We start from the raw sequence: 56,067 nt of genomic DNA on the forward strand, positions 1-56,067 counted from the left end.
ACCGTGACGAGCCGGCCTACCGGGCCACCGGGCAACTGGCCGCCGCAAGCGCCGAGTTCGCGCATCTGCGCGGTGTCCCGCTGGCGTCCTGGTCGTACCACCTGACCGGCCTGCACCGCTCCGGCGACCGGGCCACGGCCGACGCCGAACTGCGCTACCGCATAAAGGGCTACGACACCGTGCCCGTCACCGTCGCCCGCACCCTCGGGCTGACCCGCACCGGGGGGAGCTGGTACGTCACCTCGGACGAGCCCGCCGAGAAGGCCGGCGAGCAGCTGTGGGAGCAGGGGGCCGTGACGGTCGTACGGGGTGAGCACAGCCTCGTCCTGGGGGTCGGACAGTCCGGCGAGCGGCTGCGCGGGTACGCGGATCTCGCGGACCATGCCGTGCCCGTCGTGTCGGAGGCGTGGGGCACCGACTGGTCGGGGCACGTCGTCGTGCTCGTACCGAAGTCGCTGCAGGGGATGGCGGGGCTGCTCGGCGCTCCGGCGTCCGGGTACCGGGGGATCGCGGCGGTCACCACGGGCGAGGCGGGCGGCTCGGCCCGGGCGCCCGCGGACCGGATCATCGTCAACCCCGAGGCGTACGGCATCCTCGGCGACTTCGGCAAACAGGTCGTGCTCACCCACGAGACGACGCACGTCGCCACCCGCACGCACACCACGGTCGCAACTCCCCTGTGGCTCTCCGAGGGGTACGCGGACTGGGTCGGCTACCGCGGCAGCGGGCGGACGGGCGCGCAGGTCGCGCCGGAGTTGGAGCGTGCCGTGGCGGAGGGGAGGGTTCCGGCCGCGCTGCCGGACGACGAGGACTTCGGGTTCAGCGGGGACGCGGGGCGGCTGGCGCAGGCGTACGAGGGCGGCTGGATGGCCTGCCGGCTGATCGCCGACCGCTGGGGCGAGGTCCGTCTCAACGACTTCTACCGAGCGGTGGGCGACCACAAGAAGCGGGCCGGGGCGGTCGAGGGCGCGCTGCGGGACGTGCTGCACACGACGCCGGAGAAGTTCACCGCACAGTGGCGGGACTACCTCAGGGCGCAACTCGGCTGATTCTCCGGCGTCTTCCGCGTCGCGTCTTCCGCGTGTCCCGCTGGTTCCGCGTTTCGCGGGCCTGCTGCTGCCGTTCAGCCTTCCAGCTGCGCGATGGCTTCCGCCAGCCACTTCCGCTCCGCCTCGCCCGTCGCGCGCGCCACCCGCAGCATGCCCTGCTGGAACAGGTCGTCGGTCTCCTCCGCCCGTACGGGTTTGCCGTCCCGGTAGAAGAAGCTCGCCGGCGTCTCCAGGAACTCCTGACGGCGGCGCAGGACCGCGGCCTGCTCCCGGGGATCGGGGAGGTGGCGCAGGAACGCGAGCAGCGTGTTGAAGCGCACGTGGTCGGTGATCTCGGCCTGCTTGGGGTGGCGCAGCCGTTCCAGGAGGTCCTCGCGGCCCTTGTCGGTGAGCGACAGGATGCGGCGCGGGGCGGCGCTGCTGCCCGGCTCCGTGCGCTGGTCCAGCTTGCCCGCGGCGACGAGGCGGGTGATCGCGGGGTAGAGCGCGCCGTCGCTGACCGGGCGGACATGGCCGCTGAGCGCTTTGATGCGCTCCTTCAGCTCATAGCCGTGCAGGGGCTCTTCGGACAGAAAGCCGAGGATCGACAGCTCCAGCATGGGGCGGCTCCGTGGTTTCGGGTCTCGTGGGTTGCGGGTTCTCGTGTGAGCATGCTACCTCTTATCGAGCTACCTCTAAACGAGATAGCTCGAATCGAGGGAATCGGGAGTGTTCCTGTGAACGCCCACCGCAAGCAGCTCATCTCTCTCGCCCACCCCGTCTACTTCTCCCTGCTCGCCTCCGTCGCCGCCGGGATCATCAACACCGTCTGGGTCTCCCGGCTCGGCGGCGCCGCCGTGGCCGCCGTCGCCGTCGCGACCAACACCGAGAACGTGCTGCTCGGCGTCGCCCTCGTCTTCGCCTCCGGCACCACCGTCCTGGTCTCGCATGCCAGGGGCGCCCGCGATCCGAGCGCGGTCCGGGCGGCCGTACGCGGGGGATGGGCGCTGTGCGCGGTGGTCACACCCGTGGTCGCCGTGGGCGGATATCTGCTGCGGGAGCCGCTGGCCCGGCTCGTGCTGGGCGGCGACGGGCACGCCCTGTCACTCGCCGTCGGCTACTTCGTGATCTCTTTGCCAGGCATCGCCGTCTTCTTCGCGCAGAACCTCGTCGACGGAATCCTGAAGGGCACCGGCGACACCCGCACCCCGATGCGCCTCGCCCTGCTCGCCAACGGCCTGATCCTCGGCCTCGACCCGCTGCTCATCCACGCGTACGGCGTCCAGGGCGCCGCCGCCTCCACCGTGCTGTGCCGCTGCGTGGCCCTGGCCGTGGGACTGCGCGCCCTGCGCCGGAACGCGCTGCTGCGGGAGGCGGCCGTCGCCGCGCCCGCGGAGGCGACGGGTGCCGCGCTGCGCCGGACCCTCACGACCGGGCTGCCGATGTCCGCCGACTTCACCGTGCGGCAGGGCGGGGCGCTGGTCCTGGTCGCGATCGTGGCCCGGCTCGGGGTGACGGCCGTGGCGGCGTACTCGATCGCGTACAAGGTCCTGTACGTCGCGACCATGGCGTTCTACTCGGTCCGGCAGGCCGCCTCGATCCACACCGCGCACACCCGGGGCGCGGGCCGGGACGAGCGGGGTGCCATCGGGCGGCAGGCCGTGCTCGTCTCGGGAACGGTCGGCGCGCTCGCCGCGGCCCTGCTCGGGCTTCTCGCCCCCTGGATCATGCGGGCCTTCGGCGCCGGACCCGACGTCGCGCACGAGGGGGTGCTGTTCCTGCGCTGCGTCGGGCCCTACCTGCTGCTGATGGCCTGCTTCATCGCGCTCGGCGGGGTCTTCGAGGGGAGCGGGGGAGCACCGCTGCTGCTCCGGGTGACGCTGGTCGGCACGGCGGTCCAACTCCCGCTCGCCTACGCCCTGTCGGGGCTCGGGCTGCCCGGCATCTGCCTGGCGCTGGCGCTGTCCATGACGGTGCAGTGCGCCGTTCTCCTCGGCTGGGTCAGGCGTCGGCGTCAGGAGGACGCCAGGCTCTCCCTGGTGCGGGCGGCCTGAGAGGGGAGCGTCGCGGCCGGTTCGGACACCGTGTCCCGCCACAGTTTCAGGGCGGCGAGCAGGGTGGCGATCACCAGCAGCCCGTTGCGGACGAAGAGCAAGGTGATGCCGAGCCGGTCGCTGGAGACGACGTGCGAGAACCAGAGCGGGAACTCCAGGACGGTCACGAAGCACGCGGCCAGCACGACACCGACGGGCAGGGTCATCCGGCTGCGGCGGAAGCACAGACAGACCGCCGCCAGCCCGACCAGCCAGACCATGTACTGCGGGCTGATGACCCGGCTGGTGGTCGTGAACATCAGCACGGCCACGAACGCGGCGTCGGCGAGCGTGTGCGGCAGGAACCGCTTGGCGCACAGCCGCCACAGCAGCAGCCAGCCGAAGGCGATCGCGGTGAGCCCCAGGGCCGCCGTGCTCACCAGATCGACGTACGGACCGAGGAACTCCACGGAGCCGTAGTTGAGCAGCACCTGGCCGTCCCAGCCGTACTGCCGGGCCACATGGAAGACGAGGGAGCCGAGCGACTCCACCTCGGTGCCGCGGTCGCGCTGGAAGGTCAGGAAGGAGAAGGCGCCGGGCATCGCCACGGAGAACACCGCCACGATCCCTCCGGCGGTCACCACCGCCGCGGCCCACGCCCGGCGCCGCACGGCCCCGACGAGCAGCAGCACCGGCCACACCTTCAGCACCGCGCCGAAGCCCGCGAGCGCCCCCATCAGCCGCGGATGGCGCGCCCCGGCGAGCAGCGCGGCGACCGCGACGGCCGTCACCATCACGTCGTAGCGGGCGTACACGGTCGGCCCGAGCAGAGAGACGCCGATCACCCACACCCAGGCGCCGCGCAGCGTTTTGCCGGCGCGCAGGCCCGCGTACTGGAGCAGCCCGAACACCACGAAGTCGGCGAGGAAGGCCAGCACGAAGAAGGCCTGTGCGTAGTCGAGGAAGGGCAGCAGGGCGGGGGAGAGGATCGGCAGCGCGGCGGCCGGCGGGTACTGCCAGGTGACGTCGTCGAGCGGGAAGGTGCCGTGCCGCAGCACCTCGTACCAGCCCTGGTAGATCACGGACACGTCGCTCGTGACGTCCGGGCCGGGGAAGACGTACACCTTGAACACGAAGAGGAGCAGCAGCAGCCTGGTCAGGCCCCAGGTTCCCAGCAGAGCGACCAGCCCGAACGGGAACCTCCCCCTTGCGCCCGTCATGCCCACCTGGCCCTTGATCGTCCGGAACTCATGTGCTGTGCTGCCCGTGTTGTCGCTGTTCGCGGAGCCCGCGGCGGGTGCGCGGAGCCGCCGCGTTTTCGCGGAGCCATGATGTCGTGCCACCCTGTGCGCGAGCCGTCAAGCGCGGCCGTGCGGAGCTGTGAGTATAGGTTCGATACTGTCGAACACGATGCATAAGACCCTGATCGTGACGAACGACTTCCCGCCCCGCCCCGGCGGCATCCAGGCGTTCCTGCACAACATGGCGCTGCGCCTGGATCCCGAGCGGCTCGTCGTCTACGCCTCCACCTGGAAGCGGAGCCGCGAGGGCGTCGAGGCGACCGCCGACTTCGACGCCGAGCAGCCCTTCACCGTCGTACGGGACCGCACGACGATGCTGCTGCCGACCCCGGGCGCCACCCGGCGTGCCGTCGGACTGCTGCGCGAACACGGCTGTACGTCGGTGTGGTTCGGGGCGGCGGCCCCGCTCGGCCTGATGGCGCCGGCGCTGCGCAGGGCGGGCGCCGAGCGGCTGGTGGCCACCACGCACGGGCACGAGGCCGGGTGGGCTCAACTGCCCGCGGCGCGTGGGCTGTTGCGCCGGATCGGTGAGTCGACGGACACGATCACCTATCTCGGGGAGTACACGCGCTCGCGGATCGCCTCCGCGCTGACCCCCGAGGCCACGTCCCGGATGGTCCAACTGCCGCCCGGCGTCGACGAGAAGACCTTCCACCCCGGCTCCGGCGGCGACGTGATCCGGGCCCGGCTCGGCCTCACGGACCGGCCGGTGGTGGTCTGCGTCTCCCGACTGGTCCCGCGAAAGGGCCAGGACACGCTGATCCTCGCCATGCCGCGCATCCTGGCCAAGGAGCCGGACGCCGTGCTGCTGATCGTCGGCGGCGGGCCGTACGAGCGGGACCTGCGCAAGCTCGCGTACGACACCGGGGTCGGCCAGTCCGTCCGCTTCACCGGGGCGGTGCCCTGGGCGGAGCTGCCCGCGCACTACGGCGCCGGAGACGTCTTCGCGATGCCCTGCCGGACGCGCCGGGGCGGGCTCGACGTCGAGGGGCTCGGCATCGTCTACCTGGAGGCCTCCGCGACCGGGCTGCCCGTCGTGGCGGGCGACTCCGGCGGGGCGCCCGACGCCGTCCTCGACGGTGAAACGGGCTGGGTCGTGCGCGGTGGCTCCTCGGAGGAGGCCGCCGACCGCATCATCACCCTCCTCGGCGACTCCGAGCTGCGGCGCCGGATGGGGGAGCGGGGCCGCGAGTGGGTCGAGGAGAAGTGGCGCTGGGACCTGCTGGCGGAGCGGTTGAAGGAGCTGCTGTAGCGCCTCATGGGGTGCCGCTTGCGGGCTTGCGGCGACTGCGGGTTGTCGTGGGCTGGTAGCGCGGTTCCCCGCGCCCCTTCAGGGGCGCGGGGAACCGCGCGAGCAACCAGCCACGGCCGTGAGCCGCAAGAAAACCTCCGCCGCTACGGCGGGAGCGCGGCCGCTGGGGCGTCAGCCCCGATAGATCGCCTCGATCTCGTCGGCGTAATCCTTGGCCACCACGTTCCGCTTGAGCTTCAGGGACGGCGTGAGGTGCCCCGACTCCTCGGTGAACTGCGAGGCGAGGATACGGAACTTGCGCACCGACTCGGCCTTGGACACCGCCGCGTTGCCGTCATCGACGGCATCCTGAATCGCGGCGACCAGGTCCGCGTCCTCGCGCAGCGACGCCGCGGTGGAGCCGGCCGGCTTCCCGTGCTCCTCGGCCCAGCGGCCCAGGAACTCCTCGTCGACGGTGACCAGCGCGCCGACGAACGGCCGCCCGTCGCCGACCACCATGCACTCCGCGACCAGCGCGTGCGCGCGGATGCGGTCCTCGATCACGGCCGGGGCGACGTTCTTGCCGCCCGCGGTGACGATGATCTCCTTCTTGCGGCCCGTGATGCTGAGGTAGCCGTCCTCGTCGAGGGTGCCGATGTCACCGGTGTGGAACCAGCCGTCGGCAAGGGCCTCGGCGGTCGCGCCCTCGTTGTTCCAGTACTCCTTGAACAGGTGCTCGCCGTGCAGCAGCACCTCCCCGTCGTCCGCGATGCGGATCACGGAACCCGGCAGCGGCTGCCCGACCGTACCGATCTTCGTCCGGTCCCAGGGGTTGAACGCGGTGGCCGCGCAGGACTCGGTGAGGCCGTAGCCCTCCAGGACCGTGAAGCCGATGCCGCGGAAGAAGTGTCCGAGCCGCTCGCCGAGCGGGGCGCCGCCGGAGATGGCGTACTCGCCGCGACCGCCGAGCACCGCGCGCAGCTTGCTGTAGACGAGCTTGTCGAACGTCTTGTACTTGATCTTGAGACCGAGCGACGGGCCGGACGGGGTGTCCAGCGCGCGGCTGTACGCGATCGCCGTGTCCGCCGCCTTGTCGAAGATCTTGCCCTTGCCGTCCGCCTGCGCCTTGGCGCGCGCCGAGTTGTAGACCTTCTCGAAGACGCGCGGCACACCGAGGATCAACGTCGGCCGGAACGCGGCCAGTTCATCGGTGAGGTTCTTGATGTCCGGGACGCAGCCCAGCTTGATCGGCGCCATCATCGGCGCGACCTGCACCAGCCGCCCGAAGACATGCGCGAGCGGCAGGAACAGCAGGACGGAGCACTCGCCCGTACGGAACAGCGGGCGCAGCCGCTCCACGATGTTGCCGCACTCGGCGAAGAACGCGCGGTGGGTGAGGACGCAGCCCTTGGGCCGGCCGGTCGTGCCGCTCGTGTAGACGATGGTCGCCGGGTCGTCGGCCTTGGCGAGCGAGCTGCGCTCCTCGACGGTGGCGTCGCTGACGTCCTTGCCGAGACGCCCCAGCTCCTCCACACCGCCGGCCTCGATCTGCCAGACGTGCTTGAGGGCGGGCAGCCGGTCGCGCACCGACTCCACGGAAGCCGCGTGCGTGTCCAGCTCCACGATGCAGGCGGTCGCGCCCGAGTCGCCGAGGATCCACTGCACCTGCTCCGCCGAGCTGGTCTCGTACACCGGCACGGTGACCGCGCCCGCGCTCCAGATGGCGAAGTCGAGCAGCGTCCACTCGTAGCGGGTACGGGACATCAGGCCGACCCGGTCGCCGGGCTGGACGCCGGAGGCGATCAGGCCCTTGGCGGCGGCCCGCACCTCGGCGAGGAAGGCGGTCGCGCTGACGTCCGTCCAAGTGCCGCCCACCTTGCGGGCGATGACGGCTACGTCGGGATGCTGCGCGGCGTTTCTGCGGACGATGTCGGTCAGGTTGCCGTCGGCAGGGACCTCGTACAAAGCCGGAAGGCTGAACTCGCGCAAGACTGCTGCTCCTCATAGGGCGCCGACGCCACGACTCTGTGTGATGCGACGGTGCGGTCCAAGGCTCGGGCAAGTACTCAAGAGATCACTTGTTGAAATCCTGAGTACGACTGGACGGCCCGGACGTTACCCGCCGGTATGGCTTCTTCGACAGGGGGTCCCGGCGAGATGTTCTGTGCGTCACACGTGTGGGCGTTCCTTCGCGCACAGTAGTCCACCCTTTTCCTGACTAGCCAGTAACCGCAGGTCCAGCCGCCTCTATTCACGTTTGCCCCACAGGCCTACGCTTGATCGTCATGGCACCCACACCGGTCGGTAACCCGAGGACGCGCATTCATGTGGTCAGTGACGTGCACGGCAACGCCCGGGACCTGGCCAGAGCCGGTGACGGTGCGGACGCCCTGATCTGCCTGGGTGACCTGGTCCTCTTCCTCGACTACGCCGACCACTCGCGCGGCATCTTCCCGGACCTGTTCGGCAAGGAGAACGCGGACCGCATCGTCGAGCTGCGCACCGCCCGCCGCTACGAGGAGGCGCGCGAGTTCGGTGCCCGGCTGTGGTCCGGCATCGGCACGGACCGGGCCGCCGCCATCGAGAAGGCGGTGCGCAAGCAGTACGCCGAGATGTTCGCCGCGTTCCCGACACCGACGTACGCGACCTACGGCAATGTCGACATGCCGACCCTGTGGCCGGAGTACGCCGGCCCCGGCACGACCGTGCTCGACGGCGAGCGCGTGGAGATCGGCGGCTGGACGTTCGGCTTCGTCGGCGGAGGCCTCAGGACCCCGATGCGCACGCCGTACGAGATCAGCGACGACGACTACGCCGCGAAGGTCGAGGCGCTCGGCGAGGTCGACGTGCTGTGCACGCACATCCCGCCGGACGTACCGGAGCTGGTGTACGACACGGTGGCGCGGCGTTTCGAGCGCGGGTCCCGCGCTCTGCTGGACGCGATCCGGCGTACGCGCCCCCGCTACTCGCTCTTCGGCCATGTCCACCAGCCGCTCGCCCGCCGGATGCGGATCGGAGCGACGGAATGCGTGAATGTGGGCCACTTCGCGGGGTCGGGCCGGCCGTTCGCGCTGGAGTGGTGAGCCGCCCACGGTGGTGAACCCCAGGTGGGGTGATAGCGCCCGCGGCTGTGCGCGGTAGCCTTCACGCTGCACACACGTGCGCACCACCCTCCCTCACCGGACCGCATCTGGAGGAGCCACCGCGATGGCGGAACACACCAGTTCGAGCATCACGATCGAGGCGGCACCGGCTGACGTCATGGCGGTGATCGCCGACTTCGCCCGCTACCCGGACTGGACGGGTGAGGTGAAGGAGGCCGAGGTGCTCGCCACGGACGAACAGGGCCGCGCCGAGCAGGTGCGCCTGGTCATGGACGCCGGCGCCATCAAGGACGACCAGACCCTCGGCTACACCTGGACCGGCGACCACGAGGTCTCCTGGACCCTGGTCAAGTCCCAGATGCTCCGCTCCCTGGACGGCTCGTACATCCTCAAGCCCGCCGGCACCGGCGCCACCGAGGTCACCTACCAGCTGACCGTCGACGTCAAGATCCCCATGCTCGGCATGATCAAGCGCAAGGCCGAGAAGGTCATCATCGACCGGGCCTTGGCGGGCTTGAAGAAGCGCGTGGAGTCCGGGGAGAAGTAGGGGTCGCCGTCGCAGCTGTGGGCCATCGTGGCTTCTTCAGCCCGTCCGGCGTTTGCGGACGAGGCCGTCAAGGCCGATGCGGGGGTTTGGGGGCGGCAGCCCCCAGGGGACGGGAATGGGTAGGGGCGCAGGGGGCGAAACACCCCTGCCGGCGGCGCTGAACCCCGGCCCCGCCAAGGCGCCCCACCCGCACAGGTACCGTTCACCCTCATGCGCACCATCCTGATCACCGGCCAGGGCGGCACCGGCCGTACCACCGTCGCCGCGGCCACCGCGCTGCGGGCAGCCCGCGAGGGCACCCGCACCCTGGTGCTCAGCGCCGACCGCACCGACACCCTCGGCGCCGTCCTCGGCGTACCCACGGGATCGGCCCCCGTGGCGGCGGCCCCCGGCCTCACCGCCTGGCGCCCCGACGCGGCGGAACGCTTCCGCGACGACCTCACCACCTTCCAGCAGCGCGCGCAGACCGCCCTGGACCTGCTCGGCGCCTCCCGCCTGGACGCCGAGGAAGTCACCCCCTTGCCCGGCGCCGAGGAGCTCGCCCTGCTTCGCGCCCTGCGCGACGCGGCGATGTCGGACGCGTACGACCTCCTGGTCGTGGACCTCCCCCCGGCCCCGCAGGCCCTCGCCCTCCTCGCCCTCCCCGAGGAACTCCGCCGCTATCTGCGCCGGCTGCTCCCGCCGGAGCGCCAGGCGGCCCGCGCCCTGCGCCCCGTCCTCGGCCGCCTCGCGGGCGTCCCGATGCCCGCGGAGTGGCTGTACGAGACGGCAGCCCGCTGGGACATCGAGCTGGCCGCCGTGGCGGCGGTCGTCGAGGACCGCGCCACGACCGTACGGCTGGTCGCCGAGCCGGGCCCGGCCGGTACCGACGCCGTACGCACCGCCGCGACCGCCCTCGCCCTGCGCGGCCTGTCCGTGGACGCCCTGGTCGCGAGCCGTGTGCTGCCCGGCGCCACCCACGACACCTGGCTGGCGGCCCTCGCCGCCCAGCAGCGCAAGGCGCTGGACGAGTGGCAGGAGACATACGCCGTCCACGAGGTCCCCCACCTCGGCCACGACCCGCGCGGCACCGACGACCTCGCCGCGCTCCCCGTACCCGGCGTCAACGAGACGCCACCCCCGGTCGAGTGGCCCGTCACCGACCACCTCGCCGACGACGGTGTCCTCGTATGGCACATCCCGCTCCCCGGCGCGATACGCGAGGAACTCGACCTCATCCGGCGCGGCGACGAACTCGTGATCACGGCAGGGCAGGTCCGCCGTATCGTTCCGCTTCCGTCGGCCCTGCGCCGCTGCAGCGTGGCCGGCGCCGCGCTGCGCGAAGGCGAGCTGAGGATCCGATTCGCACCGGACCCCGATCTGTGGCCCCGGACACGGTGAACGGTGTACCCCCGTTCGGGTAACGTCGAAAGCACGAACCGTAGGCAGGAGTCCGCCATGAGCGAAGAGCGCCCCACGTCCGACGCCGCTCAGGAGGAGGCGGCCGAGGAGGTACGCGCCGAAGAGGCGCGCGCTACCGACGCCGACGCCTGGGCGAAGGCCTGTGCCGAGGATCTCGCGGCGGAGAAGGCCCGCCGCCGCGCCCAGTACGGCCCACAGCAGGGCTCGGCCGCCGAGGAACTGCGCAAGCTCGTCGACGCCGTCGCCGACAAACTGTCCGGACTCCAGTCGCCGCTCTTCGGCGCGATGGCCTCCGGCACCGCCCAGCAGATGGTCAACCAGGTCGTGCAGCAGGCCAAGGCCGCCGTCGAGCCGGTGCTGGAGCGCAATCCGGACGTGTTCGACCACCTCGCGGCCGCGGGTTCCGAGCTGCTCGCCGCCTACCGCTCGGCCGTCGAGGCACAGGAGCGGCGCTGGACGACCCGGGACACGCGCCCGCGCGACGAGGGGACCGGTCCAGGGGAACACATCGACTTGGACTGAGGGCCCCTCGGGTACGGTTGGCCGTAGCGGGGCTCGACCGAAACTGAGGGATTCATGGGACTCACCATCGGCGTCGATATCGGCGGCACGAAGATCGCGGCCGGTGTGGTCGACGAGGAAGGCAACATCCTCTCGACCCACAAGGTGCCGACCCCCAGCACGCCGCAGGCCATCGTGGACGCCATCGCCTCTGCCGTGGAGGGCGCGCGCGCCGGACACGACATCGTCGGCGTGGGCATCGGTGCCGCCGGATACGTGAACCGCCAGCGCTCGACGGTCTACTTCGCACCGAACATCGACTGGCGGCAGGAGCCGCTCAAGGCCGAGGTGGAGCAGCGCGTGGGGCTGCCGGTCGTCGTCGAGAACGACGCGAACGCGGCGGCGTGGGGCGAGTACAAGTTCGGCGCGGGCAAGGGCCACCGCAACGTCATCTGCATCACCCTGGGCACGGGCCTGGGCGGCGGCATCATCATCGGCAACAAGCTGCGCCGCGGGCACTTCGGTGTGGCCGCCGAGTTCGGCCACATCCGGATGGTGCCGGACGGTCTGCTGTGCGGCTGCGGCTCGCAGGGCTGCTGGGAGCAGTACGCCTCGGGGCGCGCCCTCGTCCGGTACGCCAAGCAGCGGGCCAACGCGACCCCCGAGAACGCGGAGATCCTGCTCGCGCTGGGCAACGGCACCCCCGACGGCATCGAGGGCAAGCACATCTCGGTGGCCGCGCGGCAGGGCGACCCGGTCGCGGTGGACTCCTACCGTGAGCTGGCGCGCTGGGCCGGAGCGGGCCTCGCCGACCTGGCCTCGCTCTTCGACCCCTCCGCCTTCATCGTCGGCGGCGGCCTCTCGGACGAGGGCGAGCTGGTCCTCGACCCGATCCGCAAGTCGTACAAGCGCTGGCTCGTCGGTGGCAACTGGCGCCCGGTGGCCGAGGTCATCGCCGCGCAGCTGGGCAACAAGGCGGGGCTCGTCGGGGCGGCGGACCTGGCCCGGGAGCCCGACCCGATCATGTGACACCGTCGGCACGGCACCCGGTACGGCGGCGCCCGCCGTGCTGGATGCCGTGCCTTGTCGGGCGGGTTTCCGCCCGCGAGTGGGGCGCCTTCGGATCGTCGTGGGTCGGGGCCGCGCCGGTACATCCGCCCGCATCCGAACGGATCGGCTGGGGGTTCTCAGGGAGCCGTCCGCTGGGGATCCGTCCGGATGCGGGCATTTGATGTACCGGCACGGCCCCTTCCGTGCGTGGGCGGCTGCGGGGCGGTGCCACACCGCCGTCAGCGACGTGTGAGCTGTCCGTCACCAGCGCGTGAGCTGTCCGTCATGGGTGCGTGAGCTCTCCGCCATCGTCCGTCATGGGTGCTTGAGCTGTCGTATCTTGATCGCCATGCCGACCAGCCCCTCAGCCAGTCCGCTGCCCGACTCCCGTACCGAAGCCGACGGTTCCGCCGTCATCAGGGTGCTCAGTTACAACATCCGGTCGATGCGCGACGACACCGGCGCGCTCGCGCGGGTGATCAGTGCCTGCGCACCCGACCTGGTCCTGGTCCAGGAAGCGCCCCGGTTCTTCCGCTGGCGCAAGAAGCTGGCGCGGCTCGCGGCCGCGTCCGGGCAGGTGATCCTGTCGGGCGGCGCCACGGCGTCGGGGCCCGCGCTGCTGTGCTCCCTGCGGGCCACGGTGGAGCGCACCGAGGACGTGCTGCTGCCGCTCACCCCCGGTCTGCACCGGCGCGGTTTCGCCACCGCCGTCGTACGGTTCGGCGGTGCCCGCCTCGGTGTCCTGAGCTGCCATCTCTCGCTTCAGAAGGACGAGCGGTACGAGCAGGGCGGCATGCTCCTCGACCGCCTCGCGGGGCTCGGCACCCCGCATGCCGTCGCGGGCGGGGATCTCAACGAACGGCCGAACGGCCCCACCTTCAAGCGCCTCGCCGGCACCCTCCAGGACGCCTGGGCGACCCGGCCCTGGGGCGCGGAGTACACCTCCACGCCCATGGACCCCCATCAGCGCATCGACGCGATCTTCGCCACCGAGGGCGTGGAAGTCCTGGGCTGCGGGGTGCCGCTCGGCCTGCCCGGAGTGGCGGAGGCAGACCTGAGGGCGGCCACGGATCACTTGCCCGTGTTGGCCGCCCTCAGAGTGCCCGTGTCCTGAAGCGGGGTCAGACCACCGCGCCTCGCCCGGGGTCGTCCCCGTCCTCGTCGTCGGTCTTCATGCGCATCACCAGCGTGGCGAAGCCGCCGAGGAAGCCGCCGATGCCGAGGGTGGCGAGCCACCAGGTCATGTCCCAGCCGAGGAGGACGGCCAGCAGGAGCAGGATGGGGCCGCCGATGACGGCGAGCCAGGCGAACTTGGCCGTGGTGTCGGCGGCCGGCAGCGGGGGCGGCTCGGGCGGTACGAAGTGGCCCTCGTCGTCCTCGTCGAAGTCGTCGTCGGAGGGCTCGGACGCCTGGTAGTCGCGCGGGCCGCCGACACCGGGAGCGAACGCGACCGAGCTGCCCAGGGGCTTGGCCGTGGGGGGCGTGCCCTCGGATCCGGCCCCGGGCTTCTCGTCCCCGCCGTCGCCGTCAGGGGCGTCGTTCGTCTTCGGGTCGAGGAGTGCCAGGTCCTCGACCGACTTGAACGGTTTCGCGCCGGGCGGGTCCGGCGGCTCCTCGCCGTACCCGGCGACGATCGCCTGCCACGCGGCGTCCTCGTCGAAGGGCACGCTCTGCTCCTCGCCGAGGGGCTCGCCGAGAGGTACGCCCTTCTCCTCGGAATCGCCGCGGTCCGCGTCGTGCTCAGCCACCGGTGGCCGTCCCTTCCTGCTGACCCACCTGTCCCACCTGACTCACCTGTCCCACCTGACCCGCGTCGGACTTCTTGCCGGCACTGGGCGCGAGCCGGGCGATGAACGCGTGGCTCTCCTCGAAGATCCGGTCCGCGTCGTGGTCCAACGTCGCGACGTGGTAGCTCTGTTCCAGCAGGATCTCCGTCACGTCCGTGGACGACACCCGGCTGAGGACGCGCGCCGAGTCGGCGGGGGACACCACATGGTCCTGGGCGCTGTGCAGCAGCAATATCGGCTGGGTGACCTGCGGCAGCTCGCCGTCGACGAGTCCGCAGAGATTCCGCATCGAGTGCGCGGCGTGCAGCGGCACCCGGTCGTACCCGAGCTCCGCGGCACCCTCCTTCGCGATGTCGCTCACGATGCCCTTCGTCGACCGTACGAAATGTCGCAGCACTGGAAGGGCGTGCGCCGCCAGGCCGTGCACCTTGTTCAGCGGATTGACGATCACGATGCCGGTGATCTCGTCACCGTGCTTGGCCGCGAGGCGCAGCGTGAGCGCGGCGCCCATGGAGAGGCCGCAGACGAACACCTGCGAGCACCGGTCCCTCAGGGCGCGCAGCTCGCGGTCCAGCTCCGCGTACCAGTCCTGCCAGCCGGTGAGCTGCATGTCCTCCCAGCGCGTCCCGTGCCCCGGCAGCAGCGGCAGGCTGACGGTCAGGCCGCGCTCGGCGAGATACTCCGCCCAGGGGCGCAGCGACTGCGGGCACCCGGTGAAGCCGTGGCAGAGAAGGACGCCGACCTCTCCGCCCTCGTGGCGGAACGGCTCGGCTCCAGGAAGGACCGGCACCTTCGGTCTCCTGTTCATAGAGGCGGGCGAAACGGAACCCCCGAGGCTTCGAGGCGTACTTCACCGTACGCGACCGCACTGACACCGACCAGGGTCGTCGGGTCCTTTGACAGTGCTCCGGGTTAAGGTCTGATCGACGACACAGGAGGCACTCGGGTGATCTGCGGCGCAATGAAGTTTTCCATCGGAGGGCCGCTGAAGCTTGCCTTCAGGCCCTGGGTGGAAGGCCTCGAGAACATCCCCGCCGAGGGCCCCGCCATTCTGGCGAGCAATCACCTGTCGTTCTCGGACTCGTTCTTCCTGCCCGCGGTCCTCGACCGCAAGGTGACCTTCATCGCCAAGGCCGAGTACTTCACGACGCCCGGCATCAAGGGCCGGATGACCGCCGCCTTCTTCAAGGGCGTGGGCCAGCTCCCCGTGGACCGCTCGGGCGCGCGCGGCGCGGGCGAGGCGGCCATCAAGAGCGGTATCGAGGTCATCGAGCGCGGTGAGCTGTTCGGCATCTACCCGGAGGGCACGCGCTCGCCCGACGGCCGCCTCTACCGCGGCAAGCCCGGCGGCCTCGCGCGCGTGGCGCTCGCCACCGGCGCGCCCGTCATCCCGGTCGCGATGATCGACACCGAGAAGATCCAGCCGCCGGGCAAGGTGATGCCCAAGCTGATGCGCCCGGGCATCCGCATCGGCAAGCCGCTGGACTTCAGCCGTTACCGCGGCATGGAGCACGACCGCTTCGTGCTCCGCGCGGTGACCGACGAGGTCATGTACGAAATCATGAAGCTCTCCGGCCAGGAGTACGTCGACATATACGCGACCGCCGCCAAGCGGCGGATCGCGGAGGCGGCGAAGGCCGAGAAGGACGCCGAGAAGGCGGCGAAGGCCGCGCTCGCGCAAGCCGAGAAGCAGGCCGCCAAGGAAGCCGAGCAGGCGGAGAAGGAACGGTCCGGCTCCTAGACGCGTCCGTCAGGACGTGCGGGAGTTGGGGGGGTGGGGGAGATGGCCAAGCGCGAGCGCGTGATGAGGATGTCGGTCGAGCAGCCGCTGTGGCGTGCGCTCACCGCGTATCGCGTTCTGACCATGCTGTACGCGATCGGCCTCTTCGCCACCGCGTACGACAAGTTCGCCCGCCCCTGGGTGGCCATCGCGTTCTACGCGCTGCTCTTCGTGTGGACCCTGGCGACCCTCCGCAGGGTCGCGAACGCGGCCAGTTGCACCAAGCGGTTCCTCACCGCCGACCTCACCATCGCGCTCGCCGGCATCCTGCTCACCCGGGTCGCCGACGACGCGTCGCGGATCGAGTCCGGCGGCCCGACCCTGCCGTCGATATGGACCGCCGGTTCCGTCCTGGCCTTCGCGATCAAGGGCGGCTGGCGCTGGGCGGCCTTCGCCTCCACACTCGTCGCCGCCGTCAACCTCGTCGAACGCGGTGCCCCGACCCGCGACACCATCCACAACGTGGTCCTGGTCTGGGTCGCCTCCATCGCCATCGGATACGTCGTCGAGGTCGCCCGCGCCTCCGAGCGCACCCTCGCCCGCGCTCTGGAGATCGAGGCCGCCACCCGCGAACGGGAGCGCCTGGCCCGCGACATCCACGACGGCGTACTCCAGGTTCTCGCCATGGTGCAGCGGCGCGCTTCCGCGCTCGGCGGCGAGGCGGCGGAGCTGGGCCGGATGGCCGGCGAGCAGGAAGCGGCGCTGCGCACGCTGGTCTCGGGCGGTCTCGTGCCCGTCTCGCGGGTGTCGGAGGACGCCGCGCTCGGTGCGGTCGTACGAGCCGTCGAGGAGCAGGACGAGGACGAGGACTCCGCGGGCCCCGTCGACCTGCGCGCGCTGCTCGTCCCGTACGCCACCGCGCGCGTGACCCTCTCCGAGCCCGGCGCGCCCGTGCCGCTCGCCCCGGCGGCCGCCAAGGAGCTGACCGCGGCTGTCGGTGCCGCCCTGGACAATGTGCGCAAGCACGCCGGTGCGGACGCCCGGGCCTGGATCCTGGTCGAGGACGAACCGGACGCGGTGATCGTGACCGTACGCGACGACGGCCCCGGCATCCCGGAGGGCCGGCTCGACCAAGCCGAGGGCGAGGGGCGTCTCGGGGTCGCCCTGTCGATCCGCGGACGGCTGCGCGACCTGGGCGGCACGGCCGAGCTGATCTCGGTCCCGGGCCAGGGCACGGAGGTCGAGCTGAAGGTACCGAAGGTTTCACGGGGGAAGGCGGAACGGCGATGACGAAGACGGTGGAACGGCGATGACGGGGACGACGGAGGCCACAGACGTGCAGCAGGGGCCGATCAAGGTCATGGTGGTCGACGACCACCCCATGTGGCGCGACGCCGTCGCCCGTGACCTGGCCGAGTCCGGCTTCGACGTGGTCGCCACCGCGGGCGACGGCGAGCAGGCCGTGCGCCGCGCCCAGGCCGCCGCGCCCGATGTCCTCGTGCTCGATCTGAACCTGCCCGCCAAGCCCGGCGTCCAGGTCTGCAAGGAACTGGTCGGCGCCAACCCGGCGCTGCGTGTCCTTGTCCTGTCGGCCAGCGGCGAGCATGCCGACGTCCTGGAGGCGGTGAAGTCCGGCGCCACCGGCTATCTGCTCAAGTCGGCCTCCACGGAGGAGCTGATCGACGCGGTGCGCCGTACGGCCGTCGGCGACCCGGTGTTCACGCCCGGCCTCGCGGGCCTGGTCCTCGGCGAATACCGCCGGCTGGCCTCCGAACCGGCCCCCGCCGCGGGCGCCGACGAGCCCAAGGCCCCCCAACTCACCGACCGCGAGACCGAAGTGCTCCGCCTGGTCGCCAAGGGCCTGAGCTACAAGCAGATAGCCGAGCGCCTGGTCATCTCCCACCGCACGGTGCAGAACCACGTGCAGAACACCCTCGGCAAGCTGCAACTCCACAACCGCGTGGAGCTGGTGCGCTACGCGATAGAGCGCGGACTTGACGAGGCGTAAGCCTCTCGCGCCAGCCCTGGTACACCTCACGCACCCGTAGGCGTAAACCTGACGCACCCACACCATCGAGTGAAGACGACTGATCAACACCCGCACAATTCACCGGAATTGACCTTCCGCACCATGCCGAAGTGACCTGGATCACTATTAGCGTGAGTCCATCAGGCAACCGCGGCGAAGGGACTTTCCATGCGGGTCGGAGTACTGACCGGAGGCGGCGACTGCCCCGGGCTCAACGCCGTCATCCGGGGCATCGTCCGTAAGGGCGTGCAGGAGTACGGCTATGACTTCGTCGGCTTCCGGGACGGCTGGCGAGGACCGCTCGAGGGCGACGTCGTGCGGCTCGACATCCCCGCCGTGCGTGGCATCCTGCCCCGTGGCGGCACCATCCTCGGCTCCTCGCGCACCAACCCCCTCAAGCAGGAGAACGGCATCCGCCGGATCAAGGAGAACCTCGCCAAGCAGGAGGTCGACGCGCTCATCGCGATCGGCGGCGAGGACACGCTCGGCGTCGCCGCGCGTCTCACCGACGAGTACGGCGTCCCCGTCGTCGGCGTACCGAAGACCATCGACAACGACCTGTCAGCCACCGACTACACCTTCGGCTTCGACACCGCCGTCGGCATCGCGACCGAGGCGATCGACCGCCTGCACACCACCGCCGAGTCGCACATGCGCGTCCTCGTCTGCGAGGTGATGGGCCGGCACGCGGGCTGGATCGCGATCCACTCGGGCCTGGCCGGCGGCGCCAACGTCATCCTCATTCCTGAGCAGCGCTTCGACGTCGACCAGGTGTGCGCCTGGGTGACCTCGCGGTTCAAGGCCTCGTACGCGCCGATCGTGGTCGTCGCCGAGGGGGCGATGCCCAAGGACGGCGACATGGTCCTCAAGGACGAGTCCCTCGATTCCTTCGGGCATGTGCGCCTCTCAGGGGTCGGCGAGTGGCTGGCCAAGGAGATCGAGAAGCGCACCGGCAAGGAGGCCCGGACCACGGTCCTCGGGCACGTCCAGCGCGGCGGCACCCCCAGCGCGTTCGACCGCTGGCTCGCCACCCGCTTCGGGCTGCACGCCATCGAGGCCGTCCGCGACGGCGACTACGGCAAGATGGTCGCCCTGCGCGGCACGGACATCGTCCGCGTCCCGATCGCGGAGGCAACGGCCAAGCTGAAGACGGTCGACCCGAAGCTCTACGAGGAGGTCGGAGTCTTCTTCGGCTGACCCGGCACACCAGGGTTATGGGCCGTATATTCGGCCCATAACCCGGTGGAACGGGAGGAAGCGTGGAGATCCTCGCCTTCGGCGTCCAGGCCGACGAGAAGCCCCTGCTCGAGAAGGCCTTCGCGGGACACCACGAGCTCCGCAGCCTCGATGTCTTCCTCAACGAGGACACCGCTCCCATCGCAGCCGGCTACGAGGCCATCTCCACCAGCGTCAACTGCGGCCTGGGCCACCGCGTCCTGCAGACCCTGGCGGCCGGCGGGACACAGCTCGTCGCCCAGCGCTCCACCGGCTTCAACAACATCGACCTCGAGGTCGCCGAGCGCCTCGCCATGACGGTCGCCCGGGTCTCGTCCTACTCGCCGTACTCGGTCGCCGAGTTCGCCTGGACCCTCGGCATGGCCGTCAACCGCCGTATCGTGCGCGCCGCCATCCGCACCCGCGACTTCGACTTCCGGCTCGACGGGCTGATGGGCCGTGACATGCACGGCCGTACGGTCGGCGTCCTCGGCACCGGCAAGATCGGCGAGGCGTTCACGCGGATCGCCCACGGCTACGGCATGAACCTGCTCGGCTGGGACGTCGTCGAGAACCCGGCCTGCGTCGAACTCGGCATGAAGTACGTCTCCAAGGACCAGCTCCTCGCCGAGTCCGACCTGATCTCCCTGCACGTACCGCTGATGCCGGAGACCCAGCACCTCATCGACGCCGCCGCCCTGCGCACGATGAAGGACGACGCGATCCTGGTGAACTCCAGCCGCGGCGGCCTGATCGACACTGCGGCCCTCGTCGCCGAGTTGCGCGAGGGCCGCTTCACGGGCGTCGGCCTCGACGTGTACGAGGCGGAAGCCGGGCTCTTCTTCCTCGACAAGTCCCTGGAGCCCGTCGAGGACGACACCCTGGCCCGCCTCGTCACCTTCCCGAACGTCCTGGTCACGTCCCACCAGGCGTACTACACCGAGGACGCCGTCGGCCAGATCATCGAGGCCACGGTCAAGAACGTCCTCGACTACACGGCGGGCCGCCGCTCGGAGAACGTGCTGGTGCCCCGCAGCTGACCGATCAGCTCCCGTACGACCGCCGTGCCGTTCAGCGTCAGCACCGACTCCGGGTGGAACTGCACGCCCGCGAACCCGGGACCGCGCATCGCGTGCACCTCGCCGCTGTCACTGCGGCTGACCTCGACGCCGTGCGCGGACAGCTCCACGAGGGCCTCCTCGTCGCACCGCGCCACGAAGCTGTTGTAGAAGCCGACGGTCTCCGCCCGCCCGAACAGGTCGATCTCCGTCTGCGCGCCCTGGTACGGCACTTCCTTGCGGACGATCTCCAGGCCCAGCTCGGCCGCGATCAGCTCATGGCCGAGGCAGACACCGAGCACGCCGTGACGGTGACCGCGGATCACCTCGGCGGTGAGCTCCCGCAGGAACCGCATCTTGGGATCGGTCATATCCGAGGGGTCGCCGGGGCCGGGCCCCAGCACGAGCGGCCCCTCGTGCGCGAGCACCGCGTCCCGCAGCCCCGGCTCGTCGTAGCGCCGTACCGTCACCGCCAGCCCACTCGACCGCAGCACATGCGCGAGCATCGCCGTGAAGGTGTCCTCGCCGTCCACGACCAGGGCGTGGCCTTCCAGCGAGTCGGCCCGCGCCTGCATCCGCAGCCAGAACGGTGCGAGCGAGGCCCGCCGCCCGTCCAGCGCCGCCTGCACGCGCGGGTCGTCGCCCAGCTTCGGCCGTACGCCCTCCGCACGCGGCCGCCCCGCCCGTACCCCCAGAGCCGCCAGCACGCCCGCCGCCTTGGCATGCGTCTCGGCGACCTCGCTCGCCGGATCCGATCCCCGGACGAGCGTGGCGCCCACCGGCACCCGCAGCCGTCCCCCGGCGTCGATGTCGGCGGTCCGGATGAGGATGGGGGAGTCCAGGGTCTGCGCCCCGCCGGCGTCCCGCCCGACGAGGGCCAGCGCACCCGCGTAATAGCCTCGCCCACCGACCTCGTACCGCTCGATCACCCGGCACGCGTTCTGCACCGGCGAGCCGGTGACCGTCGCCGCGAACATGGTCTCCTTCAGCACCTCGCGCACATCCAGCGAGGACCGGCCCCGCAACTCGTACTCGGTGTGCGCGAGATGGGCCATCTCCTTGAGCCGCGGCCCGATCACCACCCCGCCCATGTCGCCGACCGTGCACATCATCTTGAGCTCCTCGTCGACGACCATCGAGAGCTCCTCGATCTCCTTGCCGTCGGCGAGGAAGGCGAGCAGATCCTCGGGCGTCGGCCCCTCGGCCGGGTAGCGGTACGTGCCGCTGATCGGGTTCATCACCACGGTCCCCCCGGACATCCGGACGTGCACTTCGGGGCTGGCCCCGACCAGCGTGCGCTCCCCGGTGTGCACGACGAACGTCCAGTACGCGCCCCGCTCACCGACCAGAAGCCGCCGGAAGAGGGCCAGCGCGTCGGCCTTCCCGAACCCCGGGATCTCCCCCTCGTACGTACGCCGGATCACGAAGTTCGCGCCCTCGCCCCGCCCGATCTCCTCGCGCAGCACCCGCCCGACGATCCCGGCGTACTCCTCGTCCTCGACGTCGAAGCCGCCGCCCTCGACGCGCACGTCGTGCGACGGCAGCTGCGACAGGGCCTGGTTCAGCGGCAGTTCGTACGTCTCCTCGGGGGCGAGCACCGTGAGCGGTGTGCCGTCGTCGCGGACGTCGAAGCCGCGCTCGCGGATCTGGCGGTAGGGGATCAGCGCGAGGCCCTCGTCGGGGATGTCGGCGAGGCGGTCGTAGGTGGCGACCGGGCCGAGCAGCACCTCGACCACGTCATGGTCGTGGCCGGGGGTGCGGCGGCGCAGCAGGGCGAACGGACGGGGATCGTCCAGGAGGTCGAGCAGGTTCACGGGTCCTGTTCCTTCTCACTCAGAGACTCACTCGGAGAGGAACGGGCCCGGAAACACCGAAGGCCGCCCCTCGGGCGGCCTTCGCGAAGTCTTGCGTACGCGCAGTCAGTGGGCCGCCGGATGAGCGGTCCACCACCAGTTCTGGATCGAGTGCGCGAACATGCGCCGCACCCTACCCGACCCGGGGGCCCGGCAACAGCGTGAACCGTTCGCGTACGGGGTTCGGACGGCTCGGACACCGGCCATTCATGGCCAGGTAGACCGACCGATCCGACCGAGGAGAGAGTCATTTACGCACCTCGTTCACCCATGCCCAGCCGGAGCGTGCCCCGCCGGAGCGTGCCCCGCCGGAGCGGCGCACGCGCGCTCGCTGTGTTCGCCGCGGCCACGGCCCTCGCCGCCGCCCTGCCCGGCGCCGCCCAGTCGGCCCCGCGCTCCTCCGACGACACCACCCGGGTCACCTACCGGGGCCACGCCTTCGACGTGCCCGCCTCCTGGTGGGTCGTGGACCTGGAGAAGAACCCGGAGGCCTGTGTCCGCTTCGACCGTCACGTCGTGTACCTCGGTACGCCGGGCGAACAACAGAACTGCCCGGCGCGCGTACGGGGACGTACCGAGGCGCTCCTGATCCAGCCCGATACCGGCGCCGAGAGCGCCGCGGCCGCCGCCGGGAGCCCCCACGTCGTCACCAGCGCCGTCACCGAGGACCGTACGGCCGGTACGTACCGGGTCACCGCGGACCGCATCGCCGTGACCGCCGCGTACGGGGACGACCGCACGCGGATCCAGGACATCCTCCGCGGCGCCGGCCTGCCCGTCGCCGCCGCACCGGCCGCCGCGCCGCCGCCCGCCGTGGCGCCCCTCGCCAAGGACGCGACCTCCTTCCGCGGCGAGGGCTTCGACGCCTGTACCGCACCGAGCCAGAAGGCCATGGACGCCTGGCGGGACGCGTCCGACTACCGCGTCGTCGGCATCTACATCGGCGGGATCAACCGCGCCTGCGCCCAGCCGAACCTCACCGCCCAGTGGGTGCGGAAGCAGTACGCGGCCGGCTGGCGGTTCATCCCGCTGTACGTCGGCCGGCAGCCCGCCGCGGACGGCGGCAGCTGCGGGGGCGGCTGCGCGGAGATCACCGACCCGGTGCCGCAGGGCACCGCGGCCGCCGACGACGCGGCCCGGCAGGCCGCCGCGCTGGGGCTCGGCAAGGGAACGGTGATCTACGACGACCTGGAGCACTACCAGCGCGGAGACGCCGTGACCGCCCGGGTCCTCTCCTATCTCGGCGCCTTCACCGAGCGCCTGCACAAGCTGGGCTACCGCTCCGGCGCGTACGGCAACACCTCGTCCCTGGTCACCGACCTGGTGGACAACCGCGACGACGTCACCCTGCCCGACGTCATCCACTTCGCCAGCTGGAACTACGAGTCGACCACCGACGACCCGGCGGTCCCCGCGACCCTGTGGGCCAAGCACCAGCGCATCCACCAGTACGTCGGAGACACGACCGAGACCCACGGCGGCGTGACGATCTCCATCGACCGCGACCGGATCGACGTGGACTAGGAACGTGGGTGCTCCGGGCGGCGCGGGCAGCTGCCGCACGACCGCCCGGAGCACCCCCGATCGAGCGGGCGGCGTCTCAATTGATGAGCACGTGAAGGGACGCCCGACACGACCCCGTAATGTTGTGGAGGTGACCGTGAACGCTAAGTCCAGCGCGAGCGCTGGCAACACCTGGCGAAACCTGCCCGCGGCGCAGCAGCCCGAGTACCCCGATGCCGAGGCTCTGCGCGATGTGATCGCGGACCTCGAGTCGTATCCGCCGCTCGTCTTCGCGGGCGAGTGCGACCAGCTGCGCGCCCGGATGGCGTCCGTCGCCAAGGGAGAGGCGTTCCTTCTCCAGGGCGGCGACTGCGCCGAGGCCTTCGACGCCGTGTCCGCCGACCACATCCGCAACAAGCTCAAGACCCTGCTCCAGATGGGCGCCGTGCTCACGTACGCCGCCTCGGTGCCGGTCGTGAAGGTCGGCCGCATCGCCGGCCAGTACTCCAAGCCGCGCTCCAAGCCGACCGAGACCCGCGACGGCGTGACGCTCCCGACCTACCGGGGCGACTCCGTCAACGGCTTCGACTTCACCGAAGAGGCCCGCATCCCGGACCCCGAGCGCCTGAAGCGGATGTACAACGCGTCCGCCTCCACGCTCAACCTGGTGCGCGCCTTCACCACCGGCGGCTACGCCGACCTGCGCCAGGTGCACGCCTGGAACCAGGACTTCGTGAAGTCGTCCCCGTCCGGCCAGCGCTACGAGCAGCTGGCGCGCGAGATCGACAACGCGATGAACTTCATGCGGGCCTGCGGGACCGACCCGGAGGAGTTCAAGACCGTCGAGTTCTACTCCTCGCACGAGGCGCTGCTCCTCGACTACGAGTCGGCGCTGACCAGGGTCGACTCGCGTACGGGCCACCTGTACGACGTCTCGGGCCACATGGTGTGGATCGGTGAGCGCACCCGTCAGCTGGACGGCGCGCACATCGAGTTCGCCTCGAAGATCCGCAACCCGATCGGGATCAAGCTGGGCCCGACGACGACGGCCGAGGACGCGCTGCAGTACATCGAGCGCCTCGACCCGGACCGCGAGCCGGGCCGTCTCACTTTCATCGTGCGGATGGGCGCGGACAAGGTCCGCGACAAGCTGCCCGAGCTGGTCGAGAAGGTCACCGCCTCCGGTGCGACCGTGGCCTGGGTGACCGACCCGATGCACGGCAACACCTTCGAGGCGGCCTCGGGCCACAAGACCCGCCGTTTCGACGACGTGCTCGACGAGGTCAAGGGCTTCTTCGAGGTCCACAAGGGCCTGGGCACGCACCCGGGCGGCATCCACGTCGAGCTCACCGGTGACGACGTCACCGAGTGCGTGGGCGGCGGCGACGAGATCTTCGTCGACGATCTGCACCAGCGCTACGAGACGGCCTGCGACCCCCGCCTGAACCGCAGCCAGTCCCTTGACCTGGCCTTCCTGGTCGCCGAGATGTACCGCGACCAGTAGCAGATCAGCGGGAGCCGCGCCTGTTACCGGCGGATGAAGTGGGGCGCGGATCACATACGATCCGCGCCCCTCCCCACTTTTGCGCTCCCCGCCCGGCGGGTAAGGTTAGGTAAGCCTCACCGATTAATCGGGCAATTCGCTCTATCGGTACGGCACGACCTGTGAATCCCGCCGGGAGGTGAACCGCGTGTACGTCTGCAACTGCTTCGGAGTGACCGAAGCGCAGGTGAAGAAGCACGCGGAGGGCGGCGCCTGCACCCCTCGGCAGATAGCCTCGGCCTGCAAGGCGGGCACGGACTGCGGCTCGTGCGTGCGCCGCATCCAGGAGCTGCTGGGCCGGGGTGCGTGTCCGCGCCGGGAGCTCGCGGATCGGGGCAAGCCGGTCCTCTCGGAGATCGCCGAGAGCGCGGAGCCGGCGGCCGAGCTGAAAGAGGCCGCCTAGCTCGCCGGTCAGCTCTCCGGCTGCTCGACCAGCTGCGCGATGTAGAGCGCCTCGCCGAGTTTCTCGACCAGCTCCAGCTGGGTGTCCAGATAGTCGATGTGGTGCTCCTCGTCCGCGAGGATCGACTCGAAGATGTTCGCGGACGTGATGTCGCCCTTCGTGCGCATCACCTCGATCCCGCGCCTGAGGCGGTCGATCGCCTCGACCTCCACCTGCCGGTCGGCCTCGAACATCTCCTTGACGGTCTGCCCCACGCGGACGTGGAACAGCCGCTGGTAGTTCGGCAGGCCCTCCAGGAAGAGGATCCGGTCGGTGAGCACCTCCGCGTGCTTCATCTCGTCGAACGACTCGTGCCGCGTGTACTTCGCGAGCTTGGTCCAGCCGAAGTTCTCCTGCATCTTCGCGTGCAGGAAGTACTGGTTGATCGCCGTCAGCTCGGCGGTCAGCTGCTCGTTGAGGAATTCGATGACCTCGGGGTCGCCCTGCATCGCAGAGGCTCCTTCCAAGCGGGGGACTGGGGAGGTTGCGCCGCATCTTTGCACCGGCGTAGGGGGCAGTCCAGTAAGTGCATGCTTAGTAGGAGTTGCCCGAATCCGACCGAGGCTGGTCATGTGCACTGTCCCGGGTCTGTCAGGATGGAGTCATGGGTCAGCCGGTGGAGCGTGAATCTGGAGAAGCGGCGCAGTCGGAGCTTCCGCCGGGGCAGCGACTTCAGCGCGGCTGGCCGGTCACGCACTACGGGCCCGTACCCAAGTTCCGCCCCGAACGCTGGGAGTTCAGGGTCTTCGGCGCCACCGCCGACGGCGAGAAGCACTGCTGGACCCACGAGGAGTTCACGGCCCTGCCGTACGCGACGGTCGTGGCCGATCTGCACTGCGTCACGAAGTTCAGCATGCTCGGGGCCGAATGGGGTGGCATCCCCGCCCGTACGATCCTGGAGATCGCCCCGCCCGCACCCAGCGTCACCCATGTGATGGTCTGGGCCGAGTACGGCTTCAGCTCGAACCTCCGTCTGTCGGACTTCGCCTCCGACCGCACGATCTTCGCCACCCACAAGGACGGCGAGCTGCTGACGGCGGAACACGGCTTCCCGCTCCGCCTCATCGTCCCGCACCTGTATGCCTGGAAGGGCCCCAAGTGGGTCCGCGGCGTCGAGTACATGACGGCCGACCGCCGCGGCTTCTGGGAGGAGCGCGGCTACCACAACATCGGCGACCCCTGGCGCGAGCAGCGCTACTCGTACCAGGAGGAGCCCGGGGACGGCCCCGAGCTCTGACTCCTGGCACGGCTGCCGGTCAGTGGTGGTACTGGTGCACCACCGCGTGCCCCTTGCCGCGGCCGATCATCCACTTGTTGACGGGCGTCGTGGCCACGAAGGCGATCACCAGGGAGAGGGCCAGCGCGCCCCAGAACAGCAGGTCGTCGAGGTGCGCGTCCATCGCGTCCGGCCACAGCGCGATCACGCCGTTGTCGATCAGCTCCATCACCGCGATGGACAGGGTGTCCGCGGCGAGCGCGACCCGGAACGCCGTCCTGAAGTCGACGCCGGCCCTGAGCACTCCGCGCAGCGTGAGCGAGTAGCCGAAGAAGAAGGCCAGGGCGATCGCCAGGATCATCGTCGGTGCATTGCCCCAGCCGAACGCGGTGCCGATCACCATGCCGAGCACCTCGCCTATGGCGCAGCCGGTGAGGCAGTGCAGGGTGGCCTGTGCGGCCATCGACCAGGAGGCCGTGCCTCCCGTGTCATGGGTGTGTGCGTGTACCTCGTGATGCGCGTGCGTGTCGTGCTGCATGAGGGCCCCCAGCGCCGAGTAGCGGTTCGTGTCTCGTACAGGACAGGAACCCTATACCCCCTGGGGGTATTCCCCATTTCTTTGTTGGGCTCAGCCGTCGCGGAGCTTCTTCAGGCGCTCGACATCCGCCGCGTGCCCTTCCTTGCCGCCGGGCGTCTCGATGATCAGGGGTACGCCCTCGGTGGCGGGGTGGGTCATCAAGGCACGGAACGGGTCCTCGCCGATGTGGCCCAAGCCGATGTTCTCGTGGCGGTCCTTGTGGGCGCCGACCACATCCTTGGAGTCGTTGGCGTGGATCAGCTTGAGCCGCCCCTCGCCGACCGTGTCCACCAGCAGATCGAGGGTCTGGTGCATCCCGCTCGGCCCGGTCAGGTCGTGGCCCGCCGCGAAGATATGGCAGGTGTCGAGGCAGACGCCCAGCTTCGGATGGGCGTCGAGCGCCTCGAAGTACGGCCCGAAGTCCCAGGTCCGGGAGCAGAGGGAGGCGCCCTGGCCGGCCGTGGACTCCAGGAGGAGGTACGGGTCGTCGTCGTGGGTCAGCTCGTCCAGCAGCGGCAGCATGTGCTCCCGTACCTGCTTGAGGGCGACGGCCCGCTCCCGCCCGCCGGTGGCGCTCCCGGTGTGCACGACCACCCCCAGGGCGCCGATCTCCCGCCCGCGCCGCAGCGAGTGCCGCAGCGACTCCACCGACTTCTCGAGCGTCGCCTCGGTGTGCGAGCCGAAGTTGATCAGATACGGGGCATGGACGTACGCGGGGATCGACTCGGCGGCGCAGGCCGCGCGGAACTCCTCGTCCTGCCTGGGGTTTCCGGCGGGCGTTGCCCAGCCGCGCGGGTTGGCGACGAAGACTTGAACGGTCTCGGCCTTGAGGTCGCGGGCATAGGTCAGGCCGACGGAGTGGAGACCGCCGGCCACGGGGACATGGCCGCCGACGGGGTTGCGGGACAGCTGACTCATCACGTTGACAGGGTCCCACGCAGGAGACGGAGGTTTTTCGCCGCCTCCGCCCCTGATTCTCAGCCCGTCCGGCGTTTGAGGACGAGCGCGTCAGCGCGATACGGGGGTCTGGGGGCGGAGCCCCCAGGGACGATGGGGGTCCCCCCTGCTCGAGCGAAGTCGAGAGCTTGGGGGAGGGTAGGGGCGGAGGGGGCGAGAAACCATCGGTGCGCCACCGGGGTCAGCGGATCTCGATGGTGATGGTCGACCCCTTGGGGGCCGTCTCGCCGCCGTCCACCGACTGGCCCTTGACCTTGTCCCCGAAGAGCCCGAGCAGCCCACGGTCCTCGTCAACCTTGAACCCGGCGTCCTCCAGCTTCTGCCTGGCGTCGTCCACGCTGTCACCCACGACGTCCGGGACCTCGACCATCTCGGGGCCCTTGGAGATCGTCAGCGTCACGGTGTCGCCCGAGGCGGCCTGCTTGCCCGCGCCCGGCGACTGCTCGGCGACCAGGCCCTTGTCGAACTCCGAGTTGACCCGCTCGGAGGCGATCTTCACCTTCAGGCCGGCCTCCTCCAACTCCTCGGTGGCGTCCTCGACCGACGCGCCCCTGACGTCGGCCACCTCCACCGGGCTGCCCTTGCTGACGGTGAGCGCGATGGCCGAGCCCGCGTGCCGCTTGGTGCCCGCTCCCGGGTCCGTACTGATCACAAAGCCCTTGGTGATGTCCTCGCTGAACTCGCGGGTGACCATGCCCGCGGCGAGTCCGTTGTCCTTCAGCACTTCCTTCGCCTTGAACAGGGCGAAGCCCTTCAGGTCGGGCACCTTCACCGTCTCCGGGCCATCGGAGATGGTCAGCGTCACGGAGTCGTTGTCGCGGATCCGGGCGCCGACATCCGGGTCGGTGCTGATGACGGCGCCGCGCTTCACGGTGTCGCTGTACGCGTGCTTGACGTCCTTGACGTCCAGTCCGGCCGCCTCCAGCCGCTTCGTGGCCTCAGCCTGGGACTTCGCCAGGACCGGCGGGACCTTGGTGAACTGGCCGGAGTTGATGTACCAGATGCCGGCACCGAGGCCCAGCACCAGCACGATGGCGGCGACGACCGCCAGGATCCCGCGCCGGGGCCCCGAGGTACGCCGCGAAGGAGCGGGCGGCGAGCTCTCGAAGCGGCTGGTCTGCTCGAACCGGTTGGTCTGCTCGAACCGGCTGGTCCGGTCGAGGACCGCGTTGTCGTCCTCGTCGTCCTCGTTCACGGGCAGCAGCCGTGGCACGGACAGCGAGCGCGGGATCACACTCGTACGGTCCTCTGCGTTGTCGTGGCCCAGGGCGAGGGCCCCCGGCGGCACGGCGTCGAGCTGCTCGGCGGTGAGCCCGGCGCGCGCCTCGAGGACCTGGCCGAGCAGCGCCACCGCGTCGTGCGGGCGCACCTCGGGATTGCGGGCGGTCGCCGTGGTGACCAGTTCGTCGAGCCCGTACGGCAGCCCCGGTACGGCGGCCGACGGCGGTGGTACGTCCGCGTGGAGGTGCTGGTAGAGCACCTGAGCGGGGGAGTCCCCGGAGTGCGGCTTGTCGCCGGTGAGCATCTCGTAGAGGACGACTCCGCACGCGTAGACGTCGACGCGGGTGTCGGCGGTGCCGTGCTCGATCTGCTCGGGAGCGAGATACGACACGGTGCCGAGGACGGCCCCCGTCGTGTTCGTGACGGTGTCCACGGCTCGTACGAGACCGAAGTCCGCCACCTTGACCCGGCCGTCATCCCCTATGAGGACGTTCTCCGGCTTCATGTCGCGGTGCACGAACCCGGCGCGGTGGGCGGCGCCGAGCGCGGCGAGCACCGGCTCCAGGATGTCGAGCGCGGCCCGCGGCTGCAGGGCGCCACGGTCGCGCAGTACGTCGCGCAGGGTGCATCCGGCGATGTACTCCATGGCCAGATAGACGTACGACCCGTCCGTCCCCTGGTCGAAGACCTGCACCACGTTGGGGTGGGCGAGCCGGGCCACCGACTTGGCCTCGCGGATGAAACGCTCGACGAACGAGCCGTCTGCGGCCAGCGTCGGGTGCATCACCTTGAGCGCGAGCACGCGGTCGAGGCGGGTGTCCAGGGCCCTGTAGACCGTGGCCATCCCGCCGACCGCGATTCGTGCGTCAACGCGATAACGGCCGTCGAGCACGTGCCCGACAAGCGGGTCCTGAAGGGTCGTATCCACGCAGGTGAGTGTACGAGCCGCCACTGTCACGACACCCCGTTCAGCCGATACCGGAGCGCGACTGCAGCCGACCTGTGACGCACACCGCACGCGGGGGCCGGGGGAGGGCCGCAATGCCGCGAGACCGCCCGCACCCGCCAACGGCGAACAGGCCCCACAGGAGACCCGCACCTTCCAGCCGACGGGAAACGAGCGGTGCGGGGGCGGGAGAACTCCGCAGCGTCGGCGCCGGGTGCCTAGAAAGCAGGCCTCTCGGGATCCAGCCGCGCCATGCCCTCCGCAGGAGACGACGCCTCGGCGAAATGGCGCCGAGGAATGCGCCCGGCACGCCGTGCGAGACGGCCGGCCTCCACCGCGTGCCTCATGGCCTCCGCCATCAGGACGGGCTCCTGCGCACGGGTCACGGCTGAGGCAAGCATCACACCCGCACACCCCAACTCCATGGCGAGCGCCACGTCGGACGCCGTACCGGCCCCCGCGTCCAAAATCACCGGCACACGCGCGTGCTCCACGATCAACTGGAAGTTGTGCGGATTACGGATCCCGAGTCCGGACCCGATCGGCGACCCGAGCGGCATGACCGCGGCGCAGCCGACGTCCTCCAGCTTGCGCGCCAGTACCGGGTCGTCGTTCGTGTACGGCAACACGGTGAACCCGTCGTCGACGAGAGTCTCCGCGGCGTCGAGCAGCTCGATCGGGTCCGGCAGCAGCGTCCGCTCGTCGGCGATGACCTCCAGCTTGACCAGGTCCGTGCCGAGGGCCTCGCGCGCGAGACGGGCGGTCAGCACGGCCTCGCCCGCGGTGAAACACCCCGCCGTGTTCGGCAACACCCGGATGCCGAGCTTGTCGAGCACGGACAGGACCGACCCGTGCACGGAAGCGTTCACCCGCCGCATCGCGACCGTCGTCAGCTCCGTACCGGACGCCACGAGCGAGCGCTCCAGCACGTCGAGGCTGGGCGCACCCCCCGTACCCATGATCAGCCGGGACGAGAAGGACGTACCACCGAGGACGAAGGGATCGTCGGCCATGGGTCAGCCTCCTTGGACGGCGGTGAGGACTTCGACCCGGTCTCCCTCGGAGAGGGAGGTGGACGACCACTGCGCGCGCGGGACGACGGTTTCGTTGAGCGCGGCGGCCACGCCGGACGGGGCGGCGGTGAGGGTCGCGACGAGCGTGTCGAGAGCGGTCCCCGGGGCGATCCGCTGTCGCTCTCCGTTGACGAAGACGTTCATGCGGGCTGCTCCGTGAGGGCGGCGGCGCCGAAGCGCCTGGGGGTGAAGGGGCGGGCCTCGTCGGGGAGTTCACCGGTGGTCAGGACGTGCGTCATCACGTCACCGGTGACGGGGGTGAGGAGCACGCCGTTGCGGTAGTGCCCGGTGGCGAGCAGCAGGCCGTCGAGTTCGGTCGGGCCGAGCAGCGGCGCGTTGTCGGGAGAGCCCGGGCGCAGTCCGGCGCGCGTCTCGGTGAGCGGCAGCTCGGTGATCCCGGGGACCAGCTCATGGGCGTCGCGCAGCAGCTCGTAGACGCCGCCCGCGGTCACCGTCGTGTCCCAGCCCAGCTCCTCACTGGTCGCGCCGACGACGAGTTCACCGCTCTCGCGCGGCACCAGATAGACGTGGCTGCCGCGCACGACGGCACGGACGGTACGGCTCAGAAAGGGCGCGTACCGCTTCGGCACGGTCAGCCGCAGGACTTGCCCCTTCACGGGGCGCACGGGCGGCAGGGCGTCGTCGGGAACGCCCGCCAGGCGCCCGCTGAGGCTGCCCCCGGCGAGCACCACCTGGCCCGCGGCCAACTCGGTGCCGTCCGTGGTGACGACTCCGGCTGCCCGGTCCCGTACGACGGACAGACGCTCCGCCCACGTCCGGTGGAACACCACTCCGGCCCGTTCGCACGCCGTGACCAGGGCCGCCGCGAGCCGGCGCGGATCGACCTGGTGGTCGCCGTCGACCCGGAGACCGCCGCGCACGCCGGGTGCGAGCATCGGCTCCAGACGGCGGCACTCGCGCCCGCTCAGCCACTCCGAGTCGAGCCCCGACTGGCGTTGCAGAGCGTGCAGTTCGCGCAGATGGGCGCGGTCGTCGGCGTCCAGCGCGACGGCCAGCGTGCCGCACTGGCGGTAGCCGAGGTCCTGGCCCGTCGCCTCGGTGAGTTCGGCGGCGAAGTCCGGATAGCGGCGCGCGGAGGCGAGGTTGAGGCCCAGCAGGGTCTGCTCGCCGTAGTGCAGTTCGGTGACGGCGGCCAGCATTCCCGCCGCCACCTGGGCCGCTCCGCCGCCGGGTTCGGGGTCCACGAGGGCGGTCGTGAAACCGCGTTGCGCGGCCCGCCAGGCCGTCACGAGCCCGATGATTCCGCCCCCGATGACAAGGACGTCTGACGTACGCGTAGGCGACATGGGCGTCCAGCCCCTCCCTTCGCCGGCATGACCCGGATCAGGTTCGTACGGTCGGAGGCCGTCCCAGCCTCCCTCTCAGCCCGGTGCGTCCGGGCTCCCGCGAGTGCTTTACGTTGGCCACCCTAGCCCGCCGCCACTCGTCTCAGTAAGGGAGCCTCCGTCCATGGCCCGATCGCTCGACGGCCTCGTCCTCGCCCCCGTCGCCGACCAGGCGCCAGGTCAGGTGGGCACCCGCACCCGCTTCACGTACCACGAGAAGGACGGCGAGATCTGGGCCGAATACGCGGGCGGCGATGTCGTACGCGGGCATCTCGTGGGTACCCGCGAGGGTGACCGCCTCGACTTCCGGTACGTGCAGCTGAAGCGCGACGGCAGCACCTCGTCGGGGCACTGCGTGTCCCTCGTGGTGGAGCTGCCCGGCGGGCGCGTACGCCTGGAGGAGACCTGGGAATGGGAGTCGCAGACGGGCAGCGGGACGAGCATTGTGGAGCAGGTCACTGAGCACGTCCACTGACTGACGAATTGTCAGTTGACTATGGTGATCAGGTGAGCGAGCAGACGCAGGCGCAGACGCGGTCCGAGTCGCAGTCGCAGAGGCGTACGGCACGGCGGGTCGTCGTGGTGGGCGCGGGCATGGCCGGTGTGCAGACCGCGGTCGCCCTGCGCGAACAGGGCTTCACCGGCAGCGTGACGCTGATCGGCGCGGAGCCCCATCAGCCGTACGACCGGCCGCCGCTGTCCAAGGCCGTGCTGCTCGGCAAGGCCGAGGGCTCCGCCTTCGACGTCGACTTCGAGGCGCTGGACATCGACCTGCAGCTCGGGCGCGAGGCGCTCGGCGTCCGCCCCGCGGACCATGAGCTGGACACCGAAACCGGGCCCGTGCCGTACGACGTCCTGGTCATCGCCACCGGTGCGGAACCGATCCAGCTGCCGGGCGCGGAGGGCGTGCCCGGGGTCCATCTGCTGCGCACCCTGGACGACGCCGAGCGGCTGCGTCCCGTCCTCGCCCGACAGCACGACATCGTGGTCGTCGGGGCCGGCTGGATCGGCGCCGAGTTCGCCACGGCGGCGCGCGAGGCGGGGTGCGCGGTGACGGTCGTCGAGGCCGCCGACCGGCCGCTCGCCGGGGCGCTGCCCGCCGAGGTGGCCGCACCGATGGCGTCCTGGTACGCGGACAGCGGCGCGTCGTTGCGTACCCACGCGCGCGTGGAGCGCGTCGAGCCCGGTGCCGTGGTTCTCGACGACGGCAGCCGGGTGCCCGCGGACGCGGTCGTCGTCGGCATCGGGGCGCGCCCCGCGACCGCCTGGCTCGCCGGCTCCGGGATCGCGCTCGGTGCCCACCGCGAGGTCGTGGCCGACAACCACCTGCGCACCTCCGTACCGGACGTCTACGCGGTCGGCGACTGCGCCTCCTTCCCTTCGGGAAGGTACGAGGACCGTCTCCTGGTCCACCACTGGGACAACGCCCTCCAGGGGCCGCGCACGGTCGCCGCGAACATCATCGGCGAGGCCCCCGTCGCGTACGACCCCGTCCCGTACTTCTGGTCCGAGCAGTTCGGCCGCTTCGTCCAGTACGTCGGCCACCACGCCCCCGAGGACACGACCCTCTGGCGCGGCGACCCCACCGGCGCCGCCTGGACGGTCTGCTGGCTCCGCGAAACCCGCCTCGTCGCCCTCCTGGCGGTGGGCCGCCCGAGGGACCTGGCCCAGGGCCGCAGACTCATCGAGGCAGGCACCCCGATGAACCCGGACCTCCTGGCGGACCCGTCGAAACCGATGAAGTCGGCGACCGCGTAGGCAAGGTTTCTCCGCCACCGAAGGCGGCACTCGATCCGGCGAAGCCGGAGGGTCTTTTTCGCCGCGCCGGCGAGTCGTTCCGGGGTGCCGAGCGGCAGAAACCCACCCGATCGCCGGAGCGCGGAGACCCGGCCCGGGCGGGACTCGGGTACCGAGTGTCAGTCCGGGATGGCAGGCTTGTCCCCGTGACCGAGATTGACGCAAAGATCGATGCTCTCGTCCCCGCCTGGCTCACCCTCCCCGACATCGCCGAACAGCTCGGCGTCGAGGTGACCCGCGTCCGGCAGCTGGTCAAGGAGGGCCAGCTGATCGCCGTACGCCGTGGTGAGAACCGCGCGCTGCACGTCCCCGCCGCCTTCATCGACGGGGACAAGGTCGTCAAGGGCCTGTCCGGCACCCTGACGCTCCTGCGGGACGACGGCTTCACCGACGAAGAGATGCTCGAGTGGCTCTTCACCCCCGACCCGACCCTGCCCGGCACCCCCGCGCAGGCTCTGAGCGAGAATCGCGGCACGGAGGTGAAGCGCCGCGCCCAGGCGCTCGCCGTCTGACCTGAACGGACCGTCCGGCGTACGGACCACGGCCGGCCACGGGCCGAAAGGCCACCGGGCCACCGTGGTCCGTACGCACCGACAACGGGGGACACACGCATGCCCGAGAACGCCGCCACCACCGCGCGCGCCCAGCTCGCCGACGCCCGTCTCTACCTCTGCACGGACGCCCGCAAGCGCCAGGGCGACCTCGCCGACTTCCTGGACGCCGTCCTGGAGAGCGGTGTGGACATCGTCCAGCTGCGCGACAAGAGCCTGGAGGCGGAGGAGGAGCTCGGGTACCTGGAGCTGTTCGCCGACAAGTGCCAGATGCACGGCAAGCTGCTCTCGGTGAACGACCGGGCGGACGTGGCCCACGCGATCCGCACCGCGCACCCGACCGGCGCCGACGTGCTCCACCTGGGCCAGGGCGACCTCCCGGTCCTCGCCGCCCGCGCCATCCTCGGCGACGACATCCTGATAGGCCGCTCCACGCACGCGGAGTCCGAGGCCGCGGCCGCCGCGGTCCAGGAGGGCGTGGACTACTTCTGCACCGGCCCCTGCTGGCCCACCCCCACCAAGCCCGGCCGCCACGCACCCGGCCTCGACCTGGTCCGTTACACCGCAGCGCTGGGCACCGACCGTCCCTGGTTCGCCATCGGCGGCATCGACCTCGGCAACCTCGACGAGGTGCTCGAGGCGGGCGCCCGCCGCGTCGTCGTCGTACGGGCGATCACCGAGGCGGACGACCCGGGAGCGGCGGCGGCGGAGTTCGCGAAGCGGCTGCGTCACGCATAGTCATCCGGCGGTCATCCGGTGCAGTCGTCCCGCGCAGCCGTCCGATAATTGTCCGAGGGGTGGACAAGAAGTCGACAAATTGGACAAATCCCATCGGTTCGGTTGGGCGACCGGCGCCCCCTGGCTAACCTGCGGGTATGGCCCTCGGATCTGCTTCCACCAGGACTGATCGCGCACGCACCGTGCGCGACATGCTCGCGACCGGCAAGAAGACGTACTCGTTCGAGTTCTCCGCGCCGAAGACCCCCAAGGGCGAGCGGAACCTGTGGAACGCGCTGCGCCGGGTCGAGGCCGTCGCGCCCGACTTCGTCTCCGTGACCTACGGAGCGGGCGGCTCCACGCGCGCGGGCACCGTCAAGGAGACCGAGCAGATCGTCGTCGACACGACGCTCACCCCGGTCGCCCACCTCACCGCGGTCAACCACTCCATCGCGGAACTGCGCAACATCATCGGCCAGTACGCGGACGCCGGTATCCGCAACATGCTCGCGGTCCGCGGCGACCCGCCCGGCGACCCCATGGGCGAGTGGATCCCACACCCCCGGGGCCTGACCTACGCGGCCGAACTCGTCCGTCTCATCAAGGAGTCGGGCGACTTCTGCGTCGGCGTCGCGGCCTTCCCCGAGATGCACCCGCGGTCCACCGAGTGGGACCTGGACGTCGAGCACTTCGTCGACAAGTGCCGCGCCGGCGCCGACTACGCGATCACGCAGATGTTCTTCCACCCGGAGTCGTATCTGCGCCTGCGTGACCGCGTCGAGACGGCCGGCTGCGAGACCCCGGTCATCCCGGAGGTCATGCCGGTGACGAGCGTGAAGATGCTGGAGCGGCTCCCGAAGCTCAGCAACGCCTCGTTCCCGGACGCCCTGAAAGAGCGGATCCTCACAGCCAAAGACGATCCGGCGGCTGTACGCTCCATTGGCATTGAGTTCGCGACGGAGTTCTGCGCGAGGCTGCTGGCCGAGGGAGTCCCCGGACTGCACTTCATTACGCTCAACAACTCCACGGCGACGCTGGAAATCTACGAGAATCTGGGCCTGCACCACCCACAGCGGGCCTAGACCGGTCGCACCCGCGTACGACAGACTGCGTAGCGGCCACTGGGAGAGGGGCGTACATGGGCTGGACGGTCCTCTATATCGCGTTCGGCATCGTCGCGCTGTGGCTGCTCGGCGAGGTCCTGCTGCAGTACAAGGCGCGGCTGCGCTACCGGCTGCTCGCCTTCGTCGGCTTCCTCGGCGTGGTCCTCGGTGTGCTGATGCCCTCCGTGGTCGTCATCGGACTCGGCGCGGCCGCCTTCGCGGTCGGCCAGACGTACGTCACCCTGTCGTTCCGCCGTGGCTTCGCCCAGGGCTGGGCCATCAACGGCCCTTCCGCGCCCGGCAAGCCCAGCAAGCGCCGCCGCGGCGAGCCGGAGTACCAGGACCCGACGCTGGAGGTCTCCGACCTCGAAGCGACGTCTGCCGCGGCCTATTCGCAGGACGACGAGTACGCCGCCGATGACGACGTCTTCTCGCCCGCGCAGTCCGACCGCTTCATGCCGCCGGGATCCGGCGAGCACGCGGCCGCCGAGACCACCGCCGTGTACGAGCCGCAGCCCCTGCCCGAGGACACCGGCTCGTACGGCATCTACAGCGACACCTCCTACGCGGCCGCCACCGACCAGTCCTACGCCGGCGCCGCGCAGTCCCAGGACCAGCAGGCCTATGCGACGGCCGGGCAGAACCAGGACCAGCAGGCCTACGCGTACGACGGCTACTCCGGCTACGACCAGCAGCAGTACGCCTACGACAACGGCCAGCAGCAGTACGCCGCCTACTCCGACCCGTACACCGGCGCCCAGACGTACACCGGTGCCTCGTACGACACCACGTACGGCGGCGGCGAGCAGCAGTACCCGCAGCAGCAGGTCTACGGCCAGGACCAGTACGCCACCGGCACCTACGCGGGTGAGACTCCGGCCAGCGGCGTCTGGGTGCCGCAGCAGCGCACCACCGACGACCCGTACGGCGGCGAACTCCCGCCCGAGCAGCCGTACCCGTACCAGGGGAACGGCAACGGCGCCGGGTACGACGAGCAGCAGTACCGGTACTGACGGGCTGTACGGCCGGTAGAACGGGGCCCCGTGCCCGCCGTCGACCGACCGCGCTTCAGCTTCTTCTCCGGCGCACCGGCGTGCTCACTGCGAGCCCCGGAACTCCGGTCCCTCCACGATGAGTCCGGCCACCAGCGCGCCCGACATGCCCGCGTGCGGGAGTCCACCGCCGGGGTGCGCCCAGCCGCCCGCCGCGAACAGGCCCGGCATCCGGGTGCCGTTCGACGGGTGCAGCAGATGGCCGTCCGCCGCGGCGAGCGCCGGGGCGGGGACGGCGCCGCCGTCCGCGCCGGTCGCCTCCGCGATGTCGGCCGGGGTGCGGACCTCGCGCCACAGGAGACGGTCGCGGAGGCCGGGTAGGGCGCGCTGGGCGACGCCGAGGACCCGCTCCACCTCCGACTCGGACACCGGAAGACCCGAGGGCACGGTGACGGTCAGCGTGACCGCTTCGTGCTCCCCGTCCGGTACCAGCGCGGTGTCCTCGGGGCGCGACACCATGACCGTGGGTGCGGCCGGGAGTCCCGGGCGCTCACCGAAGAGCCGGCCCAACTCGTCCTCGCGGTCGGGCGCATGCACCACCGTCCGATGCGCCGCTCCCTCGGGCCGCCCACCGCGCAGCGCCAGCAGCACGGTCAGGCGGCTCGGCGCCCCGCGCCGCGGCGAGACCTCGCCGTCGCCGCGTATCGCCGTGCCCGGGACGAGGCTGTCCAGCACGCCCGGCGCCACGCCCGCGACGAGGAAGTCGGCCTCCTCGACCGTGCCGTCGGCGAGTTCGACGCCCGCCGCCCGGCCGTCCTTCTCGACGATCCGCTCGACGGAGGCCCCGAAGCGGAACTCGACTCGGCGGGCGAGGCACCGCTCGTACACCGCGCGCGCCAACTCCCTTATGCCTCCGCGCACATACCAGGTGCCGAAGGCGTGCTCCATGTAGGGCAGCACGGCGGCGCTCGCCGGGGTGACGCGCGGGTCGAGCCCGTACGCGAGGGCGTGGCTCTCCAGGAGGGCCGTGAGGCGCGGGTCGCGCAGCTCCCAGGCGGCGACCTCGGCGAGGGTGCTGGCCCGGCGGGTGCGCAGCAGCTTCTTGTGGGGCACCGACGGGTAGGGCTCGCGCTGGGCGAGCACCGACCAGTTGGGCCACAGCGGCTCCTCCAGGAGCGGCCGGCGCGAGCGGTCCCATGCCTCGCGGGCCCGCACCAGGAAGTCGCCCCAGCGCCCGCCCGTGCCCGCCCCGAGCGCTTCGTCCAGCGCGGTGACGACCCCTGCGCGCGAGGCGTTCGGCAGGGACACCTCCGTACCGTCGGCGAAGACGTGCCGCGACGACGGGTCCACCTGGACCAGCTCGACGCACTCCTCCAGGGGCTGCTTGCCCGTCTTGACGAACAGGTCGCGGTAGACCGCGGGCAGCGGCAGCAGTCCCGGGCCCGTGTCGAAGGCGAAGCCGTCGCGCTCGAAGCGGCCCACCGCACCGCCGTACGTCGCCGCGCGCTCGTACACCACCACCCGGTGGCCCGCGGCGGCCAGCCGGGCGGCGGCCGCCATCGCGCCCATCCCGGCGCCGATCACCGCAATCCGTCCCATGCCAGCGACTTTATCGGCCGCCACTGACAGTCCCGTCCCCAGCCGTGAGTGGCCGCCGGTGACCCGTGCCCGCAGCGGTCAGTGGCCGCCGATTTCTGATCTTGTCGGCGACCGCCTCGCAGAGGAAGAGAACGCCGACTGTGACCAGGATCTCAGGGCGTTGGAGCGACTCCAGGACGTCGTCGCTCAGCCCGGTCGCGCCGAAGACGCCGAGGAGCAACACCACCGCGTACGCGGTGATGCCGCTGGTGAAGACAAGGGGGAGTACGGACACGGACGCGATCGTCACCAGGCGACAACGGTGGGGCCTGGGCTTGAGTGCGCAGGACTGAGTATCCGTACCTAGGGAGTGAGATGAGTACGCGCGCGGATGGGCCGGACCTGCGCGAACGAGAGAGTGGAGACACGGAAAGGGGCGCGGCTCCGGCACCGCCGACACGGGGCGGCGGAACGGAAATCGCGCCCTTGGCCGCTCCTTCCGCCGACACCCTCGGCGGGAGCGAGGCACGGGGGAACCCGGGGGACGACCGAACGGGGGCCCAACGGGGGAGTACGGGGGAGTACGGGGGAAGTGCAACGGGGAGCACGGCGAAGCGCCGGTCCGATCTGGCCCGCGGGGGACGCGGCCAGATCGGACCGGCGCTTTCGCATGCGCCCTGTGCCCGGTCAGCGGTTGCCGCTGACGCGCCCCTGGAGCAGCCGGGACAGCGCCGCGTGGACGTCGTCCAGAGAACGCTCCGGCTGGAAGGCCTGCCAGTCCAGGGCGGCCACCAGGACCATGCCGACCAGCGCGGACGCCGTCAGCGGGATGTCGATCTCATCGCTGAGCTCGCCGTTCGCCACACCGTCGCGCAGGACGCCCTCGACGACCGCGACCGCCTCCTGCCGGACCACCATGAGCGTGGACTGCCAGGTCCGGTTGGTGCGCCACAGCTCCGCCACGTACAGCTGGGTGAAGGCCGGGTAGCGGTCGATGAAGACGAGCCCGGCCCGGATCATCGCGTCCAGCGCGTCGACCTTGCTGCCGCCGTCCCGGGCGGTCTTCTCGGCCGCCTCCCGTAGGGAGGCGGTGAGGAGTCCCACGCCGTGCCGCAGCAGCTCTTCGAAGAGGACCGATTTGCTCGCGAAGTTGTAGTAGACCGTGCCCTTCGCCACCCCGGCGCGCTCGGCGATCTCGTCCACCGTGGTGGCGGAGAAGCCCTGCTCGGCGATCAGGGTGACGGCCGCCTCGTAGAGCTTCTGCCGGGTCGCCTCGCGCCGGCTGCCGCTGCCCGCCGTGGTGCTGCTGCTTTCCATGGCCCCGATTGTCACAGGAGCGGCTGCGTGCGCGGTCACAGGCTCAGCTCCGGGTGCAGCCGGTCGAGGGTCCACACCTGTTTGCGGCGCGCCGACAGGGCGGTGAGCGCGAGGGCGCCCACCGTGAAGGCCACCAGGACGGCGCAGGCCTGCCAGACGGGGCCCAGGCCGCCGCCCGTGATGAGCCTCCTGAGGGCCTCGACGACGTAACTCATCGGCAAGAAGGGGTGGATCGCGTTGAAGAAGCCCGGACTGGTCTGGACGGGGTACGTGCCGCCCGCCGAGGTCAGCTGGAGCATCAGGAAGGCCAGGACGAGGATCCGGCCCGCCGCTCCGAAACGTGCGTTCAGCCACTGCACGAGCGCCGCGAAGCACGCCGTCACCAGGAACAGGAAGCCCACCGTCCCGGCCGCCCGCGCCATCTCCAGGCCGATCGCCCAGTGCAGCACGGACATCAGGGCCGCCGTCTGCAGCACTCCCACGGCGGCCACCGGCAGCCAGCCCGCCAGTGCGATGCGCCACGCCGAGGCGCCCGCCGCGAGCGCACGCCGGTTGAGCGGCTGGATCAGCATGTACGCCACCATCGCGCCCACCCACAGGGACAGCGGGATGAAGTACGGGGCGAAACCGGTGCCGTAGTTGGGGGCCTTGTGCAGGTCCTTGGAGGCGAGTTGCACGGGGTCGGACATGACCTGGGTGCGCTGGTCGCGGTCCTGCTTGTCGTAGTCGGGGATGTGGTCGGCGCCGTCGTGCAGTCCGCCGGCGAGTTTCCCGGAGCCGCCGACGAGCTTGTACATGCCCCCGTCGAGGTCGCTCGCACCCGTCCTCAGCTTGCCGACGCCCGTGTCGAGGTCCGCCGCGCCGGACTTGGCCGTACCGAGCCCGGAGTGCAGCTTCTTGGTCCCCTTGGCGACCTTCTTCGCACCCTCGTTCAGCTTGTTGATCTTGGAGACGGAGTCGTCGAGGTCCTCGGAGAGATGCGGCGAGCGGTCGGCGAGCGCCTGGGCCTGCTTCTGGAGCGTGGCCAGGTTCTTGTCGAGCTTGTCGAGATCGCCGTCCTGGTCGTCGATCAGCGTGTTCACGTCGTCGGCGACCTTGGCCACGTCCGAGGCCGCCTCCTTGGCCTTCTTCAGGTCGGGACACGCGGGGTCGGGGACCGGCAGGGTCTCGCAGCGCGCCTTGTAGACGGCGTTCAGCGCGGTGGAGGCCGTGTGGGCGCCCTTGGCCGCGGCCGGAGCCGTCTCGACCAGGGTGTCGAGGTTGTGGCGGATCCCCGAGGCGGAGTCGGCGACGAGCTGGGCCGTGTCGCCGATCGACTTCTCGTTGTCCTTCAGGAAGGGGCCCACCTTGTCCGCGACCCCGTTGACCTTGTCGGCCAGCGACTGCGTGCCGTCCGCGACCTGCCGCGAACCATCCTCCAGGTCACCCGCGCCCTTGTTGAGCTTCTTCAGGCCCCCGGAAAGCTTCCCGCTGCCCTTCTTGGCCTCGTTCAGACCGTCCGCGAGATCCTTGGAGCCCTTCTTCGCCTTGCCGATCCCGCCCTGGAGCTTGTCGGCCCCCTTCGCGGCCTTCTCGGTCGCCCCGTGGATGTCCGAGAACGAGATGAAGATCTTGTCGAGGAACGACCGCGAGGCCTTGGTGGAAGCGGCCGTGCGCACCTCGCTGAACACCGTCCGCGAGATCTGTCCGACGATGTAGTTGTTCCCGTCGTTCGTACGCACCTGGAGCGCGCCCGTCTCCGGCGCGTCCCCGGAGCTGGAGGCGACCCTCTTACTGAAGTCGCTCGGCATGGTCAGTGACAGGTAGTACGTGCCGTCCTCGACGCCCTCGCGGGCCTCGGCGGCGCTCACCTCGTGCCACTCGAAGGTGTCGCTGTCGCGCAGCCCCTTGGTGATGTCGTCGCCCACGGTGACCTTCTTGCCCGCGGCCGTCGCCCCCTTGTCGTCGTTCACCAGCGCCACGGGGATGCGGTCGAGACGGCCGTACGGGTCCCAGAACGACCACAGGTAGAGAGCGCCGTAGAGCAGGGGCAGCAGCAGGAGCGCGGCCAGCGCGGCACGCGGGAGCTTGCCCCTGCCGAACCGCCTGAGCTCAAGCGCGGCCAGTTTGGGCGAGCGCATCCGCCGTCTCCTTGTCGTCGTCGTTTTCGTCGCTGTCGTCCTGATCGGCTCCAGGCTTCGTGGACACGAGGGTGGCGCCCTCGGGGGCCTCGCTGCACACCGCCACGACCGTGGTGCCGGACTCGGCGAGCGACTTCAACAGGGCCCAGACTTCGGCCCGTTCGGAGTCCGAGAGCTTGAGGTCGGTGTCGTCGACGCCGAGCAGACGCGGACTGCCGATGAGCGCCAGCGCCACGGACAGCCGCAGGGCCTCCAGCCGCTCCAGGTCGCGTACGGCGGTCCGGGAACCCTTGGGCAGGGCCTCCCGGTCGAGCCCGGCGGCGGCCAGCGCGGTGTCGATCCGCACCTTCGCCTCGGTCATCCGCTCGGTGCGAGGCCGCAGCAGCCCGCGCAGGGAGCCGCCGAACCGCCGCTGCAGCAGCGCCCGTTCGCGCAGGTGCTCTGCGACGGTCAGCGCCGGATCCAGGTCGGTGACGCCGGGTACGTGCGCGAGCGCGCTCGCGCGCCGCACCGCTGCCATCTGCTTCGGCAGCTTCCACCGGCCTGCGGTGGCTGCCCCCTCGCTCGGTTTCATCCGTCCGGTGAGCGCGAGCAGCAGACAGGTCCGGCCGGAACCGGACGGCCCTTCGATCGCGATCAGCGAGCCGGGTTCCGCGGCGATGTCGACGCCCCGGAACGCCCAGCCGCGCGGGCCCTTGAGCCCGAACCCCTCGGCGCTGACGGCGACTCCATGCGGTTCGCCCACAGCTCCCCCTCTGTACGCGGCCGGGCGCGCGGCCCTTGAGGGGCCGGCGCACGGCCGTTTTTGAACTGACTGGTCAGTGCAAAAACTATCCCGAACCTTCGATCGAAGCAAAAGGCCAGGTCAGAACGGATTGTCAGTGGCATACCTCACGATGGGCACATACGGCCACAGTGCCGTCACACAGACGACAGGAGGTTCGTCATGGCCAGCTCTTCCGCAGCCGCCGCCCGCCGGCGCCGCGCCACCGGCCCTGCCCCCTCACTGACCGGCCCGGCGAGCGACGTGCACCCCGTGCTGCGCCGGGCCACGGCCCCGCCCGCCGCCCTCGATCTGCTCGCCCAGGCCCGCGCCGGACTCGACGAAGCCACGGCCCTGGAAACGCCCAACGAGCGGTATGCGACGGCCCACTTGGCCGCCCTGCGCACCGCCGCCGCCGTCCTCGCAGCACGGGGCCGCCCTGAGACCACGCCCCGACGCCGGGCCCGCATCCGCAGCGCCTGGGAAGTGCTCCCCGAAATCGCGCCCGAACTCACCGAGTGGAGCGCCCTGTTCGCCTCCGGCGCCACCCGCCGCGCCCGCGCCGAGGCGGGCATCCCGGGCGCGGCCGGCAGCCGCGACGCCGACGACCTGATACGCGACGTGGCGATGTTCCTGCGCCTCGTCGAGCGGATGCTCGTGCTGCAGCCCGTCCTGCCCCAGCCACGGCAGGACGGCGACGGGGAGGTCCCGGACGCGGGCTGACCGGCACCGGGACCACGGTTCGCCGCACCGTCCGGTGCGTGATCCGCCGGGTGAGACGGAGGATCGGCTACGGCTGCGGAGGCAATAGGGTGGAGGCGCCTGAAGCCTTCCGCCCCGGCAAGGGGGCCGGGAGGCCCCCCGATCGCTCCGCCGTGCAAGAGGCGGTGCCGCGCCGAGGAGTCAACTGCCGTGTCGGACCCGATGCGCCCCCGCGCTTCTCTCCGTACCGCCGTGGTCTGGGAGGTCCTCAAGGACGCCCTGGACCGCCGGGTCAAGGCCACGGGCCGGGAGTCCCTCGACGTACTCGACACCGGAGGCGGCAGCGGCAACTTCGCGGTGCCCGTGGCCCGCCTCGGTCACCGCGTCACCGTCGTCGACCCCAGCCCGAACGCGCTGTTCGCGTTGGAGCGGCGGGCCGCCGAGGCCGGCGTCGCCGACCGTGTCCAGGGCGTCCAGGGTGATGCGCACGGCCTCTTCGATGTGGTCGAGCGCGGTGGCTACGACGCGGTGCTGTGCCACGGCGTCCTGGAGTACGTCGACGACCCCGCCGAGGGCGTGCGCAACGTGGTGGACGCGCTGCGCCCCGAGGGCGTCCTCAGCCTCCTCGCCGCAGGCCTGGGCGGAGCCGTGCTGGCGCGCGCCCTCGCCGGGCACTTCAAGGAGGCCAAGCAGGCGCTCGATGACCCGGACGGACGCTGGGGCGAGGGTGATCCCGTACCCCACCGCTTCACGGCCGAACAGCTCACCGCCCTGGTCGAGGGCGCGGGCCTGCGCGTCGGCGCCGTGCACGGCGTGCGGGTCTTCGCCGACCTGGTGCCGGGGGTCCTCGTGGACACCGAGCCGGGGGCCCTGGAGGCGCTGCTGAAGCTGGAGGCGGCGGCGGCCGAACTCGCCGCTTTCCACTCCGTGGCGACCCAGCTCCATGTGCTCGGTGAGACGCAGGGAGCGGCTGAGGGCTGAGCCGCCTCCCGTGGTGCGCCGCTGATCAGGGGCTTGGCGGCAGATGGAGTACGCCACAGACCCCCCGATTGGGTGCGCGGCGCCGTATGATCGAGGGAGACCGTCCGGCATGACGGACCGTTCGCTGGGGAATGCACGCCTCAGTGGATCGGGGTGCCATGGCGGGTTCCGGTTGGCGAATTGGCGTAGAGGGGCGGGTTTCACGGGGGCGATTCCCTGCCTATCCTGAAGGGGACCCCCGGTCGCCCCGGCGACTGCACGATGAGGAGGACTCCGTGCCGCTCTCGGAGCACGAGCAGCGAATGCTCGAGCAGATGGAGCGAGCGCTGTACGCCGAAGATCCCAAGTTCGCGACAGCGCTTGAGGGAAGCGGGCTGCGTACGTACACCCGGCGACGGGTCTACCAGGCGGTCGCGGGCTTCCTGGTGGGTATCGCGCTCCTCATGGCAGGAATGGTCGCACAGCAGATCTGGGTAAGCGTGGTGGGCTTCCTTGTGATGCTGGGCTGCGCGGTGCTTGCCGTCACCGGTTGGCGCAAGGCTCCCAAGCCGGGGGAACAGCCGGCAGCGTCCGGCTCACCCGCCGCTCGCCGTCAGGGCCGACAGCGCCGCTCCCTGATGGACCGCATCGAACAACGCTGGCAGCGCCGCCGCGACGAACAGGGCCACTAGCCCTCCGAGCGCCGTAGCCGAAGACATCACTTGAGGGGGTGTCCACCCAACTGGGTGGACACCCCCTCAAGCACGCCCCGAAACCCCGGTGCCGTCGTAACCGTCGTAGCTGTGGGCATACGCGCCGCTAGGGGCGGCACGGGTGGGCACAGCGGCACCCTGCACGCGCCGGTAAGTACACCCACCCCGACCCCAGCCCCGGTGCCCGGCGCCAGTGGAGGGGCAGTGGCGGTGTCCGGCGCCAGCGGTAGGGCAGCGTCCGCGATCAGCGCGCAGCCCTCGACCCGGAGGTCGGTGCGTCGCCCCGGACCGGGCCGTCAGCGGGCCGCCCCCCGACCCGGCGATCAGCGCGCCGCCCCAACCCCGCCAGGGACCGGGGCGGCAAGGCGCCGTCCGGCTTCAGCTGTTCTGGCTTGAGGGGCGGCGCAGCAGCGTCTCTCTGCGGGCCGTGAGGCGGGCTGTCAGGGTCGCCCAGCGGGCCGAGGCCGCCCAGACCACCCTGATGGCTGAGCGAGGCACGAGAAGGGCACGGAGGTGGGCCGGACGGCTCGCGGAGGTGCGGAGCGCGTCCGCGATACCGCGTGCGTCGTCCGCGAGACCCGCCACCGGTCGGGGACGCGGCGCGTAGAGCACCTGCTCCACGGCCGCCGCCAACCGATGCACCGCGGCCGACGCAGTGGGATCGAAGCCCCCGAGACGGACGATCCGCGCGGCCGCCTTACGTGGCGTCTGCGACTCGTCCGGCGCGATCCCGTAGTCCCACGCCGTATCGGTCACCTCCTGCCAGGCCCCCAGCGTGTACGCCGCCGCGTCCGCCTCGGTGCGGCCGTGCCCGCCGAGCCGCACAGCCCGTATCCGCATCCGCCACAGCATCGGCAGCAGCGGCAGGCCCAGGACCAGGAGGCCGGCCAAGGTCAGCCCGAGGATCTTGAACCACGGCCAGTTGTCGTCGTGGGACTTGAGCGCGGCCGCCGCGGATGCGCTCGGGCACGCCTCCAGCTTCCGCTGCTGAGCCGTGCAGCTCTCGCTGGCCGACGGCGCGGCGGAAGGCGCCGTGGACGACGACAGCGTCGGCTTCGGCACGACCGGCACGTCGCTGCCGGGCGTGACGGTCTGGGTGTACTCCGGCACCGTGCCCCGGTTCGGGGTCGGCTCGAAGCGGGTCCAGCCCACTCCCTCGAAGTACAGCTCGGGCCAGGCGTGCGCGTCCCGCAGACTCACCGACATCGAACCGTCCGCCTCCGGGGAGCCGGGCGTGAAGCCCACCGCCACGCGGGCCGGTATCCCCAGCGTCCGGGCCATCGCGGCCATCGCGAAGGAGAAGTGGACGCAGAAGCCCTCCTTGTCCTTCAGGAAGCGCGCGATCGCGGCGGAGCCGCTGCCGACCTGCACCTGGGTGTCATACCGGAAATTGCCGCTGGAGGCGAAGTAGTCCTGGAGCTTGACCGCCTGCTCGTAGTGGTTGGCCGCGCCCTCGGTGACCTTGCGGGCGGTCGTCGCCACCACCGCGGGCAACGACTCCGGCACCTTGGTGAACTCGCGCCTCAGCGCCGCCGACGGCTCCGGCGCGCTCGCCAGCTGCCCCGCGGTCGGCTGCACGATCAGGCTCGTGACGTCGTACTGCACGCCACGCGTGTTCTGGCCGTGGTCCCCGACGAGGGTGCGCCCCACGGGCTCGTACCGCCAGCTGCCCTTGATGTTCACCTTGCTGGCCGGGTACGGCATCGGGAGCCAGTCCTGCGCGTACCAGTCGGCCGCCGAGATGCGGGTCTGGATCGAGCTCCGCTGGACGTCGGTCCCGAGGCCGATCGGCGTCGGGAAGGTGCCCGGCACATCCTGGATGCGCCGCTGGGCCGGCTTCCAGGCCGTCCCGTCGAAGTCGTCCAGGGAAACGATCCGCAGATACAGGTCCTGGGTGTCGTCGGTGTTGGTGCGGTACGTCATGACCGTACGGTCCTCGTCCACGTTCAGGCTGTCACGGAGTGAGACCAGCGGGTTCACCGCGGAGATCGTGCCGCCGCCCCCGGAGCCCGTGCCCACGCCCGTCCCCGCGCCGTCCAGCAGGCCGCCGTCGAGCGAGGGCAGGCCCAGCGGTACCACCAGGGCGATGCCCAGCGCGACCGCGCCGATGCGCCGCCCGGTGCGGACCGGAGCGACGGCGCCGCCGGCGGAGTCGGGGCCTGGTGTGCGGGGCGCCCCGCCGAAGACGCGACCCCACTGGGAGAGCCGGTCGCGGCCCTCGGCCAGCAGCAGCATCAGATAGCCGGCGGCCGCGAGCAGGAACCACAGCCATGCGGCGCCGCCGCCGGAGAGGCCCGCGGCGACCGAGTACAGCGCGAGCAGCGGCAGTCCCGCGGGCGCCGCGCTGCGGTACGTCACCGCGAGCGCGTCCACCGCGAGCCCGATCACCAGGACGCCGCCGACCAGCATGAGCCGGATGCCATCGGACAGCGGGGCCGGAATCGAGTACCGCCCGACGTCGTCGGCGCCCGCTTGCAGCAGCACTCCGAAGTGCCGGAAGACGTCGGGGCCCGGGACGATCCCGACGACGGCCTGCTGCCGGGCGAAGGACAGGGTGAGCAGCATCAGCGTCACCAGCGCCTGCACCGCCACGGTCAGCGGCCGGGCCAGCGGAACCCGCCGCATCAGCGCGCCCACACCGGTCTGCACCGCCAGCAGGAACGCCGCCTGGAAGATCCAGGTCGCCGGGTCGACCAGCGGCAGCAGGGCGCAGGCCGCCATCAGCGTGGCCGCCGCCGCGCACAGTGCCAGTCGCGCACGCCCGCTCATGAGCCATCGCCCCCCGCCGTACTCCCCGTCGACGCGACGTGCCTGCGCTGTCGGTCGGCCTCCCGCCACAGGTCGGCGAGCCCCGCCCCCCGCGGCACCATCACGGCGGTCCAGCCCGCCTCGCGCAGCATGCGCAGTCGATCCTCACTCTTGTCCAACGAGCCGGGGACATCGGTCGGTTCCCGCACCCAGGTCTCACTGTCCAGCAAGAAGGCGACGGCCCCGCCGCTGCGCTGGCGCATCTTGCCGAGCACCGAGGCCTGCTCCTCGTCCAGATCGCCGAGGAAGGCGATCAGCAGCCCCTCGTTCCCACCGCGCAGCACGTCGTACGCCCGGGACAGGCCCGTGCCGTCCGAGTGGTCGATGACGGCGAGCGTGTCCATCATCAGCCCGGCCGCGTCCGCTGACTCCTGGCTGGCGCCCGCGAACCCGTCGGCGCCCTCTCCGGGCACCGAGCTGCCGGTGTCGGTCAACAGCCGTACCGAAAAGCCCCGTTCGAGCATGTGCACCAGCGTCGACGCCGTGCCCGACACGGCCCACTCGAAGGCCGAGTCCGGGCCCGCGCCCTGGAAGGCGATGCCCCGGGTGTCGAGCAGCACCGTGCAGCGGGAGCGCTGGGGCTGCTCCTCACGGCGGACCATCAACTCGCCGTAGCGCGCGGTCAGGCGCCAGTGCACCCGGCGCAGGTCGTCGCCGTAGCGGTACCCGCGCGGGATGATGTCGTCCTCGCCGGCCAGCGCCAGCGAGCGCTGGCGTCCGTCGCCGTACCCCTTCGCCTCGCCGGTCAGCCGCACCGACGGCAGCGCCTCCACGCGCGGGATGACCGTCAGGGTGTCGTACGTCGAGAAGGAGCGGGTCAGCTCGCACATGCCGAAGGGGTCGGTGAGCCGCAGCTGCAGCGGCCCCAGCGGATAGCGGCCGCGCAGGTCCGAGCGCACCCGGTAGGACACCTCGCGGCGGCCGCCCGCCTCGACCCGGTCCAGGACGAAGCGGGGCCGCGGACCGAGCACGTACGGCACCCGGTCCTGGAGCATCAGCAGTCCGGTGGGAAGCCGCGAGACGTTGTCCATCCGCAGATGGACGCGGGCCTCGGAACCGGCGGGCACGCGCGCGGGGGAGAGCCTGCGGCTGCCCGCGACCCGGTAGCGGGTGCGGTACAGCACGGTGGCGCAGACCAGCGGCAGCACCGCGAGGAGCAGGCCGACCCGGAGCAGATCGCTCTGCCCCAGGACGTACGCGCAGATCGCGGCGGCGACGCCGGCGGCCAGGAAGGAGCGCCCCCGCGTGGTGAGCCCGGCGAGCGCGGTGCGCAGCCCGCCCTTGTCCTCCTCGGCGGTGTGCCCCGTGCCCCCTTGTGTCATCACAGCCTCCGGGGCGGCTGCTGGCCGTACGCGGGCGTGCCGCGGCCCATCGTGAAGCCGGCCTGCTGCTGGGGGGCCGCGGGCACGGGGGTGCGCTGCAGGATCTCCTGGACGACCTGCTCGGCCGTACGGCGGTTCAACTGCGCCTGGGCCGTGGGCAGCAGACGGTGGGCCAGGACCGCTACGGCGAGTGCCTGGATGTCGTCCGGCAGCGCGTACTCCCGGCCGCTGAGGGCGGCGGACGCCTTCGCCGCGCGCAGCAGGTGCAGCGTGGCACGCGGCGAGGCGCCGAGTCTGAGGTCGGGGTGGGTGCGCGTGGCGGCGACCAGGTCCACCGCGTACCGCCGCACCGGGTCGGCGACATGGACCGTGCGGACCGCGTCGACCAGCTTCACGATCTCGTGCGCGTGCGCCACCGGCTGGAGGTCGTCCAGCGGGTTCACCCCGCCGTGGATGTCCAGCATCTGCAACTCGGCGTCCGCGCTGGGATAGCCGATGGAGACGCGGGCCATGAAGCGGTCGCGCTGGGCCTCGGGCAGCGGGTAGGTGCCCTCCATCTCGACCGGGTTCTGCGTGGCCACCACCATGAAGGGGCTGGGCAGTTCGTAGGTCTGCCCGTCGATGGTGACCTGGCGCTCCTCCATCGACTCCAGGAGCGCGGACTGCGTCTTGGGCGAGGCGCGGTTGATCTCGTCGCCGATCACGATCTGGGCGAAGATCGCGCCCGGCTTGAACTCGAAGTCCCGGCGCTGCTGGTCCCAGATGGACACACCCGTGATGTCCGAGGGCAGCAGGTCGGGCGTGAACTGGATACGCCGCACCGAGCAGTCGATGGACCGCGCCAGCGCCTTGGCCAGCATGGTCTTGCCGACGCCCGGGACATCCTCGATCAGAAGATGTCCCTCGGCGAGCAGCACGGTCAGCGAAAGCCGTACGACCTCAGGCTTGCCTTCGATCACTCCTTCCACCGAACTGCGGACACGCTCCACAGTGGCGGTCAGATCCGTAAGGCTCGCTCGATCGTCATAGGTCGTCACCCGGCCCTCCTCGGCCCGTTCTCGGGCCGACGCCCTGTGCGGACCGGCCCACCCCGAAACACGGACACCACGCGTGAAAAGTTCCGCGTGACGCCACACCCGCATTCTTGTTGCCGTTACCGGTTCGTGTCACTCGCCTGTGGATAACTGGCCGCGATATGTCAGGTCTTGGGGCCCTTTAGGTGCCGCAAGCCCGGGGTTTTTCGTGAAGAGAGCGTCCCACGAGGCGCCGCGGGGCGGCGCGTGGGGGTCCGGCGGTGCCGGTCAGACGGGGTCGATCTCGCGCAGCAGACCGGTCGTGACGTCGAAGACGAAGCCGCGCACGTCGTCGGTGTGCAGCAGGAAGGGGGACGTGCGCACGCGCTGCATCGACTGCCGTACGTCCTGTTCGACGTCCCGGAAGGCCTCGACCGCCCAGGCGGGGCGCTGGCCGACCTCCATCTCCAGGTCGTGCCGGAAGTCCTCGGTGAGGGACTCCAGGCCGCAGCCGGTGTGGTGGATGAGGACCACGCTGCGGGTGCCGAGCGCCCGCTGGCTGATCGTGAGGGAGCGGATCACGTCGTCGGTGACGACGCCGCCCGCGTTGCGGATGGTGTGACAGTCGCCCAGCTCCAGGCCGAGCGCGGCATGCAGGTCGAGCCGGGCGTCCATGCACGCGACCACGGCGACGTGCAGCACGGGACGGGCGTCCATCCCTGGGTCGTTGAATGCGGCGGCGTACTGCTCGTTCGCCTCGACGAGGCGGTCCGTGACGGTGCCGGCACTGGTTATGGCGCCTTCGGGCTCGGTGGGAACGGATGCAGAAGTCGTCATAGCTATGACGGTACTGGTCACGTGGGGTCCGGTCCTGCTGTGAGATCGGAAAAACAACGTCATCGTGTCCTCTTGTGAGGTAACCCACACGGGTGGCGGAAGTGCACCTTTCCGAGTGATTCTTTCCGATTTACCGCTTCGCACGCGTCCGGCCTCACGACGCGCATGCCGGTTGATTGACCGCGAGACACGGTGGACTAAAGTGACGCGAAGCGGGAGGCGAGGCTCTCCCTGCTGGTGTTATCCCCCGGAGACACGGCGATTTTCCGGCGTCTCCCCACGTGCGCGGCGCGTACGTACGGCTCGGCCTCCTCCCGCTCCCGGTCGGCTGACGCCACTCACCCGGCGCCAGCAGGCCTCCCCTTCTCGAGCGGGCGGGGACCCGGCGGTGCGTACGCCGCGCCGGAACTGAGAGGGCCCCTTGAGTCAGAGTCGACACGTCCCGGTGATGCTCCAGCGGTGCCTGGACATGCTGGCCCCGGCCCTCACCGAGCCGGGAGCCGTGGTCGTCGACTGCACCCTGGGGCTCGGCGGCCACAGTGAGGCGCTGCTCACCCGGTTCCCCGAGGCCCGTCTCGTGGCCCTGGACCGCGACAAGGAGGCGCTGCGCCTCTCCGGGGAGCGGCTCGCCCCCTTCGGCGACCGAGCCACCCTCGTGCACGCGGTCTACGACGAACTCCCCGAGGTGCTCGACCGCCTGGGCATCCCGCGCGTCCAGGGCGTCCTGTTCGATCTCGGTGTCTCCTCCATGCAACTCGACGAGGCGGACCGCGGCTTCGCGTACGCGCAGGACGCCCCGCTCGACATGCGCATGGACCAGACGACCGGCATCAGCGCGGCCGAGGTGCTCAACACCTACCCGGCGGGCGAACTGGTCCGGATCCTGCGGGCGTACGGCGAGGAGAAGCAGGCCAAGCGGATCGTCTCCGCGATCGTGCGCGAACGCGAGAAGGAGCCCTTCAGCAATAGCGCGCGGCTCGTCGAGCTGATCCGTGACGCGTTGCCCCAGGCCGCCAAGCGCACTGGCGGCAACCCCGCCAAGCGCACCTTCCAGGCGCTGCGCATCGAGGTCAACGGCGAACTCAGCGTCCTGGAGAGGGCCATTCCCGCGGCCGTGAAGGTGCTCGCCGTCGGTGGCCGGATCGCCGTGCTGTCGTACCACTCGCTGGAGGACCGGCTGGTCAAGCACGTGTTCGCGGCCGGCGCCGCCACCACCGCGCCGCCCGGCCTGCCGGTCGTCCCCGAGCGCTACCAGCCCCGGCTCAAGCTGCTCACCCGCGGTGCCGAACTTCCCACCGAGGAGGAGATCGCTGAGAACCGCCGAGCGGCTCCCGCCCGGCTGCGGGGGGCGCAGCGCATTCGCGAGGATGCCGAGTGAGGCGTGGGGAGAGGGAGGGCGCGTGAGTCGGACACCCGAACTCACGGGACGCGATGGGTTTGGAATCCGAACTCGCGGGACCTCGCGGGTCGGGGATCCGGATCTGCAGGCTGAGGCGGGTTGGAAAACCGAACCCACTGGACGTCGAGAGTTGGGGATCCGAACCCGCCGGGCGGTCCGAGGCCGGGATCGGGCAGTGCAAGGCCGGGACCAGACGGTCCGAGGTCGGGACCAGGTGCTCCGAGGCCGGGATCGGACGGTCCGAGGCCGGGATCGGGCAGTGCAACGCCGGGACCAGGCGCTCCAAGGCCGGGGGACCGAACCCGCGACACGGCCCGACACCACCATGCGAGCCCCGCAGGATCACCGTGCGTCGGGAAAACCAACCCGCAGGGAGGGCGCGTGAGCAGGAAACCCGAACTCAGAGGTCGGGCCGCCCGGCTCGCGCGGCTGCTGCCGGCCGGCGCCGGACAGGCCGCCCGTACCCCCTTCGTCCTGCTGGTCGTCCTCCTGCTCGGCGGCGGCCTCATCGGGCTCCTCGTGCTGAACTCCGCGCTCAGCGAAGGGGCGTTCCGCCTCGACGACCTGCAGAAGGACACCAAGAGCCTCACCGACGAGGAGCAGGCCCTCCAGCGGGACGTGGACGACTACTCCGCCCCCGACGCCCTCCAGCGCCGCGCCCGCGAACTGGGCATGGTCCCCGGCGGCGACCCGGCCTTCCTCAACCCCGACGGCACCGTCAAGGGCGTCCCGGGAGCCGCCCAGCAGTCCTCCGTACGGATCCCGATGCCGCTCGCGCCCGAAGTCCTCGCCCCGGCCCCGAGCCGGACCCCGGCTCCCACCCCGAGTCCCACCCCGCCGCCCGCCGCGCAGCCGTCCGCGGCCGTGCCGTCCCCCCAGGCGACCACCCCGGCCCCCACCCCGTCCGCACAGCCCTCCACGACCCCCGGCAGGTGACGGAAGTGTCCGACAGGGAACCGCCGCGCCGCCGCGTGCCCGGACCCGCCAGGCCCGTACGTCCGGCAAGCGGAAGCCAGCGGCCCCCGGGTCCCGGTGCCCGCCCCGCGCGCCGCCCGAGCGCACCCCGGCCGAGCGGCCCGCGCATCATCCGGCTCGGCAACCCCCGCCCGCGCCTCCGCCTGGTCAGCCTCGCGCTGACCCTGGTGATGGTCGCCTTCGTCGTACGGCTGCTCCAGGTGCAGGCCGTGGACGCGAGCACCTATGCCGCGAAGGCCGAGCGGAACCGGTACGTCGGGCGCACGCTGGCCGCCGAGCGCGGCGGGATCACCGACCGCAACGGCGTCGAGCTGGCGACGAGCGAGGACGCGTACGACATCACGGCCGATCCGACGATGTTCACGCGGAAGGCGACGAAGGTGACGGACGCGCCCGAGCAGGCCGCCGCGCTGCTCGCCCCGATCCTCGGCCAGAGCACGGACGCCGTCGCCAAGAAGCTGCGGACGAAGAACACCCGCTACACCCTGCTCGCGCACCGCCAGACCCCCCAGGTCTGGAAGCAGATCAAGGACCTGAAGACCACGCTCGCGGCCAAGGAGGAGACCGACAAGAGCACGGTCAACGTCCTCGCGGGCGTCCTCGCGGTCCCGGCCAGCAAGCGGGTGTATCCGAACGGCGATCTCGCCGCCGGGATACTGGGCTGGGTCAACGCCGACGGCAAGGGCGGCGGCGGTCTCGAGCAGCAGCTGAACAAGGAGCTCGCCGGCAAGGACGGCAAGATCCGCTACGCCCAGTCCGGCGGCCGTCAGGTGCCGACCGCGGGCTCCACCGAGACGCCTGCCGTGGCCGGATCCGACGTCGAGCTGACCATCGACCGCGACATCCAGTGGGCCGCGCAGAACGCCATCACCGAGCAGGTGAAGAAGTCCAAGGCGGACCGCGGGTACGTGATAGTGCAGGACACCCGGACCGGCGAGATCCTCGCCATGGCCAACTCGCCCGGCTTCGATCCGAACGACCTCTCCGAGGCCGACCCGGACGGCCTGCACAACTGGAGCCTTGAGGACGCCTTCGAGCCCGGCTCCACCGCCAAGCTGATGTCGATGGCCGCCGTCCTTCAGGAGAACGCGGCCACGCCCGACACGCATGTGGTCGTGCCCAACCGGCTGCACCGCGGCGACCGGCTCTTCCAGGACGACGTCGACCACCCGACCTGGTACCTGACGCTCAACGGCGTGCTCGCCAAGTCCAGCAACATCGGCACCATCCTGGCGACCGGCCAGCTCGGTAAGACGCAGAAGCAGGCCAACCAGGTCCTCTACTCGTATCTGCGCAAGTTCGGCATCGGCAGCCACACCGGGCTCGGCTTCCCCGGCGAGACCGCGGGCATCCTCGCGCCCCCCGGCACCTGGTCGACGTCGCAGCAGTACACGATTCCTTTCGGCCAGGGCGTGTCGATCAACGCGATGCAGGCGGCCTCCGTCTACTCGACGATCGCCAACGGCGGCGTCCGTGTCGAGCCGACGCTGGTGCGCGGCACCAAGGGGCCCGACGGCCGCTTCACCCCCGCCGCCCAGCCCAAGAAGACAAGGGTCGTGAGCGAGAAGACGGCGAAGACCCTCGCCCAGATGCTGGAGTCCGTCGTGGACGACGAGCAGGGCACCGGCATCAAGGCGCGCATCCCCGGCTACCGAGTCGCGGGCAAGACGGGTACGGCCAACCGCGTGGATCCGGCCACCGGCAGGTACCACGGCTAC

At 71.1% G+C, this 56,067-nt stretch carries 52 protein-coding genes, 1 pseudogene and 1 riboswitch (2 of these 54 running past the window's edge); of the genes and pseudogenes, 30 read left to right on the top strand and 23 right to left on the bottom strand.

All coding sequences use genetic code 11. The features are described from left to right. Positions 1-1,049 carry the 3' portion of a hypothetical protein gene (locus ACFY0T_RS34460; RefSeq protein WP_388879638.1) on the top strand. Its footprint begins 148 nt before the window's first position, so 1,049 of the gene's 1,197 nt are visible here — the last part of the coding sequence; its start codon lies beyond the left edge, outside the window; its stop codon occupies positions 1,047-1,049. Between the two features lie 74 nt (positions 1,050-1,123). Here the strand turns inward: ACFY0T_RS34460 and ACFY0T_RS34465 are convergent, their stop codons facing one another. After that, on the bottom strand, positions 1,124-1,648 hold the full coding sequence (locus ACFY0T_RS34465) for a PadR family transcriptional regulator (RefSeq protein ID WP_388879642.1): 525 nt from the start codon (positions 1,646-1,648) through the stop codon (positions 1,124-1,126). A 117-nt stretch (positions 1,649-1,765) separates the two neighbouring features. Between ACFY0T_RS34465 and ACFY0T_RS34470 the strand changes: the two genes are divergently transcribed. Beyond that, positions 1,766-3,082, top strand: a complete 1,317-nt coding sequence (locus tag ACFY0T_RS34470) for an MATE family efflux transporter (protein WP_388879645.1) — start codon at positions 1,766-1,768, stop codon at positions 3,080-3,082. Here ACFY0T_RS34470 and ACFY0T_RS34475 read toward each other — a convergent pair. Continuing rightward, positions 3,043-4,281 (bottom strand): glycosyltransferase 87 family protein, encoded by a 1,239-nt coding sequence (locus tag ACFY0T_RS34475; protein WP_388879648.1) that lies wholly within the window; start codon positions 4,279-4,281, stop codon positions 3,043-3,045. The genes ACFY0T_RS34470 and ACFY0T_RS34475 overlap by 40 nt on opposite strands. A gap of 190 nt (positions 4,282-4,471) precedes the next feature. Between ACFY0T_RS34475 and ACFY0T_RS34480 the strand changes: the two genes are divergently transcribed. Further along, positions 4,472-5,614, top strand: a complete 1,143-nt coding sequence (locus tag ACFY0T_RS34480; RefSeq protein ID WP_388879651.1) for a glycosyltransferase family 4 protein — start codon at positions 4,472-4,474, stop codon at positions 5,612-5,614. Positions 5,615-5,785: 171 nt separating this feature from the next. Here the strand turns inward: ACFY0T_RS34480 and ACFY0T_RS34485 are convergent, their stop codons facing one another. Continuing rightward, on the bottom strand, positions 5,786-7,582 hold the full coding sequence (locus ACFY0T_RS34485; protein ID WP_388879654.1) for an AMP-dependent synthetase/ligase: 1,797 nt from the start codon (positions 7,580-7,582) through the stop codon (positions 5,786-5,788). Between the two features lie 296 nt (positions 7,583-7,878). Here ACFY0T_RS34485 and ACFY0T_RS34490 point away from each other — a divergent pair, with 296 nt between their 5' ends. The 6 genes from ACFY0T_RS34490 to ACFY0T_RS34515 all read left to right on the top strand — a co-directional run bounded on the left by ACFY0T_RS34490 (position 7,879) and on the right by ACFY0T_RS34515 (position 13,310). Then, entirely contained in the window at positions 7,879-8,676 is a 798-nt protein-coding gene (locus ACFY0T_RS34490; RefSeq protein WP_388879657.1) for a metallophosphoesterase, read from the top strand. A 124-nt stretch (positions 8,677-8,800) separates the two neighbouring features. After that, a complete protein-coding gene (locus ACFY0T_RS34495; protein ID WP_388879660.1) occupies positions 8,801-9,244 on the top strand; it encodes an SRPBCC family protein in 444 nt (147 codons plus the stop codon). Between the two features lie 210 nt (positions 9,245-9,454). Continuing rightward, positions 9,455-10,624, top strand: coding sequence for an ArsA family ATPase (locus ACFY0T_RS34500; RefSeq protein ID WP_388879663.1), 1,170 nt, complete (start codon positions 9,455-9,457; stop codon positions 10,622-10,624). 57 nt (positions 10,625-10,681) lie between these two features. Further along, positions 10,682-11,167, top strand: a complete 486-nt coding sequence (locus tag ACFY0T_RS34505) for a DUF5304 domain-containing protein (protein WP_388879666.1) — start codon at positions 10,682-10,684, stop codon at positions 11,165-11,167. 54 nt (positions 11,168-11,221) lie between these two features. Next, on the top strand, positions 11,222-12,175 hold the full coding sequence (locus ACFY0T_RS34510; protein WP_388879670.1) for an ROK family glucokinase: 954 nt from the start codon (positions 11,222-11,224) through the stop codon (positions 12,173-12,175). A gap of 370 nt (positions 12,176-12,545) precedes the next feature. Beyond that, positions 12,546-13,310: an endonuclease/exonuclease/phosphatase family protein gene (locus tag ACFY0T_RS34515; protein WP_388879673.1), complete on the top strand. Its 765-nt coding sequence runs from the start codon at positions 12,546-12,548 to the stop codon at positions 13,308-13,310. Between the two features lie 7 nt (positions 13,311-13,317). Here the strand turns inward: ACFY0T_RS34515 and ACFY0T_RS34520 are convergent, their stop codons facing one another. Together ACFY0T_RS34520 and ACFY0T_RS34525 are read right to left on the bottom strand one after the other, a co-directional pair. Continuing rightward, complete coding sequence (locus tag ACFY0T_RS34520; RefSeq protein ID WP_388879677.1) at positions 13,318-13,944, bottom strand: hypothetical protein; 627 nt, start codon at positions 13,942-13,944, stop codon at positions 13,318-13,320. Continuing rightward, positions 13,937-14,773, bottom strand: a complete 837-nt coding sequence (locus tag ACFY0T_RS34525) for an alpha/beta hydrolase (RefSeq protein ID WP_388879679.1) — start codon at positions 14,771-14,773, stop codon at positions 13,937-13,939. Before ACFY0T_RS34525 ends, ACFY0T_RS34520 begins: the two co-directional genes overlap by 8 nt. A gap of 171 nt (positions 14,774-14,944) precedes the next feature. Here ACFY0T_RS34525 and ACFY0T_RS34530 point away from each other — a divergent pair, with 171 nt between their 5' ends. The 5 genes from ACFY0T_RS34530 to ACFY0T_RS34550 all read left to right on the top strand — a co-directional run bounded on the left by ACFY0T_RS34530 (position 14,945) and on the right by ACFY0T_RS34550 (position 19,987). Further along, positions 14,945-15,724 (top strand): lysophospholipid acyltransferase family protein, encoded by a 780-nt coding sequence (locus ACFY0T_RS34530; RefSeq protein WP_388879682.1) that lies wholly within the window; start codon positions 14,945-14,947, stop codon positions 15,722-15,724. A gap of 42 nt (positions 15,725-15,766) precedes the next feature. Continuing rightward, entirely contained in the window at positions 15,767-16,993 is a 1,227-nt protein-coding gene (gene macS / locus ACFY0T_RS34535) for a MacS family sensor histidine kinase (RefSeq protein WP_388879685.1), read from the top strand. A 19-nt stretch (positions 16,994-17,012) separates the two neighbouring features. Then, positions 17,013-17,711: a response regulator gene (locus ACFY0T_RS34540; RefSeq protein WP_388879688.1), complete on the top strand. Its 699-nt coding sequence runs from the start codon at positions 17,013-17,015 to the stop codon at positions 17,709-17,711. 189 nt (positions 17,712-17,900) lie between these two features. After that, positions 17,901-18,929 (top strand): 6-phosphofructokinase, encoded by a 1,029-nt coding sequence (locus ACFY0T_RS34545; RefSeq protein WP_388879691.1) that lies wholly within the window; start codon positions 17,901-17,903, stop codon positions 18,927-18,929. A 62-nt stretch (positions 18,930-18,991) separates the two neighbouring features. Further along, entirely contained in the window at positions 18,992-19,987 is a 996-nt protein-coding gene (locus ACFY0T_RS34550) for a 2-hydroxyacid dehydrogenase (protein ID WP_388879694.1), read from the top strand. On the opposite strand, the gene ACFY0T_RS34555 is transcribed toward ACFY0T_RS34550, so the two are convergent. Together ACFY0T_RS34555 and ACFY0T_RS34560 are read right to left on the bottom strand one after the other, a co-directional pair. Then, the gene (locus tag ACFY0T_RS34555; RefSeq protein WP_388879696.1) at positions 19,939-21,819 is read right to left on the bottom strand and encodes an anthranilate synthase family protein; all 1,881 of its coding nucleotides are present in this window, start codon (positions 21,817-21,819) and stop codon (positions 19,939-19,941) included. The genes ACFY0T_RS34550 and ACFY0T_RS34555 overlap by 49 nt on opposite strands. 105 nt (positions 21,820-21,924) lie before the next feature. Next, positions 21,925-22,065, bottom strand: coding sequence for a trp operon leader peptide (locus ACFY0T_RS34560; RefSeq protein WP_388879699.1), 141 nt, complete (start codon positions 22,063-22,065; stop codon positions 21,925-21,927). A gap of 63 nt (positions 22,066-22,128) precedes the next feature. Here ACFY0T_RS34560 and ACFY0T_RS34565 point away from each other — a divergent pair, with 63 nt between their 5' ends. The 3 genes from ACFY0T_RS34565 to ACFY0T_RS34575 all read left to right on the top strand — a co-directional run bounded on the left by ACFY0T_RS34565 (position 22,129) and on the right by ACFY0T_RS34575 (position 25,307). Continuing rightward, positions 22,129-23,382, top strand: a complete 1,254-nt coding sequence (locus tag ACFY0T_RS34565; protein ID WP_388879702.1) for a glycoside hydrolase domain-containing protein — start codon at positions 22,129-22,131, stop codon at positions 23,380-23,382. A 130-nt stretch (positions 23,383-23,512) separates the two neighbouring features. Continuing rightward, the gene (locus ACFY0T_RS34570; RefSeq protein ID WP_388879705.1) at positions 23,513-24,865 is read left to right on the top strand and encodes a class II 3-deoxy-7-phosphoheptulonate synthase; all 1,353 of its coding nucleotides are present in this window, start codon (positions 23,513-23,515) and stop codon (positions 24,863-24,865) included. A gap of 178 nt (positions 24,866-25,043) precedes the next feature. Further along, complete coding sequence (locus ACFY0T_RS34575) at positions 25,044-25,307, top strand: bacterioferritin-associated ferredoxin (protein ID WP_388879707.1); 264 nt, start codon at positions 25,044-25,046, stop codon at positions 25,305-25,307. Positions 25,308-25,315: 8 nt separating this feature from the next. On the opposite strand, the gene bfr is transcribed toward ACFY0T_RS34575, so the two are convergent. Beyond that, on the bottom strand, positions 25,316-25,795 hold the full coding sequence (gene bfr / locus ACFY0T_RS34580) for a bacterioferritin (RefSeq protein WP_388879710.1): 480 nt from the start codon (positions 25,793-25,795) through the stop codon (positions 25,316-25,318). Between the two features lie 155 nt (positions 25,796-25,950). Between bfr and ACFY0T_RS34585 the strand changes: the two genes are divergently transcribed. Then, positions 25,951-26,583, top strand: a complete 633-nt coding sequence (locus tag ACFY0T_RS34585; RefSeq protein WP_388879712.1) for a sulfite oxidase-like oxidoreductase — start codon at positions 25,951-25,953, stop codon at positions 26,581-26,583. Positions 26,584-26,602: 19 nt separating this feature from the next. Here the strand turns inward: ACFY0T_RS34585 and ACFY0T_RS34590 are convergent, their stop codons facing one another. From ACFY0T_RS34590 to thiO, 6 genes are all read right to left on the bottom strand, one after another. Next, the gene (locus ACFY0T_RS34590; RefSeq protein ID WP_388879715.1) at positions 26,603-27,100 is read right to left on the bottom strand and encodes a DUF4396 domain-containing protein; all 498 of its coding nucleotides are present in this window, start codon (positions 27,098-27,100) and stop codon (positions 26,603-26,605) included. A 90-nt stretch (positions 27,101-27,190) separates the two neighbouring features. Next, positions 27,191-28,057, bottom strand: a complete 867-nt coding sequence (locus tag ACFY0T_RS34595; protein WP_388879718.1) for a deoxyribonuclease IV — start codon at positions 28,055-28,057, stop codon at positions 27,191-27,193. 220 nt (positions 28,058-28,277) lie between these two features. Next, complete coding sequence (pknB, locus tag ACFY0T_RS34600) at positions 28,278-30,245, bottom strand: Stk1 family PASTA domain-containing Ser/Thr kinase (protein WP_388879721.1); 1,968 nt, start codon at positions 30,243-30,245, stop codon at positions 28,278-28,280. A 236-nt stretch (positions 30,246-30,481) separates the two neighbouring features. Beyond that, positions 30,482-31,276, bottom strand: coding sequence for a thiazole synthase (locus ACFY0T_RS34605; protein WP_388879723.1), 795 nt, complete (start codon positions 31,274-31,276; stop codon positions 30,482-30,484). Between the two features lie 3 nt (positions 31,277-31,279). Beyond that, a complete protein-coding gene (gene thiS, locus ACFY0T_RS34610; protein WP_388879726.1) occupies positions 31,280-31,480 on the bottom strand; it encodes a sulfur carrier protein ThiS in 201 nt (66 codons plus the stop codon). Further along, positions 31,477-32,643, bottom strand: a complete 1,167-nt coding sequence (gene thiO / locus ACFY0T_RS34615; protein WP_388879729.1) for a glycine oxidase ThiO — start codon at positions 32,641-32,643, stop codon at positions 31,477-31,479. Before thiO ends, thiS begins: the two co-directional genes overlap by 4 nt. Continuing rightward, a riboswitch (TPP riboswitch) is annotated at positions 32,641-32,754 on the bottom strand. It overlaps the preceding gene by 3 nt. 52 nt (positions 32,755-32,806) lie before the next feature. On the opposite strand from thiO, the gene ACFY0T_RS34620 reads away from it, so the two are divergent. The 6 genes from ACFY0T_RS34620 (at position 32,807) to ACFY0T_RS34645 (ending at position 37,863) form a co-directional block, all read left to right on the top strand. Continuing rightward, positions 32,807-33,157, top strand: coding sequence for a hypothetical protein (locus tag ACFY0T_RS34620; RefSeq protein WP_388879731.1), 351 nt, complete (start codon positions 32,807-32,809; stop codon positions 33,155-33,157). 32 nt (positions 33,158-33,189) lie between these two features. Continuing rightward, positions 33,190-34,440 (top strand): NAD(P)/FAD-dependent oxidoreductase, encoded by a 1,251-nt coding sequence (locus ACFY0T_RS34625; RefSeq protein WP_388879734.1) that lies wholly within the window; start codon positions 33,190-33,192, stop codon positions 34,438-34,440. A 185-nt stretch (positions 34,441-34,625) separates the two neighbouring features. Further along, positions 34,626-34,991: an Rv2175c family DNA-binding protein gene (locus ACFY0T_RS34630; RefSeq protein ID WP_028803215.1), complete on the top strand. Its 366-nt coding sequence runs from the start codon at positions 34,626-34,628 to the stop codon at positions 34,989-34,991. 99 nt (positions 34,992-35,090) lie between these two features. Continuing rightward, positions 35,091-35,768, top strand: a complete 678-nt coding sequence (gene thiE, locus ACFY0T_RS34635) for a thiamine phosphate synthase (RefSeq protein WP_388879737.1) — start codon at positions 35,091-35,093, stop codon at positions 35,766-35,768. A gap of 137 nt (positions 35,769-35,905) precedes the next feature. Next, positions 35,906-36,829 (top strand): methylenetetrahydrofolate reductase [NAD(P)H], encoded by a 924-nt coding sequence (metF, locus tag ACFY0T_RS34640; RefSeq protein WP_388879741.1) that lies wholly within the window; start codon positions 35,906-35,908, stop codon positions 36,827-36,829. Between the two features lie 56 nt (positions 36,830-36,885). Further along, positions 36,886-37,863: a hypothetical protein gene (locus ACFY0T_RS34645; RefSeq protein ID WP_388879744.1), complete on the top strand. Its 978-nt coding sequence runs from the start codon at positions 36,886-36,888 to the stop codon at positions 37,861-37,863. A gap of 84 nt (positions 37,864-37,947) precedes the next feature. Here the strand turns inward: ACFY0T_RS34645 and ACFY0T_RS34650 are convergent, their stop codons facing one another. The 5 genes and pseudogenes from ACFY0T_RS34650 to ACFY0T_RS34670 form a co-directional block, all read right to left on the bottom strand. Further along, complete coding sequence (locus tag ACFY0T_RS34650; RefSeq protein ID WP_388879747.1) at positions 37,948-39,441, bottom strand: phytoene desaturase family protein; 1,494 nt, start codon at positions 39,439-39,441, stop codon at positions 37,948-37,950. 97 nt (positions 39,442-39,538) lie between these two features. After that, positions 39,539-39,715, bottom strand: a pseudogene (locus ACFY0T_RS34655) (DUF4126 family protein); the annotation flags it as partial. 392 nt (positions 39,716-40,107) lie between these two features. Next, entirely contained in the window at positions 40,108-40,737 is a 630-nt protein-coding gene (locus ACFY0T_RS34660; RefSeq protein ID WP_388879750.1) for a TetR/AcrR family transcriptional regulator, read from the bottom strand. A 35-nt stretch (positions 40,738-40,772) separates the two neighbouring features. Then, positions 40,773-42,857, bottom strand: a complete 2,085-nt coding sequence (locus ACFY0T_RS34665) for a YhgE/Pip family protein (protein ID WP_388879753.1) — start codon at positions 42,855-42,857, stop codon at positions 40,773-40,775. After that, a complete protein-coding gene (locus tag ACFY0T_RS34670; RefSeq protein WP_388879756.1) occupies positions 42,829-43,602 on the bottom strand; it encodes an ATP-binding cassette domain-containing protein in 774 nt (257 codons plus the stop codon). The genes ACFY0T_RS34665 and ACFY0T_RS34670 overlap by 29 nt, the downstream gene beginning before the upstream one ends. A gap of 201 nt (positions 43,603-43,803) precedes the next feature. On the opposite strand from ACFY0T_RS34670, the gene ACFY0T_RS34675 reads away from it, so the two are divergent. The 3 genes from ACFY0T_RS34675 (at position 43,804) to ACFY0T_RS34685 (ending at position 45,974) form a co-directional block, all read left to right on the top strand. Beyond that, positions 43,804-44,343: an SAV_6107 family HEPN domain-containing protein gene (locus tag ACFY0T_RS34675; protein ID WP_388879759.1), complete on the top strand. Its 540-nt coding sequence runs from the start codon at positions 43,804-43,806 to the stop codon at positions 44,341-44,343. A 189-nt stretch (positions 44,344-44,532) separates the two neighbouring features. Next, positions 44,533-45,303 carry a methyltransferase gene (locus tag ACFY0T_RS34680; RefSeq protein ID WP_388879762.1) on the top strand — a complete coding sequence of 257 codons (771 nt, stop codon included), beginning with the start codon at positions 44,533-44,535 and terminating at the stop codon, positions 45,301-45,303. Positions 45,304-45,578: 275 nt separating this feature from the next. Continuing rightward, a complete protein-coding gene (locus tag ACFY0T_RS34685) occupies positions 45,579-45,974 on the top strand; it encodes a DUF3040 domain-containing protein (protein ID WP_388879764.1) in 396 nt (131 codons plus the stop codon). 399 nt (positions 45,975-46,373) lie between these two features. Here the strand turns inward: ACFY0T_RS34685 and ACFY0T_RS34690 are convergent, their stop codons facing one another. The 4 genes from ACFY0T_RS34690 to ACFY0T_RS34705 all read right to left on the bottom strand — a co-directional run bounded on the left by ACFY0T_RS34690 (position 46,374) and on the right by ACFY0T_RS34705 (position 51,975). Continuing rightward, positions 46,374-48,764: a DUF3488 and DUF4129 domain-containing transglutaminase family protein gene (locus ACFY0T_RS34690; protein ID WP_388879767.1), complete on the bottom strand. Its 2,391-nt coding sequence runs from the start codon at positions 48,762-48,764 to the stop codon at positions 46,374-46,376. Further along, positions 48,761-50,125, bottom strand: a complete 1,365-nt coding sequence (locus ACFY0T_RS34695) for a DUF58 domain-containing protein (protein ID WP_388879770.1) — start codon at positions 50,123-50,125, stop codon at positions 48,761-48,763. The genes ACFY0T_RS34690 and ACFY0T_RS34695 overlap by 4 nt, the downstream gene beginning before the upstream one ends. Beyond that, positions 50,125-51,162, bottom strand: a complete 1,038-nt coding sequence (locus tag ACFY0T_RS34700; protein ID WP_388879772.1) for an AAA family ATPase — start codon at positions 51,160-51,162, stop codon at positions 50,125-50,127. The genes ACFY0T_RS34695 and ACFY0T_RS34700 overlap by 1 nt, the downstream gene beginning before the upstream one ends. A gap of 264 nt (positions 51,163-51,426) precedes the next feature. Next, on the bottom strand, positions 51,427-51,975 hold the full coding sequence (locus ACFY0T_RS34705; protein WP_388879775.1) for a beta-class carbonic anhydrase: 549 nt from the start codon (positions 51,973-51,975) through the stop codon (positions 51,427-51,429). A 421-nt stretch (positions 51,976-52,396) separates the two neighbouring features. On the opposite strand from ACFY0T_RS34705, the gene rsmH reads away from it, so the two are divergent. From rsmH to ACFY0T_RS34720, 3 genes are all read left to right on the top strand, one after another. Beyond that, entirely contained in the window at positions 52,397-53,353 is a 957-nt protein-coding gene (rsmH, locus tag ACFY0T_RS34710; protein ID WP_388879778.1) for a 16S rRNA (cytosine(1402)-N(4))-methyltransferase RsmH, read from the top strand. A 402-nt stretch (positions 53,354-53,755) separates the two neighbouring features. Then, positions 53,756-54,310, top strand: a complete 555-nt coding sequence (locus tag ACFY0T_RS34715; protein WP_388879781.1) for a septum formation initiator family protein — start codon at positions 53,756-53,758, stop codon at positions 54,308-54,310. A gap of 5 nt (positions 54,311-54,315) precedes the next feature. After that, a protein-coding gene (locus ACFY0T_RS34720; RefSeq protein ID WP_388879783.1) for a penicillin-binding transpeptidase domain-containing protein crosses the window boundary here: on the top strand, positions 54,316-56,067 show its 5' portion. The gene runs 207 nt beyond the window's last position; 1,752 of the gene's 1,959 nt are visible here — the first part of the coding sequence; it begins with the start codon at positions 54,316-54,318; its stop codon lies off the right edge, out of view.

It is taken from the genome of Streptomyces sp. NPDC001530 (genome assembly GCF_042894545.1).
Lineage (GTDB): Bacteria > Actinomycetota > Actinomycetes > Streptomycetales > Streptomycetaceae > Streptomyces.

Coding starts and splice junctions, on each gene's coding strand:
- macS (WP_388879685.1), top strand. CDS start 15,767: ATGGCCAAGCGCGAGCGCGTGATGAGGATGTCGGTCGAGCAGCCGCTG.
- ACFY0T_RS34705 (WP_388879775.1), bottom strand. CDS start 51,975: ATGACGACTTCTGCATCCGTTCCCACCGAGCCCGAAGGCGCCATAACC.
- ACFY0T_RS34505 (WP_388879666.1), top strand. CDS start 10,682: ATGAGCGAAGAGCGCCCCACGTCCGACGCCGCTCAGGAGGAGGCGGCC.
- ACFY0T_RS34605 (WP_388879723.1), bottom strand. CDS start 31,276: ATGGCCGACGATCCCTTCGTCCTCGGTGGTACGTCCTTCTCGTCCCGG.
- ACFY0T_RS34565 (WP_388879702.1), top strand. CDS start 22,129: ATGCCCAGCCGGAGCGTGCCCCGCCGGAGCGTGCCCCGCCGGAGCGGC.
- ACFY0T_RS34545 (WP_388879691.1), top strand. CDS start 17,901: ATGCGGGTCGGAGTACTGACCGGAGGCGGCGACTGCCCCGGGCTCAAC.
- ACFY0T_RS34495 (WP_388879660.1), top strand. CDS start 8,801: ATGGCGGAACACACCAGTTCGAGCATCACGATCGAGGCGGCACCGGCT.
- ACFY0T_RS34620 (WP_388879731.1), top strand. CDS start 32,807: ATGGCCCGATCGCTCGACGGCCTCGTCCTCGCCCCCGTCGCCGACCAG.
- ACFY0T_RS34475 (WP_388879648.1), bottom strand. CDS start 4,281: ATGACGGGCGCAAGGGGGAGGTTCCCGTTCGGGCTGGTCGCTCTGCTG.
- ACFY0T_RS34645 (WP_388879744.1), top strand. CDS start 36,886: ATGGGCTGGACGGTCCTCTATATCGCGTTCGGCATCGTCGCGCTGTGG.
- ACFY0T_RS34650 (WP_388879747.1), bottom strand. CDS start 39,441: ATGGGACGGATTGCGGTGATCGGCGCCGGGATGGGCGCGATGGCGGCC.
- ACFY0T_RS34675 (WP_388879759.1), top strand. CDS start 43,804: ATGGCCAGCTCTTCCGCAGCCGCCGCCCGCCGGCGCCGCGCCACCGGC.
- ACFY0T_RS34660 (WP_388879750.1), bottom strand. CDS start 40,737: ATGGAAAGCAGCAGCACCACGGCGGGCAGCGGCAGCCGGCGCGAGGCG.
- ACFY0T_RS34665 (WP_388879753.1), bottom strand. CDS start 42,857: ATGCGCTCGCCCAAACTGGCCGCGCTTGAGCTCAGGCGGTTCGGCAGG.
- metF (WP_388879741.1), top strand. CDS start 35,906: ATGGCCCTCGGATCTGCTTCCACCAGGACTGATCGCGCACGCACCGTG.
- ACFY0T_RS34540 (WP_388879688.1), top strand. CDS start 17,013: ATGACGGGGACGACGGAGGCCACAGACGTGCAGCAGGGGCCGATCAAG.
- ACFY0T_RS34480 (WP_388879651.1), top strand. CDS start 4,472: ATGCATAAGACCCTGATCGTGACGAACGACTTCCCGCCCCGCCCCGGC.
- ACFY0T_RS34595 (WP_388879718.1), bottom strand. CDS start 28,057: ATGAGTCAGCTGTCCCGCAACCCCGTCGGCGGCCATGTCCCCGTGGCC.
- thiS (WP_388879726.1), bottom strand. CDS start 31,480: ATGAACGTCTTCGTCAACGGAGAGCGACAGCGGATCGCCCCGGGGACC.
- ACFY0T_RS34530 (WP_388879682.1), top strand. CDS start 14,945: ATGAAGTTTTCCATCGGAGGGCCGCTGAAGCTTGCCTTCAGGCCCTGG.
- ACFY0T_RS34695 (WP_388879770.1), bottom strand. CDS start 50,125: ATGACACAAGGGGGCACGGGGCACACCGCCGAGGAGGACAAGGGCGGG.
- ACFY0T_RS34510 (WP_388879670.1), top strand. CDS start 11,222: ATGGGACTCACCATCGGCGTCGATATCGGCGGCACGAAGATCGCGGCC.
- thiE (WP_388879737.1), top strand. CDS start 35,091: ATGCCCGAGAACGCCGCCACCACCGCGCGCGCCCAGCTCGCCGACGCC.
- ACFY0T_RS34500 (WP_388879663.1), top strand. CDS start 9,455: ATGCGCACCATCCTGATCACCGGCCAGGGCGGCACCGGCCGTACCACC.
- ACFY0T_RS34515 (WP_388879673.1), top strand. CDS start 12,546: ATGCCGACCAGCCCCTCAGCCAGTCCGCTGCCCGACTCCCGTACCGAA.
- ACFY0T_RS34465 (WP_388879642.1), bottom strand. CDS start 1,648: ATGCTGGAGCTGTCGATCCTCGGCTTTCTGTCCGAAGAGCCCCTGCAC.
- ACFY0T_RS34690 (WP_388879767.1), bottom strand. CDS start 48,764: ATGAGCGGGCGTGCGCGACTGGCACTGTGCGCGGCGGCGGCCACGCTG.
- ACFY0T_RS34590 (WP_388879715.1), bottom strand. CDS start 27,100: ATGCAGCACGACACGCACGCGCATCACGAGGTACACGCACACACCCAT.
- bfr (WP_388879710.1), bottom strand. CDS start 25,795: ATGCAGGGCGACCCCGAGGTCATCGAATTCCTCAACGAGCAGCTGACC.
- ACFY0T_RS34490 (WP_388879657.1), top strand. CDS start 7,879: ATGGCACCCACACCGGTCGGTAACCCGAGGACGCGCATTCATGTGGTC.
- thiO (WP_388879729.1), bottom strand. CDS start 32,643: ATGTCGCCTACGCGTACGTCAGACGTCCTTGTCATCGGGGGCGGAATC.
- ACFY0T_RS34560 (WP_388879699.1), bottom strand. CDS start 22,065: ATGGCCGGTGTCCGAGCCGTCCGAACCCCGTACGCGAACGGTTCACGC.
- ACFY0T_RS34585 (WP_388879712.1), top strand. CDS start 25,951: ATGGGTCAGCCGGTGGAGCGTGAATCTGGAGAAGCGGCGCAGTCGGAG.